Source organism: Paenirhizobium cremeum (assembly GCF_022884085.1).
Classification (GTDB): Bacteria; Pseudomonadota; Alphaproteobacteria; order Rhizobiales; family Rhizobiaceae; genus Allorhizobium; species Allorhizobium cremeum.
Map to the genome: position 1 here is coordinate 56,638 of NZ_JAGGCS010000013.1, position 55,470 is coordinate 112,107.

58 protein-coding genes (2 of these 58 cut by a window edge) are annotated in these 55,470 nt (G+C 57.9%); 20 read left to right on the top strand and 38 right to left on the bottom strand.

All coding sequences use genetic code 11. The annotated features are described in order from the left end of the window. The 4 genes in view from virB9 to J5N58_RS20405 are tightly spaced (each overlapping or abutting the next) and all read left to right on the top strand, a layout consistent with a single transcriptional unit that may run on beyond the window. Positions 1 to 393, top strand: partial view of a P-type conjugative transfer protein VirB9 gene (gene virB9, locus J5N58_RS20390; protein ID WP_203021036.1) — the final stretch only. The gene continues 420 nt to the left of window position 1, outside the view; the window shows 393 of its 813 coding nt (coding positions 421-813); its start codon lies off the left edge, out of view; the stop codon is at positions 391 to 393. After that, entirely contained in the window at positions 393 to 1,616 is a 1,224-nt protein-coding gene (virB10, locus tag J5N58_RS20395; protein ID WP_203021038.1) for a type IV secretion system protein VirB10, read from the top strand. The genes virB9 and virB10 overlap by 1 nt, the downstream gene beginning before the upstream one ends. Beyond that, positions 1,597 to 2,619, top strand: coding sequence for a P-type DNA transfer ATPase VirB11 (gene virB11, locus J5N58_RS20400; protein WP_203021041.1), 1,023 nt, complete (start codon positions 1,597 to 1,599; stop codon positions 2,617 to 2,619). Before virB10 ends, virB11 begins: the two co-directional genes overlap by 20 nt. Further along, the gene (locus J5N58_RS20405; protein ID WP_203021043.1) at positions 2,616 to 4,703 is read left to right on the top strand and encodes a type IV secretory system conjugative DNA transfer family protein; all 2,088 of its coding nucleotides are present in this window, start codon (positions 2,616 to 2,618) and stop codon (positions 4,701 to 4,703) included. Before virB11 ends, J5N58_RS20405 begins: the two co-directional genes overlap by 4 nt. A 7-nt stretch (positions 4,704 to 4,710) precedes the next feature. Here the strand turns inward: J5N58_RS20405 and J5N58_RS20410 are convergent, their stop codons facing one another. From J5N58_RS20410 to J5N58_RS20420, 3 genes are read right to left on the bottom strand one after another with little or no spacing between them, the layout of a single operon-like run. After that, the gene (locus J5N58_RS20410) at positions 4,711 to 4,923 is read right to left on the bottom strand and encodes a hypothetical protein (protein WP_230175213.1); all 213 of its coding nucleotides are present in this window, start codon (positions 4,921 to 4,923) and stop codon (positions 4,711 to 4,713) included. A gap of 6 nt (positions 4,924 to 4,929) precedes the next feature. Next, a complete protein-coding gene (locus tag J5N58_RS20415; protein ID WP_203021047.1) occupies positions 4,930 to 7,407 on the bottom strand; it encodes a relaxase/mobilization nuclease domain-containing protein in 2,478 nt (825 codons plus the stop codon). 3 nt (positions 7,408 to 7,410) lie between these two features. Further along, complete coding sequence (locus J5N58_RS20420) at positions 7,411 to 7,812, bottom strand: DUF6290 family protein (RefSeq protein WP_133675526.1); 402 nt, start codon at positions 7,810 to 7,812, stop codon at positions 7,411 to 7,413. A 548-nt stretch (positions 7,813 to 8,360) separates the two neighbouring features. On the opposite strand from J5N58_RS20420, the gene J5N58_RS20425 reads away from it, so the two are divergent. Both J5N58_RS20425 and J5N58_RS20430 read left to right on the top strand, forming a co-directional pair. Further along, entirely contained in the window at positions 8,361 to 9,065 is a 705-nt protein-coding gene (locus J5N58_RS20425; RefSeq protein ID WP_137040027.1) for a ParA family protein, read from the top strand. Positions 9,066 to 9,141: 76 nt separating this feature from the next. Next, the gene (locus tag J5N58_RS20430; RefSeq protein ID WP_244712665.1) at positions 9,142 to 9,516 is read left to right on the top strand and encodes a hypothetical protein; all 375 of its coding nucleotides are present in this window, start codon (positions 9,142 to 9,144) and stop codon (positions 9,514 to 9,516) included. A gap of 171 nt (positions 9,517 to 9,687) precedes the next feature. Here J5N58_RS20430 and J5N58_RS20435 read toward each other — a convergent pair whose 3' ends face one another. From J5N58_RS20435 to J5N58_RS20445, 3 genes are read right to left on the bottom strand one after another with little or no spacing between them, the layout of a single operon-like run. Then, a complete protein-coding gene (locus tag J5N58_RS20435; RefSeq protein ID WP_003501092.1) occupies positions 9,688 to 10,668 on the bottom strand; it encodes an ExeA family protein in 981 nt (326 codons plus the stop codon). Beyond that, positions 10,665 to 12,317 carry an IS481 family transposase gene (locus J5N58_RS20440; protein WP_003501095.1) on the bottom strand — a complete coding sequence of 551 codons (1,653 nt, stop codon included), beginning with the start codon at positions 12,315 to 12,317 and terminating at the stop codon, positions 10,665 to 10,667. The genes J5N58_RS20435 and J5N58_RS20440 overlap by 4 nt, the downstream gene beginning before the upstream one ends. Further along, positions 12,310 to 12,912 (bottom strand): recombinase family protein, encoded by a 603-nt coding sequence (locus tag J5N58_RS20445; protein ID WP_003501098.1) that lies wholly within the window; start codon positions 12,910 to 12,912, stop codon positions 12,310 to 12,312. Before J5N58_RS20445 ends, J5N58_RS20440 begins: the two co-directional genes overlap by 8 nt. Positions 12,913 to 13,023: 111 nt before the next feature. Here J5N58_RS20445 and tnpA point away from each other — a divergent pair, with 111 nt between their 5' ends. The 3 genes from tnpA (at position 13,024) to tnpC (ending at position 15,419) form a co-directional block, all read left to right on the top strand. Then, positions 13,024 to 13,413 (top strand): IS66-like element accessory protein TnpA, encoded by a 390-nt coding sequence (gene tnpA / locus J5N58_RS20450; protein WP_244712669.1) that lies wholly within the window; start codon positions 13,024 to 13,026, stop codon positions 13,411 to 13,413. Beyond that, positions 13,410 to 13,763: an IS66 family insertion sequence element accessory protein TnpB gene (gene tnpB / locus J5N58_RS20455; protein WP_244712671.1), complete on the top strand. Its 354-nt coding sequence runs from the start codon at positions 13,410 to 13,412 to the stop codon at positions 13,761 to 13,763. The genes tnpA and tnpB (J5N58_RS20455) overlap by 4 nt, the downstream gene beginning before the upstream one ends. A 69-nt stretch (positions 13,764 to 13,832) precedes the next feature. Continuing rightward, complete coding sequence (gene tnpC / locus J5N58_RS20460) at positions 13,833 to 15,419, top strand: IS66 family transposase (RefSeq protein WP_244712673.1); 1,587 nt, start codon at positions 13,833 to 13,835, stop codon at positions 15,417 to 15,419. 152 nt (positions 15,420 to 15,571) lie between these two features. Here the strand turns inward: tnpC and J5N58_RS20465 are convergent, their stop codons facing one another. The 7 genes from J5N58_RS20465 to tnpB (J5N58_RS26065) all read right to left on the bottom strand — a co-directional run bounded on the left by J5N58_RS20465 (position 15,572) and on the right by tnpB (J5N58_RS26065) (position 21,691). Then, positions 15,572 to 16,063, bottom strand: a complete 492-nt coding sequence (locus J5N58_RS20465; RefSeq protein WP_244712676.1) for a hypothetical protein — start codon at positions 16,061 to 16,063, stop codon at positions 15,572 to 15,574. Positions 16,064 to 16,712: 649 nt separating this feature from the next. Further along, complete coding sequence (locus tag J5N58_RS20470; RefSeq protein WP_003501100.1) at positions 16,713 to 17,633, bottom strand: LysR family transcriptional regulator; 921 nt, start codon at positions 17,631 to 17,633, stop codon at positions 16,713 to 16,715. Positions 17,634 to 17,645: 12 nt separating this feature from the next. Next, positions 17,646 to 18,644, bottom strand: coding sequence for a phosphonate dehydrogenase (locus J5N58_RS20475; RefSeq protein ID WP_003501101.1), 999 nt, complete (start codon positions 18,642 to 18,644; stop codon positions 17,646 to 17,648). Between the two features lie 13 nt (positions 18,645 to 18,657). Beyond that, on the bottom strand, positions 18,658 to 19,464 hold the full coding sequence (phnE, locus tag J5N58_RS20480; protein ID WP_006473411.1) for a phosphonate ABC transporter, permease protein PhnE: 807 nt from the start codon (positions 19,462 to 19,464) through the stop codon (positions 18,658 to 18,660). A gap of 70 nt (positions 19,465 to 19,534) precedes the next feature. Next, positions 19,535 to 20,383 (bottom strand): phosphate/phosphite/phosphonate ABC transporter substrate-binding protein, encoded by an 849-nt coding sequence (phnD, locus tag J5N58_RS20485; RefSeq protein WP_046802286.1) that lies wholly within the window; start codon positions 20,381 to 20,383, stop codon positions 19,535 to 19,537. Next, positions 20,380 to 21,189 (bottom strand): phosphonate ABC transporter ATP-binding protein, encoded by an 810-nt coding sequence (gene phnC / locus J5N58_RS20490; protein WP_006473175.1) that lies wholly within the window; start codon positions 21,187 to 21,189, stop codon positions 20,380 to 20,382. The genes phnD and phnC overlap by 4 nt, the downstream gene beginning before the upstream one ends. Positions 21,190 to 21,397: 208 nt before the next feature. Next, complete coding sequence (gene tnpB, locus J5N58_RS26065; protein ID WP_080600525.1) at positions 21,398 to 21,691, bottom strand: IS66 family insertion sequence element accessory protein TnpB; 294 nt, start codon at positions 21,689 to 21,691, stop codon at positions 21,398 to 21,400. Positions 21,692 to 21,822: 131 nt separating this feature from the next. On the opposite strand from tnpB (J5N58_RS26065), the gene J5N58_RS20500 reads away from it, so the two are divergent. Beyond that, positions 21,823 to 22,290 (top strand): hypothetical protein, encoded by a 468-nt coding sequence (locus J5N58_RS20500; protein WP_203021049.1) that lies wholly within the window; start codon positions 21,823 to 21,825, stop codon positions 22,288 to 22,290. Positions 22,291 to 22,544: 254 nt separating this feature from the next. Next, a complete protein-coding gene (locus J5N58_RS20505) occupies positions 22,545 to 23,087 on the top strand; it encodes a helix-turn-helix domain-containing protein (RefSeq protein ID WP_244712678.1) in 543 nt (180 codons plus the stop codon). A 49-nt stretch (positions 23,088 to 23,136) separates the two neighbouring features. Here J5N58_RS20505 and repC (J5N58_RS20510) read toward each other — a convergent pair whose 3' ends face one another. The 13 genes from repC (J5N58_RS20510) to J5N58_RS20570 form a co-directional block, all read right to left on the bottom strand. Beyond that, positions 23,137 to 24,411 (bottom strand): plasmid replication protein RepC, encoded by a 1,275-nt coding sequence (repC, locus tag J5N58_RS20510; RefSeq protein ID WP_244712680.1) that lies wholly within the window; start codon positions 24,409 to 24,411, stop codon positions 23,137 to 23,139. A 191-nt stretch (positions 24,412 to 24,602) separates the two neighbouring features. Next, positions 24,603 to 25,616, bottom strand: coding sequence for a plasmid partitioning protein RepB (gene repB / locus J5N58_RS20515; protein ID WP_115672734.1), 1,014 nt, complete (start codon positions 25,614 to 25,616; stop codon positions 24,603 to 24,605). After that, positions 25,613 to 26,827, bottom strand: coding sequence for a plasmid partitioning protein RepA (repA, locus tag J5N58_RS20520; RefSeq protein WP_244712682.1), 1,215 nt, complete (start codon positions 26,825 to 26,827; stop codon positions 25,613 to 25,615). The genes repB and repA overlap by 4 nt, the downstream gene beginning before the upstream one ends. Before the next feature lie 226 nt (positions 26,828 to 27,053). Beyond that, complete coding sequence (locus J5N58_RS20525) at positions 27,054 to 27,923, bottom strand: ArdC family protein (protein WP_230175104.1); 870 nt, start codon at positions 27,921 to 27,923, stop codon at positions 27,054 to 27,056. Positions 27,924 to 28,144: 221 nt separating this feature from the next. Further along, a complete protein-coding gene (locus J5N58_RS20530; RefSeq protein ID WP_244712684.1) occupies positions 28,145 to 29,209 on the bottom strand; it encodes a Fic/DOC family protein in 1,065 nt (354 codons plus the stop codon). 65 nt (positions 29,210 to 29,274) lie between these two features. Further along, complete coding sequence (locus J5N58_RS20535) at positions 29,275 to 29,481, bottom strand: antitoxin VbhA family protein (protein ID WP_244712686.1); 207 nt, start codon at positions 29,479 to 29,481, stop codon at positions 29,275 to 29,277. Between the two features lie 119 nt (positions 29,482 to 29,600). Continuing rightward, the gene (locus J5N58_RS20540; protein ID WP_102022171.1) at positions 29,601 to 29,933 is read right to left on the bottom strand and encodes a DUF736 family protein; all 333 of its coding nucleotides are present in this window, start codon (positions 29,931 to 29,933) and stop codon (positions 29,601 to 29,603) included. A 395-nt stretch (positions 29,934 to 30,328) separates the two neighbouring features. Then, positions 30,329 to 30,820: a thermonuclease family protein gene (locus J5N58_RS20545; protein ID WP_244712695.1), complete on the bottom strand. Its 492-nt coding sequence runs from the start codon at positions 30,818 to 30,820 to the stop codon at positions 30,329 to 30,331. Positions 30,821 to 30,831: 11 nt separating this feature from the next. Then, positions 30,832 to 32,112, bottom strand: a complete 1,281-nt coding sequence (repC, locus tag J5N58_RS20550) for a plasmid replication protein RepC (RefSeq protein ID WP_244712698.1) — start codon at positions 32,110 to 32,112, stop codon at positions 30,832 to 30,834. A gap of 584 nt (positions 32,113 to 32,696) precedes the next feature. Further along, entirely contained in the window at positions 32,697 to 32,876 is a 180-nt protein-coding gene (locus J5N58_RS20555) for a hypothetical protein (protein ID WP_244712700.1), read from the bottom strand. A 68-nt stretch (positions 32,877 to 32,944) separates the two neighbouring features. After that, on the bottom strand, positions 32,945 to 34,873 hold the full coding sequence (locus J5N58_RS20560; RefSeq protein WP_244712702.1) for a ParB/RepB/Spo0J family partition protein: 1,929 nt from the start codon (positions 34,871 to 34,873) through the stop codon (positions 32,945 to 32,947). Between the two features lie 836 nt (positions 34,874 to 35,709). After that, entirely contained in the window at positions 35,710 to 36,291 is a 582-nt protein-coding gene (locus J5N58_RS20565; protein ID WP_244712712.1) for a DUF1349 domain-containing protein, read from the bottom strand. Between the two features lie 56 nt (positions 36,292 to 36,347). Further along, positions 36,348 to 37,289, bottom strand: a complete 942-nt coding sequence (locus J5N58_RS20570; RefSeq protein WP_244712714.1) for an AraC family transcriptional regulator — start codon at positions 37,287 to 37,289, stop codon at positions 36,348 to 36,350. Between the two features lie 152 nt (positions 37,290 to 37,441). Between J5N58_RS20570 and J5N58_RS20575 the strand changes: the two genes are divergently transcribed. Then, positions 37,442 to 37,831: a nuclear transport factor 2 family protein gene (locus J5N58_RS20575; RefSeq protein WP_244712717.1), complete on the top strand. Its 390-nt coding sequence runs from the start codon at positions 37,442 to 37,444 to the stop codon at positions 37,829 to 37,831. 172 nt (positions 37,832 to 38,003) lie between these two features. Here J5N58_RS20575 and J5N58_RS20580 read toward each other — a convergent pair whose 3' ends face one another. Then, complete coding sequence (locus J5N58_RS20580; RefSeq protein WP_244712719.1) at positions 38,004 to 38,972, bottom strand: GlxA family transcriptional regulator; 969 nt, start codon at positions 38,970 to 38,972, stop codon at positions 38,004 to 38,006. A gap of 100 nt (positions 38,973 to 39,072) precedes the next feature. Between J5N58_RS20580 and J5N58_RS20585 the strand changes: the two genes are divergently transcribed. Further along, the gene (locus J5N58_RS20585) at positions 39,073 to 39,615 is read left to right on the top strand and encodes a cysteine hydrolase family protein (RefSeq protein WP_244712827.1); all 543 of its coding nucleotides are present in this window, start codon (positions 39,073 to 39,075) and stop codon (positions 39,613 to 39,615) included. Positions 39,616 to 39,638: 23 nt separating this feature from the next. After that, complete coding sequence (locus J5N58_RS20590; protein WP_244712721.1) at positions 39,639 to 40,511, top strand: MBL fold metallo-hydrolase; 873 nt, start codon at positions 39,639 to 39,641, stop codon at positions 40,509 to 40,511. Positions 40,512 to 41,329: 818 nt separating this feature from the next. Here J5N58_RS20590 and J5N58_RS20595 read toward each other — a convergent pair. The 3 genes from J5N58_RS20595 to J5N58_RS20605 all read right to left on the bottom strand — a co-directional run bounded on the left by J5N58_RS20595 (position 41,330) and on the right by J5N58_RS20605 (position 44,615). Further along, a complete protein-coding gene (locus J5N58_RS20595) occupies positions 41,330 to 41,527 on the bottom strand; it encodes a hypothetical protein (RefSeq protein ID WP_052642493.1) in 198 nt (65 codons plus the stop codon). A gap of 459 nt (positions 41,528 to 41,986) precedes the next feature. Beyond that, entirely contained in the window at positions 41,987 to 43,009 is a 1,023-nt protein-coding gene (locus J5N58_RS20600; RefSeq protein WP_244712723.1) for an alpha/beta fold hydrolase, read from the bottom strand. Then, positions 42,999 to 44,615, bottom strand: a complete 1,617-nt coding sequence (locus J5N58_RS20605) for an RcgA family putative transporter (RefSeq protein ID WP_244712725.1) — start codon at positions 44,613 to 44,615, stop codon at positions 42,999 to 43,001. The genes J5N58_RS20600 and J5N58_RS20605 overlap by 11 nt, the downstream gene beginning before the upstream one ends. A gap of 201 nt (positions 44,616 to 44,816) precedes the next feature. Here J5N58_RS20605 and J5N58_RS20610 point away from each other — a divergent pair, with 201 nt between their 5' ends. Then, complete coding sequence (locus J5N58_RS20610) at positions 44,817 to 45,080, top strand: hypothetical protein (protein ID WP_244712727.1); 264 nt, start codon at positions 44,817 to 44,819, stop codon at positions 45,078 to 45,080. A gap of 180 nt (positions 45,081 to 45,260) precedes the next feature. Here the strand turns inward: J5N58_RS20610 and J5N58_RS20615 are convergent, their stop codons facing one another. Genes J5N58_RS20615 through J5N58_RS20635 form a run of 5 tightly spaced genes read right to left on the bottom strand, consistent with a single transcriptional unit; the run spans position 45,261 to position 47,784 of the window. Next, a complete protein-coding gene (locus J5N58_RS20615) occupies positions 45,261 to 45,566 on the bottom strand; it encodes a hypothetical protein (protein WP_244712729.1) in 306 nt (101 codons plus the stop codon). Positions 45,567 to 45,611: 45 nt separating this feature from the next. Continuing rightward, positions 45,612 to 45,848 (bottom strand): hypothetical protein, encoded by a 237-nt coding sequence (locus tag J5N58_RS20620; protein WP_244712731.1) that lies wholly within the window; start codon positions 45,846 to 45,848, stop codon positions 45,612 to 45,614. 10 nt (positions 45,849 to 45,858) lie between these two features. Beyond that, positions 45,859 to 46,305 (bottom strand): hypothetical protein, encoded by a 447-nt coding sequence (locus tag J5N58_RS20625; protein ID WP_244712733.1) that lies wholly within the window; start codon positions 46,303 to 46,305, stop codon positions 45,859 to 45,861. 28 nt (positions 46,306 to 46,333) lie between these two features. After that, complete coding sequence (locus J5N58_RS20630) at positions 46,334 to 47,332, bottom strand: hypothetical protein (protein WP_244712735.1); 999 nt, start codon at positions 47,330 to 47,332, stop codon at positions 46,334 to 46,336. Next, positions 47,329 to 47,784, bottom strand: coding sequence for a DUF3846 domain-containing protein (locus J5N58_RS20635; protein ID WP_244712766.1), 456 nt, complete (start codon positions 47,782 to 47,784; stop codon positions 47,329 to 47,331). Before J5N58_RS20635 ends, J5N58_RS20630 begins: the two co-directional genes overlap by 4 nt. Before the next feature lie 723 nt (positions 47,785 to 48,507). Here J5N58_RS20635 and J5N58_RS20640 point away from each other — a divergent pair. Together J5N58_RS20640 and J5N58_RS20645 are read left to right on the top strand one after the other, a co-directional pair. Beyond that, entirely contained in the window at positions 48,508 to 49,026 is a 519-nt protein-coding gene (locus tag J5N58_RS20640) for a helix-turn-helix domain-containing protein (protein WP_244712768.1), read from the top strand. A 339-nt stretch (positions 49,027 to 49,365) separates the two neighbouring features. After that, positions 49,366 to 49,704: a hypothetical protein gene (locus J5N58_RS20645; protein ID WP_244712770.1), complete on the top strand. Its 339-nt coding sequence runs from the start codon at positions 49,366 to 49,368 to the stop codon at positions 49,702 to 49,704. On the opposite strand, the gene J5N58_RS20650 is transcribed toward J5N58_RS20645, so the two are convergent. Continuing rightward, positions 49,701 to 50,048, bottom strand: a complete 348-nt coding sequence (locus tag J5N58_RS20650; RefSeq protein ID WP_244712772.1) for a hypothetical protein — start codon at positions 50,046 to 50,048, stop codon at positions 49,701 to 49,703. The genes J5N58_RS20645 and J5N58_RS20650 overlap by 4 nt on opposite strands. 176 nt (positions 50,049 to 50,224) lie before the next feature. On the opposite strand from J5N58_RS20650, the gene J5N58_RS20655 reads away from it, so the two are divergent. Together J5N58_RS20655 and J5N58_RS20660 are read left to right on the top strand one after the other, a co-directional pair. Beyond that, a complete protein-coding gene (locus tag J5N58_RS20655) occupies positions 50,225 to 50,656 on the top strand; it encodes a LexA family protein (RefSeq protein WP_232365660.1) in 432 nt (143 codons plus the stop codon). Next, positions 50,653 to 51,924 (top strand): Y-family DNA polymerase, encoded by a 1,272-nt coding sequence (locus J5N58_RS20660; RefSeq protein WP_244712774.1) that lies wholly within the window; start codon positions 50,653 to 50,655, stop codon positions 51,922 to 51,924. The genes J5N58_RS20655 and J5N58_RS20660 overlap by 4 nt, the downstream gene beginning before the upstream one ends. A gap of 27 nt (positions 51,925 to 51,951) precedes the next feature. On the opposite strand, the gene J5N58_RS20665 is transcribed toward J5N58_RS20660, so the two are convergent. Beyond that, complete coding sequence (locus tag J5N58_RS20665; protein ID WP_230175223.1) at positions 51,952 to 52,119, bottom strand: hypothetical protein; 168 nt, start codon at positions 52,117 to 52,119, stop codon at positions 51,952 to 51,954. Between the two features lie 1,216 nt (positions 52,120 to 53,335). Between J5N58_RS20665 and J5N58_RS20670 the strand changes: the two genes are divergently transcribed. Beyond that, positions 53,336 to 55,321, top strand: a complete 1,986-nt coding sequence (locus J5N58_RS20670) for a heme lyase CcmF/NrfE family subunit (RefSeq protein WP_148169287.1) — start codon at positions 53,336 to 53,338, stop codon at positions 55,319 to 55,321. Between the two features lie 85 nt (positions 55,322 to 55,406). Here J5N58_RS20670 and J5N58_RS20675 read toward each other — a convergent pair whose 3' ends face one another. Further along, positions 55,407 to 55,470 carry the end of an arsenic resistance protein gene (locus J5N58_RS20675; RefSeq protein ID WP_232365661.1) on the bottom strand. It continues 899 nt past the right edge of the window, so the window shows 64 of its 963 coding nt (coding positions 900-963); its start codon lies beyond the right edge, outside the window — the gene reads right to left on this strand; its stop codon occupies positions 55,407 to 55,409.

A 55,470-nucleotide genomic window follows, 5' to 3' on the forward strand; every position in this document is an offset into this window, starting at 1 on the left:
CGGAAGGAGGCTGAGTTTCGGGCAGCTAACCCGAACATTTCGAGCATCGACAAAGCGAACGTCAATATTGACTACTCTTTCTCGGGCGACGCGGCGCTGAAGCCGACAATGGTCTTCGATGACGGAAAGAAGACCTTTTTCAAGTTCGGCCGAGGGACCGTGCCGGCCATTTTTGCCGTTCAATCCGACTTCTCAGAGACCCTGCGAAACTTCCGCAAGGAAGGCGAATACATCGTCGTTGACGGCGTAGCCACGCAATACACGCTCCGGGACGGAAACCAGTGGACGTGCATTTTCAACCTCCGCAAGCCGGACTTTGCAGCACCTGATCCTGACATCTTGGCTCCGAAGCCGGATCCTGATGCCAGCAAACGCAGGAGGAGCGGCAACTAATGAAGCGCAGCCCTGAACTCGACGCAATGGCGGCGGCCGACGAGGCCGAAATCAGCAATCGAAACGTGAAGCGCAATCAAACGGTCGGCATGGCCGCCCTTTTGCTGGCTGGCGTCTTCGCCGCGTACCTGGTGCTCGCCACGTCCGGAGAAAGCCCGCCTGAAAGCCCGCAAAGTGAGGAGGAGTTCCGTACCACGACCTTCCGGCCGCCCGGTTTCGTGCGCGATGGAGAACCTACTCCCCCACCACCCGAACAGCCTGTCTTGGAACTTCCACCTCCGCCACCTCCGCCGCCACCTCCGCCGCCAGCTCCGCCGGTGGACGTCACTGAATTCAACGTGCCTCCCCCGCCCGAAGTAGCTCAACCGGCGAGCGCGCCCCCGCCCGCCGAAGAGGTATTTCCGGAGCGATTTCGGTCAAAGCTAATCACGCTTGACCAGAACCTGGGAGGATCCGCGAATGGTTCGCTCGATGGCTCGAACGGCGGCACGCCTTTGACCGTCGCTGGCGAGGATCGCAACAGCCAGTACCTGTCCTCAGCGAGTGCTATCGGTGACCGTTCCGCCAAAGCCCGGCAGATTGAGCGCATCGACGCCATGATCCCAGAGGGCACGCTGATCCCCGGCATCTTGGAATCGGCGATCGTCAGCGACCTTCCGGGCCAAGTCCGGGCCATCACATCCAAGGATGTCTACTCCTTCGATGGGCGGCGCGTCCTGATCCCAACAGGAACCCGCCTGATCGGGGAATATCAGTCCGAAGTTACGCGGGGGCAGAAGCGGGTCTTTGTCGTGTGGACGAGGTTGATCCGGGATGACGGCGTGTCGGTGCGCTTGAACTCCATCGGCACGGACAGCCTCGGGCGATCGGGCCTGACGGGTCATGTCGACAACAAGTTTCGTGAGCGCTTTGGCGCATCAATCTTGCTGTCGATCGTCGGAGGCGGTGCAAGCTATCTAACCGGATACGGTAGCGACTCCAGCTCCGGAAACGATGACGCCGAAAGAGGTGCTGAACTGGCGCGAGAAACGATCGCGCAGACCTTCAGCGACATGGCGAACACGGTCCTTGCCGAAAACCTCAGGATCCCGCCAACGATCAGCGTACCGCAAGGCGAGCGGATCTTTGTCTATGTTCGCCAGGACCTCGATTTCAGCGCCATGTACGACGATCCTGTCACGGAAGCGATGAAGGAGATCAAACGTGAACGTTATGGTAGGTAACACGACCGCTCATGATCCTCATTATTTCCTGAACCGGTCTCTGGAGCCCATCAGGCAATTTCTCGATGACCCGAAGGTGGTTGAGATTGCGGTGAACCGGCCAGGCCAAGTCTATGTTGAACGCTTCGGTGCTGATCACATGGAGCATCATGAAATCGATGCTCTGACTGCACGCGAGATTGAAAACATTGGCGAGCGGGTTGCCGCAGCGACGAAGCAGTTCCTCAACGCCGCTAATCCGATCCTTAGTGCAGCACTGCCATCCGGCGAACGTATCCAGGTCGTCTTGCCGCCCGCGGCACCCGACGGTGGGTCGATCACGATCCGTAAGCAGGTTGTGCAGAATTTCTCTCTGCAGGACTACCGTGACAACGGCTCTCTCGACAAAGTCTCGGTTGCTGTCGGGGGCTTAAGCGACGTGGATCGGGAGCTGATCGCCTATCTACGCGCAGAGAAGATCTACGACTTCATCCATACGGCCATCACGAAGCGGGTTTCGATCCTGATCAGTGGCGGCACGTCGTCGGGAAAAACCACGTTTCTGAACGCTTGTCTGAACTCCGTAGACCTGAATGAGCGGATCCTGACGCTTGAAGACACTCGTGAGCTATTCCCCCCACAGAAGAACGCGGTCCACCTGATCGCCTCCAAGGATGGGCAAGGCACCGCAAACGTCACGATTCAGAACCTTCTTGAATCGGCGCTTCGAATGCGGCCGGATCGCCTCTTTGTTGGCGAGATTCGTGGAGCTGAGGCCTTTTCATTCCTTCGCGCCATCAACACAGGCCACCCGGGCAGCATGTCGACAGTACACGCCGATACGCCGCTCGGCGCCTATGAACAGCTTGCCATGATGATGCAGCAGTCCGGCATGTCCGCCGGCTACTCCAAGCAGGATCTGATGTCCTACATCCAAATGGTCATTCCGATCGTCATCCAGCTCAGGCGGGAAGGCGGCAAGCGCGGGGTTTCCGAAATCTACTTCGCACGGGATGCATCATGAGTAAGGGGGTACAGGCCTTCTATCTGTTCTTCTGCCTGTTGATCGCATTTGCAGTCTGGATGCTGGCGTACGGGGCGGGGCTTCAGCTTTTCTACGGTGACGGTAGGATCCTCGAGGCGACAATCACCTCAAACCCATTCGCGCCAATTCAGCAGTTCTGGGCCTATAGCTCCTCCCCTTCCCTACAAAAAGTCGCGCTCGGCTCCGTAGTGCCCGCGCTGCTCGTATCAGGCCTCATTGCTTACCTTGGGCTCAAACCTACCAGCAATCCATTGGGTGATGCGGCCTTTCAGGATCTTGCAACCCTTCGGCGCGGGAAGTGGTTTGGCAGACGAGGTCACATATTCGGCCGCATCGGGAGCAACGTCCTCCGCGCGTATGACGATCGCCACCACCTCATTATTGGCCCGACGCGATCCGGTAAGGGCGCGGGCTACGTCATCCCCAACGCTCTCATGCACGAAGGCTCTATGATCGTCACGGATCTGAAGGGCGAGGTCTACAAGGCAACCGCCGGCTATCGGAAGCGCAACGGCAGCCAGGTCTTCTTGTTCGCGCCGGGTTCCGAGACGACCAACAGCTATAATCCCTTGGATTTCGTTCGTCAGGAGCGAGGCAATCGCACGACTGACATTCAAAATATCGCCAGCATTCTTGTACCGGAAAACACCGAATCCGAGAATTCAGTTTGGCAGGCCACAGCTCAACAGGTTCTCGCCGGCGCCATCAGTTATGTTCTTGAAAGCCCCTTCTACAAAGGGCGCAGGAACCTCGGCGAGATCAACTCCTTCTTTAACAGCGGGACCGATCTGCAGGCCTTGATGAAGTACATCAAGGAGAAGGAGCCATACCTGTCGAAGTTCACGATGGAGAGCTTAAATTCCTACCTGTCTCTCTCGGATCGGGCCGCGGCCTCGGCACTGCTTGATATCCAGAAGGCGATGAGGCCGTTCAAGAACGAACGCGTTGTGGCCGCAACGAACGTGACCGACATGGACCTTCGATCCATGAAGCGTCGCCCCATCACAATCTACCTTGCCCCGAACATCACCGACATCACCCTTCTTAGGCCGCTGCTGACGCTGTTCGTTCAACAGGTGATGGACATACTTACCCTTGAGCATGATCCCAACTCCGTGCCGGTCTATTTTCTGCTGGATGAGTTTCGCCAGCTGAAGCGCATGGACGAAATCATGACGAAGCTGCCCTATGTGGCCGGCTATAAGATCAAGCTCGCCTTCATCATCCAGGACCTGAAGAACTTGGATGAGATCTATGGTGAGACGTCCCGACATTCGCTCCTTGGCAACTGCGGCTATCAGCTCATCCTTGGTGCCAATGACCAGGCCACGGCAGAGTATGCTTCCCGTGCGCTTGGCAAGAGAACTATCCGATATCAGTCTGAATCCCGCACTATCGAGCTTATGGGCCTCCCGCGCCGAACAAAGGTCGAGCAAATTCGCGATCGGGACCTGATGATGCCGCAGGAAGTGCGCCAGATGCCCGAGAACAAGATGATCTTGCTGGTGGAGGGTCAGCGGCCAATTTTTGGAGACAAGCTGCGCTTCTTTAAGACGCAGCCCTTCAAGGAGGCGGAGGCCTATTCTCAGACGCACATACCGACCGTTCCAACTGTCGATTACCTGCCACCTAAACCTGTTCCAGCGACCACGCCAGCCTATGCCAATGCAGGCCAGGAACAGGCTGATGAAGCAGAAGCGATAAAGCCTGCGACTGAGGCGAAAGCGGAGGAACCGCGGGCGCCTGTCCAGGAGGAGGCTCCGAAAGAGCCAGCGCCCTCCACCTCGCCCGCTCGTGTTGTGAATCCATCCGCCCTGGCCAACAAGAAGGTCAGCGCCGGGGGCACTCCGGAACCTGCTAAGACAGCTGTGCCCGCTCCCGAAAAGCGCACAACACCTGTCTCAGAGAACGACATCGAAAAAGCGCACAATCATCGGGTTAGTCGTCTAAGGGAGGTCGTCGAACGGGAAGCCGAAGGCAAATCACCGCGCAAGAGGAAGAGCTTGGAAGAGCTATTCGCAGCGACCGTTCCTGATCCAATCATGGAACAGGCCGGCCGCTAATTCAGGTTCAGAAGGGCCAGAAGCTCGATGCGTACTGACCCGCCTCTGTTAGCCAAGCCACAGAAGCATGATACCAGCCGATCACGGTCCCGTAGACCTTGATCAGGATCGCGAGGATCCCAACGGAGACCATACCCCACACCATCATCTTGCCGACGATGTCGGCAGACTTGGGGTCGTTTACTTCCACCAAATAGGTGTTCTGATTACCGTCCTGCATGACACTTTAGCGATCACGGTCGTCCCGATTACGCTCCCTCTGTTCAACCTGTTCACGCTCCAACTCCTCGAGCCGAGGAATGTGCTGTTGCGCGGGATCAGTCCGAGTGGTCTCGCCGCCCCGCTGGGCCGCTTCCCTGTCTCTGTTTACACGATCTTGCTGCCGCTGAGTAGCGTCCACCGTCTCAGCGAGCTGGTGAGCCTCACGCTCCGCTTGCCCAATCGGACGTTCCTCTTCCAGATCCACCCTGAGATCGCGTTGGCGATCGTCGGCAGTATCCGCAATTATCGGCTGCTTGTTTGACTTGTTTTCGTCCCCACGCTCTTCATTGCGCTCAATGGTCTCGATCTCCGCGCGCAGTTCCGGATCTTCGTTGGCAACATCCCCGAGATAGCCGTTTCCGGTAGCGGCGAGTTGAGCTGCATGATGAAGCGAAGCCTCAAGGCCCTTCTCATACTGCTCCCGGTTTTCGTCTCCGAGCTCGCCGGCTTCGATATGGGCGAGGCCGGAGCGATAGTGTTCCACATTTGCCATCGCATCGTGACCAGCCTCAACGACAGCCTCTCCATGCTTGGCAACAGCCGCCTCCCACTGGAGGTTAGCATTCGTCTGCTCTTGCACCTCAGATGCCGTTCTTTCCGGCGCGGCACCACCCTCTCTGGAGACGTCGCCAGCAGCGTTTCGTCCATCCTGCTCATCAAGTCCACGCTCCTTCATTTCGAGCATCTGCCTGCGCAGATCGACGATCTCGCGAGCGAGGGAGGAAACTTCTTCGAAGCCTGACCGGTCCTCTGGACCGGCGCTGCGCTGAAGGTTGAACAGAGCCGTTTCAACCGTCTTTTCGTACGCTTCGAACTCTGGGCGTGTCTGCTCGCGCATGTCCTTTGCCTCCGACAACATGTCTCTGATTGCTAACATATTGGAGCGGTAATCACCGCCAAAATCCGCATGAATGACCGAACCAGCAGGCGATTGATCCAGTTGGGCAAGGCCGTTTTCCAGATAGGAGCTATGCTGAGCGGCGTACGCCGCAACCACTGTGTCGCCGGCGTTGACTGCAATCTTCTGCCAAGTCTCCTGCGCTTTTAGGATGTACTGGCGGCTCCTCTGGCTCGTCGCCACCACGCGTCGACCAGCTCGCTTTGCGTCATATCGCGCCTGTGCCGGATCGCTGGTGCCTACATGCTCGGTTCGACCGTCATGCCTGACGGCGCGAACCTGATTTCGCGTGAAGGCTGGCGGCGTAGCGAACTCGCGCCGATCGGTCATTTCCATATTAATGCCGTGGTCACGCGCCTTCTCGGCCATGACCTCACGCCATTGCCGGAAGGTGGCCGGAGTCGTCTCGATCCGGTCGCCCGCTTCCGAACGCATGGTAACGATGGCATGGGCATGAACATGCGGCCGCTTGCCCCCCTCCCCTGCTTCTTTCGGATCGTTCTCCGGATCGTGCATAGCGAATACGTACCGATGGCCCGCAAACTGCTCAGCCAGGAAGTCGCGAACAGCTCCTTCGAACGCGACAGCATCCGTGCCGGCACGCGCCGACATGATCACGTGCATCACGTCACGGCTCTTGCGGCTGTGCAGCTCATCCCGCCATTCCTTTTGCACCAGGCCGCCCGCAGCCTTGTCATCGGCAACCGAACGTCCCTGATCGTCTCGAACGTCGTTCCGCTGCGCGATCAGGTCTCGCAACTTGGCAGCGCCATATTCCACGCCGTTGCCATAGCCTGTGAACGAGAAAGCCGCAGGGGCCTCTTTCGCAACGGCGCTGGCGTTGAAACGCTCCTGAACGATGGCGGCCGCCTCGGCGTCAGCCGTCAGCCGCTCGCCCTGCCCGCTGCGCAGCACGACATAGCCCTCGACCTTCAGCGATCCATTGTTTCGGGTTTCGACAAAGTAAGCGTAGCGTCGATCACCAAAGCCACTGCTGAGAATGTCCCGCACCTTCTCATGTGGGTTCGAGCCGCCGGAAACGCTCACCTCGACGCTAAACGCGCCGATATCGCGGCTCTCGGTCCTGTTTTGGAAAAGGTGATCCCAATCGCCACGGAGACGCGCCAGCTCCTCACGGCCACGCAACGTCTCGCCGTTCTCGTTCTCAACCTTCAGCTCCCCCCCTCTGGAAACATAGTTGAGCATCGAGCCGACGCGGGCGCCACCACCGTAGGAAGCCAGTTTGACCACGGCGGGCTGGCTCCCTTTGGCAACGCTCGCAAGCCGAACGTCCATTGATCGCATAGCACCCGAACCGGCAGCCATCGTCCTCGCAGGCGATGACACGTTGAATGCCGAAGTCCTCACCCCTCCCCTAGATCCCGACCCGCCTTTAGACATCCCAACCTGGTGCTGCAGATTCTTCAGTCTCTTCTCAAGCTCTTCCTCGACAGCGCTCCCACGGCCGCCGAGCGTCATTTCGTGCAATAGCGCCGCGCGCCTTTGCTCCCATTCGCTTGTGAAAGTGCCGAAAAAGAACTCCACGGCCTACACCTCGCCTCGGCGCTCATGCCCGGCACGGCGCGAAAGTGTCCGCAGCTCACTCATTACGGCCGCCTGAATCCGCTGGACGTTGCCAAGGTTGATGTCCAGCTCTGAGGGATGGACACCCTTTCCTGCATTCAGGGAGCGGGCGACCTGATTCAAATTGATGCCGATCATCCGCATGTCTTCGAGCAATGCGGCCATGATCAACCTGTCTTCCGCAGTCAGAATAGGTCGAACGCCAGCACCTTCGAGGAGCAGCGAACGGAAAAAAGCAGAGACACTCATACCAGCCGACTTGGCCGCTTCTTCGATAGCCGAATGCTCTGCATCGCTGACGCGGACGTTGATGAGACGCCCCTTGCGTTGCTTGGCTGTCGGAACTTCGATCGTGTCTTCACTCATCAATCAATTAAGCCTTCCCGGAGCCTTGCGACCATCATCGTGGGCTTGTCCCACGATCGCAATGCAAAATGTAAAACATTTTTACGTATCCTGCCAATCCAAACTTAAAGCACTATCCCCCAATTTGAACCAAATTCCACCTCTCGACTGGCTCCACTTCGCTTCGCACTCTTTCCGTTGGAACGCTCACCAGGGTTCACCGCCAAAACCGCTTCTGAAGGCCTTTGTCTGTCCCTCGTACTCAGGCGAAAGGGACGCTTCGCTGTTCGCCCTTGCGCCTTCCGTGCGAGCGCCAAGTGAGGCCTCACGCGGCTCCGGGGTTCACCACTCGACCCAAACACTTGTAAAAACCACACGACTAACTCGTGTGGTTTTAGAGATGTTCCGAGACGTGCGTTCACACGCATGTTTTGATCTTAACCTGCGTGTGTTCACATGGTAGGTTTGCTTCGATGTGAAGATCTTAACGACGATACTGATGTGCCGATTGAACCCACGTCGGATCGCTAGGGGGGCGGGGGAACCATTAGTCTTGAGAGGATCGTGCAATGGCAATCTGCATATCGCTGGTAAGCGGCAAGGGTGGAGCGGGCAAGACAACCGCCGTAATCCTAGTCGCTGGAGAATATGCGCTTCATGGTAAGCAAGTGCTCTTGGTCGATGCCGATGGCCGACAAAACCTGAATGAGTGGTGGTCCCGTTCCGAGGCGAAAGACAACAGGCCAGACGGCATTGAGCTTCGCACGGCAGTAACCAACGCATCACTTCAGCATATTCTGGAGAACGAAACGCATGGGTTTGACGTCGTGCTGATCGACTCGCCCGGTCAAGACACCGTGCTGCGAGACACGATCATCGCCGGCTCGGACATCGTTATGACCCCGATCCAGCCAAACCAAGACGAGATTCTTGCTGCCGGCCAGGCAGCAATGGACGTGGCTGACACCTGCGATCGTACCGGGCGAAACATTCCACATCTCAACTTCAGAACCCGGATTACTCTCCCGGGACGTTCACTGGAAGCCTACCGCCTGATACGCCCCTTCATCGCAAACTTGCAGGAACAGGGATATGATTCATACCTCTTGGACACTGAGCTTTATGAGCGAAACCCATACCGCGACATCAGACTTGGATATGGGACGCTACAAATGCTGGAGCTGAGCGACTCAGTCAAAAAGGCCCGGAGCGAGGTCATGACCTTGATGCAAGAAATTGAACGTTTCCTGCCGAACGAGCAGAAGAGGTCGTAAGATGGCTAAAGGGACTTCCAGCATATCTGATTTTCCCGTTGCACCGCGACGGTCCCGGGGGAATGTACCCAATCCAATGTCGCAGCCGGCTATAGACAACGAAGCAGAAAACGCGGTCGCCAGCCATCAACCGGACCAGGTCGCTGTCGAAGAAGCTCCCGCTCAGGTACCAGCCGTTCAGGTGCCCCCAAGATCAAGTTTGATTTTGCCCTCACCGGAGACTCGCCGGGAGAGAGCGACGAACAAGTCGTTGGAGCGTGAGGCGTCCAGAATACGACTGCAGGAGCTCAAGCAGAACAAGGCGCGCGAGAGCAAGCACTTCGTCAATTGCCCTCTTGATTACGACACCAAGAAACGCTTGGAGCGCGCAGCCTCTGAAAACGACTTAAAAATGACGGTGATCGTCAAGGCCGCAATCGACCAGTTCCTGAAGGATAATGGTTATTTGTAGCGGCTTGCCAACATAAGCGCCTCTGCTCGCAAACATCGGCATTTTCTGCTCGAATTATCTGACAATGGAGCGGGCGTCGTGCTCACGCTCTTTGCCAATGTGCTCGCAAACATCCGGGTCTGCTTGCAAACATCCCCCACGTGCTCAGATTAATTGCCAGCGACGGCATGGTCAAACCGGGACGCCTGCCTGTCGTAGTTGCTCGGTCAGCTGACGGGAATATTCGGGATCAAGGGTGCCCGCCAGGAAGGCGCGGATATCCGACGGCCGAGCATTGAGGTGCGTGACCAGAGCCGTCGCATCGTAACCATTTCGGGTCAACGTCGGTTCGAGATCGTCGATGGCGCGGGACAGGACCTGCTCGACGATTTCGGCGGTAACCGGCTTGGCGCCGAGGCGAAAGCCCTGCTCGAATGCGAGGGTGAGATGCATCTCGATCTGAAGCGGCGTGCGCAAACGTTCGGCGATGAGGTCGATGGCTTCTTCCTCGAGGAGTTCGCCAACCTTTACGCCTTCGGCCGCACAGGCGCCAAGCAGCCAGGCAACATAGTCGCGGCGCGCGGAGCCGATCCCCTCGTAGTCAAAAATGGTCGTGCGGTAGCCAATCTCCTCCATTTGCGGCCGGCGCAGATCATTGCGCAACCGGGGATGCCCGACAAGAAGTACGGAAAGGAGCACGCCGGCGTCGGCGACCACCTCCATCAGTCGCTTCAGGCCGGTTAAGGTCTTGTGGTGCAGGTCATGGGCCTCGTCGACCACGAGGACGATCGGCCGTTTGCCTTTTTTCATGATGTCGCGCAGGTCGCGCTCCCGGCGCTCGGCCTGCTTGGGGATCTTGACCTGCGCACGATCGCCGGGAGACAAGTCGTAGAACAGGGCTTCAATGAGCGATGGCAGCGAAGTGCGCCGCTTGTCGACCGCCAGCGATTTGGCGAGTGCGACCTTGCCGGCTTTGGTGAGTTCGGCCTCGATGCGGCGCAAAAGGTGGGTTTTCCCCGAACCGACCAGGCCGGAGACCACGACAAGCCGACCGGTCTGGACGGCCGCACACACCTCGCGGATGATCGTGCGCTGATGCTCGGTCTCAAAGTTGCCGGCCCCTTGGAAAGGCCGGTCGAGGCCGTAACTGGATTGAACGTCAGCGAGCATCATTCTTCCTTTCTTCGCGCCTGGAAGCGTTCGCGGATACGGGCCGCGATCATCTTTTTGTCGAGTGTTTCTCCAAGCAGTTCATTGATGAAGGCGCGGTCACCGGCATTCATCGCGCCGATCGGCCGGCCGAGCTGGTCGGCGATGGCCCCACGGGCTGCGAGGCCATTTGGATAAGCGGTCTCTATTGCGGGTTCCGGAAACGGTGTCCGCCGTACACTCAGCCCAGCCGTGGTCGGGGGCAGCGAAGGCAATGGACGATCCCCGCCGGTGACCGCGGCGCGGGGGAGCCCAAGTTGGTCTGCCAGGCGCACCACCTTGTCGAGCCGCTCTTCGAGCTTGCTCTTCTGGTATTTGCGATAGCGAAAGAGGGGAACCGCCCCGCGCGAAGGTTGGAATGGACCGAAGCGCTTGCCCTCATGCTCGACGAACAGTTCCTGATCGAACAGGCCCCAGAGCAAGGTCACCGTTTCGCCGGCAAGTTCGGGCTCGACCTCATAGGATGCGCCTTCGACCGATACGGTCGCGTCTCCAGCAACCGTCCGTCGTTCCGGTTCGCGCGCAAAGGCGCAGAACCGCTCCCAGGAGCACATCGCCCGCACCCCGTCAGGAGGAAGATGCCGCAGCCAATCCTCGATGCGTGCATGAGACTCTGTGCGATGGTCGCCGTTATTGTAGGTGACCAAGGCGCGCCTGAGCCAAAGGTTGGCTTCCTCTTCGTCCTTCGGCTTGTGGAAATGATAGAGGGTCTCGTGCACTTCCTTGATCGTGCGAAACGGCCGCTCGACCTTGCCTTTCGCTCGCGCCGGCGTGCGCCGCTCGCTGTCCGACGGGGGCATATGCGTGAGAACCCGGACACCAAGGCTACCCATGACGGACTGGAAAACGCGCGAGCGGCTCACCGGCCCGTTATCCATATGGATGGTCGTTGGAATCCCCTGAAGCGGCAGTTCCGGTTCAGGCTTGGCGGCGAAGGCATTGTAGAGAAAGCGCAAGGCGGACTCCGCGTCCTCGCCGTAGACGGAGCGGTATTCCTGATAGCTCGCGCCGGAGCGATCATCGACCACGGAGAACAGCATCAGCGTCGGCCGGCCGCGCCCTTCCTCGACCCAAAGCGGCGCTTCCACCTGCTTCAGGTCGGACGGGCTCATGTCGAAGTGCCAGAGTTCGTTGGAACGCCGCGCCTGGAATCGGACGGCAGCCACCGGGCGGGTGACGCGCGCATAATCCAGGCCGGAAACACGCAGCAGCCGATCGACCGTTGCGCGTTTCAAGATGCCGGGCGGTGCACGGACCAGGCCATCGGGCGTCACCACGCCGTCTTCCTCAAGCAGCTTGATGGCGCGCGCCGTGGAGATATGCCGCCCCTTCCGGTTCGCCGTTCTGATCTTCAGGGCCGCGATGATTTCGGCATAGGTTTCCATCTCCGGCTGCGGGGCGATCCGGGAGGTTCCGTGATCGGCGCGCCGTACGGATTTCGGGCGGTTCAACTCCCGCAGCGCCCGATACAGGGTCCAGATCGAGATGCCGTAGGCATCGGCGGCACGAGCAACAATCTCGGTACGGCCTGGATCACGGGGAGAAAGCAGCGACAATCGGCGTCGAAGATCGACAAGAGCCTCTCCGGGCGGCCGCTTTCTCCGCTCAGCCATGGACGTCCTCGGATTCCACTGTTTTGGGAGAGCCACCCTTCTTGCCGATATGACGATAGAGGGTTGCAACAGAAACCCCCATGCGCTGCGCAATATTGCGTACCGGTATGCTGCCTTCCTTCATCAGGGCGCGCGCCGCGGCAATATCGCCCGGGCGCATCGCGGGCGGGCGGCCACCCTTGCGGCCACGTTGCCGCGCCTCGACCAGTCCAGCCGTCGTGCGTTCGCGGATCAGAGCACGTTCGAACTGGGCGATCGCACCGAAGACATGGAAGGTCAGCATGCCGCCCGGCGTCGTCGTATCAATGCTCTCGGTCAAGGACACGAGCCCGATCTTCGCGCGCTCCAACTCTTCCGCCGTCGCGATGAGCTTCTTTAGCGATCGCGCCAACCGATCGAGTTTCCAGACAACGAGCGTGTCACCAGTGCGAAGCACGTCGGAGAGAATTCGGCCCAATTCCGGGCGGTCATCGCGAGCGCCTGACCCGCGCTCGGTAAACACCTTCTCGCAACCGGCGCGTCTCAGCGCCTCAAGCTGAAGCTCCGGATTTTGATCGATCGTGCTGACCCTGGCGTACCCGACCCGCATAGCCATCCAAATGTTCTTGAAAGTCGTTGGACAGTAACCGGTGTTCTGCCCCCACATTGGCAGCCGCTGCCTGATCTGTGATCGACATTCCATGGATGAGCGACAAGGAGTTTCTCCATGGAGTCTACGGTGGAGGTTTTCACAACGCGACGGAGCAGGCGCGAGGCGCATCGCCAATGGCCTGACGAGGTCAAGGCACGGATCGTTTCGGAGAGTTTGAGACCAGGCGTAACGGTGAATGAAGTGGCTGAACGCTACGGGCTGAAGGCCAACCACCTGTCATCGTGGCGGACGTTAGCGCGGCAGGGCAAGCTGGTGCTGCCAGAGCCGGACGACGCGGTCGAGTTTGCGGCCATCGTTGTTGATGCTCCATCGCCGGAGCCGCAGCCCGCCAAGGTCGCTTCCCGCGTCGAGATCGTCGTGGGTCCAGTTACAATCTTTCTTGAGGAAGGCGCGTCAGCGTCACGGATCGCTGCCATCGCCCGCGCCCTGGCGGCGACGACATGATCTTTCCGTCGAACCGGGTGCGGATCATGGTGGCGACCAAACCTGTCGACTTCCGCAAGGGTCATGACGGTTTGGCGGCTTTGGTGAAGAACGAGCTGCACAAGGACCCGTTCACCGGAACGGTCTTCGTGTTCCGGTCTCGCAAGGCGGACCGCTTGAAGCTGATCTACTGGGATGGCTCCGGAATCGTCATGGCCTACAAACGGCTTGAAGAGCACACATTCACTTGGCCTGGCATCAAGGATGGATTGATGTCACTGACCCACGCTCAGTTCGAAGCTTTGTTCGCAGGCCTTGATTGGCGGCGGGTTCATGCTGTCCAGACGAGAACTCCAGAGGCCATCGAATAGCTGCGGCACGATGACTCAGCACGGCAGATTTCGAGGGCAAATCGGCTCCAGATTTGGTAGTTTCCAGCCATGCTTGATGCCGCCGACCTTCCCGATGATATTGCCGCCCTGAAGGCGATGCTGATCGCGGGGCAGGCACGCGAGGCGGCCAAGGATGTCGCGATAGCCAGCAAGGACGAACATATCGTCCGCAAGAATGAGCGGATCGAACGGCTTGAGAAGCTCGTGGCCGCATTCAAGCAGGCAGCCTTCGGACGCAAGTCCGAGAAGACCGATCCTGACCAATTCGACCTGGCGCTGGAAGACCTGGAGACGGCCATGGCTGTCATCCATGCCGAGGATGAGGCGGACGTTTCTGCTGGAAACCGGATTGCCAAGCCACGCGCTACCAATCGCGGTTCCCTTCCAAAGCATCTTCCCCGTGTCGAAGAGGTCATTGAGCCGGAAAGCCTCATCTGCGCCTGCGGCGGTTGCCTCCATTGCATTGGCGAGGATGTCTCCGAACGGCTGGACATGGTCCCGGCGCGGTTCCGCGTCATCGTCACTCGTCGCCCCAAATATGCTTGCCGCGCCTGCACTGACGGTGTCGTTCAAGCTCCGGCTCCAGCACGGCTGATCCAGGCAGGGCTGCCGACGGAAGCGACCGTCGCGCATGTTCTGGTCTCCAAGTATGCCGATCACCTTCCGCTCTATCGGCAGGCACAGATCATGAGCCGCCAGGGCATCGATCTCGACCGATCAACGCTGGCCGATTGGGTAGGTCGGGCAGCCTACGAACTGCGGCCCGTCTTCGATGCGCTGATCGCCGATCTGAAGCGCTCGACCAAGCTGTTCATGGACGAGACCCGCGCTCCGGTTCTCGATCCCGGCTCCCGCAAAACCAAGACCGGATACTTCTGGGCACTGGCGCGTGATGATCGCCCATGGGGCGGCGGTGCTCCGCCAGGGGTCGCCTTTTCCTACGCGCCTGGTCGCGGTGGCATTCACGCCGAACGGATATTGCAGGGTTTCTCAGGCATCCTGCAGGTGGATGGCTATGCCGGATACAACAGGCTGATCGCACCCGAGCGTGTTGGTCCAGACATTCAGCTCGCCTATTGCTGGGCGCATACCAGGCGCAAGCTGGTGGAGATCACCCGCAACGGGTCAGCACCGATTGCCGAGGATGGCGTCAAGCGGATCGGCGAGCTGTATCGTATTGAAGCCGAACTGCGCGGCCTTGATCCCGAGGCTCGTCTCGCTGGACGGCAAGAGCGATCAGCGCCACTCGTCGCAAACCTGCATAGCTGGCTCGTCCATCACCGCGCCCGCGTGGCAACGAAGTCGCCGCTCGGCGAGGCACTGGCCTACAATGCCAAATACTGGGATGGCCTGCAGCTATTCCTGATCGACGGACGCGTCGAGATCGACAACAACACCGTCGAGCGGACCATCCGGCCGATAGCGCTCAATCGGAAGAACGCGCTCTTCGCAGGTCACGACGCTGGGGCAGAGAACTGGGCGATCATCGCTTCGCTGATTGAGACCTGCAAGCTCAATGCCGTCGATCCTCTGGCCTATTTGACCGTAACGCTCACCGCCATCGTCAACGGTCACAGGCAGAGTTGCATTGATGAGCTTTTGCCGTGGAATTATTTGGAACGAACAAACGGCTGAGGTCTGCTGTTGGCCCAAACCGGTCATTCCAGAACCGAGCTACACATGTCTGAGATGGGGTGGGAACGGGACGGGCAGGTTTCGGGCGACCACGCCGGGAAAGCTGCCGGTCCGCCAATGTCAGAACTGGAGCGGGACGAGGAATGCGCAACTCACTCCTTGTCCCCACTCAGTTCCTTCAGCCAACCCATGACTTCATGGGCAACCTGTCTGACCCGAGTCACCGACAGCCCCGCATCGATCATGCAAAAGAAAAGCATCCGTCGCCGATCTTCTTGGTGCCGCGAAAGTGGAAAGGATGTCGCCACCTCAAGGAGTTCTAGGTGTTCATGCGCGATCCGGGTGACCCAAAATGCTTCCATCATCGGCGCAAGAAGATCAGCATTTTCGAGCCAGGACTTTCCACCAAAGAAATCCTGAACAACGCGCTGCCCGGCACCCAAACAATCGTATTGCACGCAGCCTCGGAAGCCCACGTCCGCTAGGTTGGAGTGTATCCTGCATCGACCGCACGCGTTCAGATTCGGGCAGGGCGACCCCGCTTCTTTGTCGATCGCGAACAGATCGGAACGGTCAAAGGCCAAACCGACGCAGCACAGTGCTGCGCAGCGCTCGCAATCGGAGCGCAAAGAAATGACGTTCATCTTGGGAACTCCCGCGCAGCGCGCGTCCCATCCCAACGATGGTACGGCCAGTGCTGCTTGGGAAAAATTCCGTCGGCCTCACGCAGAGACCGACAAGAGCTTCTGTTTACCGCGCGGGACTAACCTTAGCAACTCTAGATTTTCGGGACGTCCGCTTTTCGGGACAGTCAGGTTTGGCCCCTAATGACCACAATGGGGTCGATACAAGCCCTTCATCAACGCGTGCGCCTACGTCCGGTTTTGGCGCATTCTCGCCATCAATGTCGTAGCGGCATTTTTCGGAAAGCCCAATCAAGATTGGTCAATGTGCGAGGAAAACACCGCTTACGTTGGACACATAGCATTTTGCGACAACCGTTTCTATAACAGTTTTGAGAAGATTCCATCGCGCCATTCAAGGGGCGTGACGGCATGCGCTATGGCATGCTCAAAAACCCTCGTTTATGACAAACGATCCATGGAAACCAACTATGTGTCTGACGGCCGAATATTCGCGACATGGAGCAGGGAACCTTACGCATCGAAAATCGGGCGGTCCCCGATCTTGTCCCCCTTGTATGGGATACTCCGGGAATTGAGGCGGCGATACCAAAGGATGCGGTCGGCCAGGCCGTTACCATGTTCGAGCCGCAGGAATGCGCCAACTACTTCAAATCTTGCGGATATGACCCCGAGTAATGTGGACGTGCTCTAGGTCACCCAGAGGGGCGCTCGCATCGAGTATAACCTTAAGCGCGATTGCTTCCGGTGAACCATCCTCCATATGTACGGGATGTACAGCCCACACAGACTTTTCGAGAACCACATTCTCAACAGAAACCTCATAAAGCCTACCCGACGCGAGCTCATCGAGGACAGTGCTCCTCATCACGATCGAAATGCCGAGACCAGCTCGAACTGCATGCTTCACAGCCTCAGTGCTCCCGACATTGAATGAGATTGGGAATTGCTCTGCCGCTTGGCCGAAGGCCTCGCGGAGCACGGATCCGGTACCGGTTCCACGTTCTCCGCCAATGAGGGACTCTTGAAATAACTCTGCCGCTTCAATTGTTTTTCGCGTCCTCCAATTATGCTGTGGGGATACGATTATTACCAGCTTTTCCTTCCGCCAAAGGCGGGCTTGATATCCTTTTCGATCGTCCCACCATTCGGTAAAGGCTAGATCAATCTCCTTCCTCAAGAGCTTTTCGATGATTTCAGGATTTGAGGCAACGGCCACCTCAGGTGGCCGGCCTTGAGCATCCTGTAAACGCTTCAAGTGGACTGGCAAAATATAGGTACCGATGTTAGTACTGGCACCCAACGTAATCCGGCCGCTGTGCAGGCGGTCCAGAGATCTCTTCGTGACGGTCAAAAGGCTGCGTGCGAATGGCAAGAATACGAGCCCTTGCCGAGTCGGCACACACTTGTCCTTCCTCCTCTCGACCAGCCGCACCCCTAGTATATCCTCCAATCGTTTCACATTATGTGAGACAGTCGGTTGGGATATCTGAAGCCGTCGCGACGCCTCGTGAAAGCTGCCAGTTTCGATTACCTCTATGAATGCTGCGACATGCGAAAGGCTAAACATTACTTTCTCTAATCAAGGAATTAGTTGAACCTCGTTAATTGCCGCACGAGGTCTTCGGCCTTGGACAAAATCTATAATGTTGTCAGCAGCCTCGTGCTCGATAGCCAAACGCGACTTCGCCACTGCTGAGCCTATGTGGGGTGTCAAGATCGAATCATGTTCGCGATTGAGGAGACCCCCGTGGACCTTGTCAGGCCGGTCGGGTCTGGCCCAGTCCTCCATCTCATAAACATCAGCGGCGTAGCCTCCCAAGCGCCCCGCCTGCAATGCAGCGACAACAGCCTCTTCATCAACCACGCTTCCGCGTGCAGGATTAATAAGAAGTGCTCCTTTGGGCATTTTGGCGAGTTGTTCAGCGCCGAGGAGATGCTTCGTTTCGGCCGAAAGCGGGAGTGCACACACAAGAAAGGTAGACGACGAGATCAACTGGTCAAATTCAAGAGGCTTTACGTTCAGTCTGATCTCATCGGCTTTGTCCAGGGATTGACGATCCCAGTACGACACAATGGCGCCGAAGGTACTTAGGCGCTGTGCTATAGCTTTTCCGATCGCTCCCATCCCTAAAATGCCGATTGCTGTGCCCTGCAGCCCAAGGCCGTAAAACCGAGGGCGCCAACCTTTGTAATCCCTCCTGACGCTCTTGTCGCCTGGCAGAATGTGCCGCCCAAGAGCAATCATCAGACCGATTGTAAGTTCGGCTGTCGGGTCAGTGAGAAGATCGGACACTATCGTGACGTGGACTCCACGCTGCGTGCAGGCTTCGATGTCGAAGTTATCGAAGCCTTTCAGCGCACATGCCACAAGTTGAAGATCGGGAGCGTGCGCGAGTACAGACGCGTCGATCATGTCCGGCATGAACGCCATCATCGCCTTGGCGTCGCTCAATTCTGCGAGCAGTTTCTCGCGGGGCCATGTATCATCAGTATCGTTGCAAACTAAACGAGCGTGGGGAGATAGCTTTGAGATAATCTCCTCGTGGACGCGATGGGTGATTACTACCTTTGGGAGCATTTAATTTATCCTTCTATTGCAGCTGGCGGCGGAGGAGAGCGCCGACCTGGTCAACGATGGTGACCATCAGAAGGACAACGAGCATGATCGCAAGAACCTCCTGATAATTCATGATCCGGAGGGATGTCATCAACTCGAAACCGATACCACCAGCTCCCACAGTGCCCAGGATTGTCGAGGCGCGGAAGTTGTACTCCCACCGATAGATGGTCACATCGGCCAATTGCGGTAGAACTTGTGGCAAGATCGCCCGCGTCACGATCTGGAACGGCGACGCACCAGCTGCGCGTGCGGCTTCTATAGGCGCATTATCGCAATGCTCGATCGCCTCCGCAAAGAACTTGCCCACCATGCCAACCGAGTGAAGACCAAGAGCCAGCACGCCTGGGAGCGCTCCAAATCCCACTGCCGCCACGAAGACGATGCCCATAATCAGCTCCGGGATCGACCGTAGACCATTCAACAATCCACGCGAGATCATATAGATGACAGCGTTGGGTGCTGTTTTCCCTGAGGCGAAAAAGCCAACTGGAAGTGATATCAGTACCGCGATCGCAGTCCCAGCTATACTCATCGCCAGAGTGTCGATGAGAGGGCTGATCCACTCCAAGCCTCGGTTGAAATCCGGGGGAAACATTTCCGTACCGAGCTGCCAGAGCGCAGGAAACCCAGATCCCAGACGCTCCAGATCAAGAAGACCGGAGTGATAACTGCTAACAATGATCACACACGCAATTGCCAACGCGATCACGCCAGCTCTGGTCCAAGCTTTGTTTTGATGTTGAAGGATAGAGTCGTAGTCGGCCGACGGCTGTGTCATCACATATCCTGGAAGAAAGGACGCAGGCCAGCGCCTGCGTCGAAAGGTGAGAAACTGTCTCGAACGCGCCTTACTGACTCAGGTCCAAGTTCAGCACTTTACCGAGCTCACGGACGACGTCGTAGGCTTTGTCATCGATCGGAGCGAACCCATCGGCTTTGAAGGATGCCAATACCTTTTCGTCTTTAAGGTCGATGAAGGCTTTGGTGATCGCCTCTTTCAACGAAGTGTCAAGATCCGACCGCATGGTCCAGGGGTACTGCGGGAACGGATCGGACTCGGCGAGGGCGATAACTTTCTTAGGATCAATGGTGCCACGAGCGACCATTGAATTGTAGATGGGCAACGAAAGTCCGCCAATCTGAGCATTGCCATTCTGCACTGCAATAGCCACGGCATCATGCGACCCTACGAAGTTCTCGCTATAGTCTTTTCCAGCCTCAACTCCGGCCTTAAGCAGCATAGATTTCGGGATAAGGTGGCTTGAGGTGGAAGCCACGTCCCCAAACGCGACCTTTTTCCCTTTTGCATCTTCAAGGCTTTCGATGCCAGCCTCTGCATTGGCGACAACTACAGCGCGATAGGTAGTTTCGCCATCCTTCATAACTGCTGCGAAAGGCTCGATATCAGCCTTGGTTTTCGCGAGCGTGTAAGAGAGCGGCCCGAAATAAGCCAACTCAAGCCGGCCGAAACGCATCGCTTCGATCATTGACGAGTAGTCGGTCGTTACGATCAGTTCAATCTCCCGACCGAGTGTCTTCTCAAGATACTCCTCGAGAGGACGATTGTTTTTGATGACAGTGGCGGCGTTCTCGTCCGGTAGCAACGCGACGCGCAATGTCTCTGGATTTGAGCCAGCATGCGCCAACGAACTCCAGCCAAGAACGGCGAGGAATGCGAGGGACAGAAGCTTCTTCATAATGCGGCCTCCATGGCAGCTAAAGGTTGATCATACTCGTAGTTGGACAAATCTTGTGTTGTGGTCGGATTTCTTGGGGCGCTGCGGTAGATCGACGCACACATTTGATCGGTCAGTTCGTCGACAGCGGCGTCCGCAACCACTTCCCCGTCGCGCATAGCAATGACCCGGTCGCCGAACCGGCGAGCTAGATCGATCTGATGAAGGCTGATCACAGCAGTGATGCCGTCGGCTGTGCATATTTCGCGAAGCTGCGACAGGACCTCGACAGCCGTTTCAGGGTCCAGACTTGCAACGGGCTCATCTGCAAGGACCAGTTGGGGCTTCTGGACCAGCGCGCGCGCAATGCCCACCCGTTGCTGCTGACCGCCGGATAGTTGATCCGCCCTGACGAGAGCCTTATCAAGAAGGCCTACGCGTTCAAGGCATTCCAACCCCAGCCTTCGATCCGAACGCGGCATAGGGAACAACGTACGCCAGCCAGAGTGGTAGCCCAGGCGGCCCGTCATGACGTTGTCGAGCGCGCTCAAGCGCCCTATGAGTTGGTGCTGCTGGAATATCATCCCAGTTCGCCTTCGGTGAATGCGAAGCTTAGTTTCCGCATCCAGAGCACCAATATCGTTAGAAGTGATCGAACCAGACGTCGGCGCAACCAAGCCGTTGAGTGTCCGGATGAGGGTAGATTTGCCTGCGCCGGATCTACCGAGGAGCACGACGAACTGACCCTGGTTGAACGTCAATGTCGTTGTCTTCAAAGCTTGGGTGCCGTTGGCATAGGTCACGGCAACTCCGTTCAGAGCCAGCATCACAATAATCCTGATCGTTAGTGGTGCATCGATTGAATATTTGCATCACTATGGGCGACATATGACGTCCGTTTATCAGGCTCGTGAAACTTCAATGACAGCACTTAAACTCAGCTCTACCTCCTCGCGTAGCTGCGATGGAGAAATTTCACCCAGAGCCGCCTGATCATGACGGCCCGGTCCCAATTCTACACCACCTTGACGGATGCTATCCCATATTCGGCCAGATAAACCGGCCCTTCTCCAGCCGCCGGGTAAAAAGGCAGGCGCCCAGACCATCATGCCAGATGATCTTCAAAATATCCGATCTGCGGCCCCTGAAGACGAAGAGATGCCCTGACAACGGATCATGCTGCAGAACCTCCTGCACCCGAAGCGCCAAGGAGGGAAAGCCACAGCGCATGTCCGTATATCCGCGCCTTCCTGGCGGGCACCCTTGATCCCGAATATTCCCGTCAGCTGACCGAGCAACTACGACAGGCAGGCGTCCCGGTTTGACCATGCCGTCGCTGGCAATTAATCTGAGCACGTGGGGGATGTTTGCAAGCAGACCCGGATGTTTGCGAGCACATTGGCAAAGAGCGTGAGCACGACGCCCGCTCCATTGTCAGATAATTCGAGCAGAAAATGCCGATGTTTGCGAGCAGAGGCGCTTATGTTGGCAAGCCGCTACAGTTATTGATCCTCGACCTTCGATTTCTGGCCGGGGTGGCCGTGGGCACCACCCTTGGCTTCTTGATCAACCCTGAAGCAGCGGAGAAGGCAGGGATCGACATTCAGTCCATAAAGAGGACTATGCCTCTTATTGGTTCTTCTCCAGCCGAGCCGGTCAAACAAGCTGATTGGCCAACCAACGAACACGCGAAACGGGAGCTGTTCCGGTTTGCGATGTGGGACTTTGAGACATTTGGGCCGAAGTCTGAGATTTTGATCACAAGGTGCATCAGCATCGACCAGCTTTTATTGGCATGCGAAATGCGCGTGAAGCTGAGCTGGATCTCCGAAGAAAGAACGGTCGAAGGCGTTTTTCAATCCAGCGCCCACAGCTGGAGCCTGATCGCTGCGAAAGCCGTGAACAGGAATGCTCCCACTGGATATTGAGGTGACGGACAACGCGCCCTGAGTTGCGGATTTGATATCGAGGAGATCAGCATCCTGGCATTCATTCCCCCCACTTTTGTTAGGGCTTTGTAACTGGCGCGCAGGATGACAGTGCCTTAATGGCACGTTATGGTGCGTGATATCTGCCACAGGCGGATTTGGGGACTGAGGGAATACCGACTGTGCGGAATCTATCCGACTATATCAAATCAAGGGAACTGGTTGAGACTACAGATCCAGATTTCCAGAGACCCTTGTACCGCAAGGAGGGATTCGGCGGCATAGTCAGCTTCGGCGAGATCGACGCAAAACTTTCCGCATTCCTACTCGACGAACGCGCGAAAACTGGTCTGACCCAGAGTGATTTCGCGACCCTGGCTGGTCTCGCTCGAGTGGTCTACAGCCGCTACGAACTGAACATTTCGCGACTGACCGTCTCTCGAATGATTCACCTTTCCGAGCTCCTTGGGTTCCTGCCGATGCAGATGATTCATGCCGCTGCACCTCATCTCTACGGTAAAAATCCTGAAGAGGCAGATGATCGTGTTGAACTCTTCAGACTCATTCATGACCTCCCGCATGACACCATACGCAGTTTGATCGGTATAGTTGGCCAACTGACGCCTAAGGATGTTCTTGAAGCTCGGCAAAAAGCGGAAGCGGAGGCCGAAGCACAAGCTGAGGCCGAACGCCAACGACTGACTAGAAAAGCGGCGAGAGTCAGCAGGAAAGGCCGTCCCCCTGGCCGGCCACCAGGTCGAAAATCATCCAAGGTCGATACCCCGACAGACGATTGAAGAACGGAAAGGGCCGTCAAGTGATGGCCATTTAGGAACGCGTCGTCCCTCACCCCGTTTTCCGATCGCTGTTCGCATTTGCACGCATCAGCGACATCAGCATCGGTCCCAGTCCGAACTCCCCTCCCCTCGCCCGGCGCGTGAGATCGCGGAGATATCCACCTGCCGAATTGATATGCCCTGCCCTCTCCAAGATTGCAGCCATGGCAACCGCCGCGTTCTCCGGCCCCATCACCTCGCAAGCCTCCTGGTAAGCCGACGGGCTAACACCAAGCATTGATCGTACCACCACCGCGGCGCCCATCAGCTCGCGCCAATGGGAGATCGTGCCGCCGGGCCCGTAGTCCGAAATCTGCGGGCAGGCTTTCAGGACCATCGACAGCGGGAACGCCTTCATCTGTTCCGGCTTTGCCAACGGCTGAGCAACCGCTTTGGGTGCTACTTCCAGCTCGACGGCTCCGCCCTGCTCTTTTCCAGAGCTAGGTTCAAGTTCATAGATGGATTCGGGTTTTGAATTCTGTATGTGGCAGCCATTTTGAACAGCATTGCCGTCCATATTTTGAGAATCTAACTGATTTTCCAGAAGGTTGAGGATTTCGGTGCGCAAAAGCTGCATCTCGTCGAGGATTGCCTCCACCTGGCGACGGTCAGGATTGCGGGGAAGTCGGCTGATAATGCCGACATACATGTCTTCGATGGCTTCCCAGTCGCCGTCAGCCCCCTCCTCCATCGCGGCGGAAATTAGCTTGCNAGCCCCCTCCTCCATCGCGGCGGAAATTAGCTTGCGTACATCACGCCGGCAGATAGTCAGCGACTCTTTAGTTCGTCTGAACCGCAGGCGCTCAGCAGCGACTTCTTGTGCCAGTGCTGCAAGTTCCGCAGCGCGAGCCAAAAGTGGAGAAAGATCGAATCCAAAGGCCTGCTCGATATCGCCACCCTTGTCACGGTGAGCGTAGCGCTTGCCGTTCGGACTATCCTTGCGCTGGATGAGCCCGGCTTCGACCAACGCAGCCAAATGCCGCCGCAAGGTCGTTCCGGTAATGCCGTGCGCTCTGACAGACAGCTGGGCATTGGATGGAAAGACCACCAATCCACTATCGCAGTTGAGCTCGCTCTCTGGATAGAACGTCAGCAATGCGTCCAGCACAGTCAGCGCCCTGTCCTGGAGCCCAAGGCGTTCACGGGCCTCACAGGCGTCGCGAAACACTTTCCATTTTTCGACCGGGCGGTTTAGTTTCGTCTCGGACGTCTGGAGCTGCCTCTTTACAAGAGCAAGCACAGCCGGCCGCCGCCCAAAGGGCGTCGTCACATTTCCCGTCTGCATATTCCTTCACCTTTCTTCAGGCAAAAGAAATCCGCTCACCAAAACGATGCCAAAGACTCTTGACTGGGATTCATGGAAATGCGATTCTCGATCTTGCTAGGAATTGAGAGAGGCTTCCATGACGGAAACGTTTTGGGGGCCTTTTTCTTTTGTCGCGGTCTCTCCTCTTGACCAATTAACGAGTGTCTCGATCACACCTCTTGGTGAGTTGGATCGGAATGATTGTTGTATTCGTTTAGAAGATCAGGCATTCGGTCCGCCAGCCAGCGCGCGAAAGCGCGTTCCTGCTTCGGGATTGAGACCGTAGTTCCAGCTGAATTACTCTTCATGCGGCCAAAAACTCGGTCACCCACGGCGAAGTCAACAATCTCTTCAGTTGGTTCCGCAGTCACTTTGTCGGCTGCAGCACTTGCAGCTCGTATCGCTTGGGCAATACGGCTGGAGCTGTCAGCGCCTCGAAACTCGACCGTGTTGATTATCTTGCGAACACGTGCTGCGCTGCTCGGATCTTTCAGCAACTCGGCAAATGCGGTCCATTTCGGTCGACCAACTCCTTTTGCTCTACCGATCGCAAGAATGATGTCTTCGGGAACCGCCTCCGTCACTCGAAACAGATGCGATATTGCCGCTTCTGAAGTTCCCAAGATTGGGCACATGGCGCGATGGGAAAGGCCAGCACTTTTGAGCTGTACTGCCCACATTGCCTGCTCGATCCAGGTCAGGTTTTCCCGAACACCATTCTCAAGCGATTGCTCTTCAATCAATTGCCGATCGGAAAGCTCTCGAACATACGCTCGAATCTTTATGGTCTCCGGTCGATCCGCTTCTGTCATTATGGCCTTGATCGCCGCCCATCGACGGTACCCGTAGGCAAGCTGATAATGATCCGGTTTCGTCGGATGCGGCCGAACGAGAACCGGAATTTTTTGGCCTTCGCTTGCGATAGAAACCTTAAGCGCCTCGAGCTCTTTGGCCGCATCTTCGTCGTTGCCAAAGCGATCTCTATAGGGGGAGCGGTCGATACGGTCAGGATCGAGTGAAATGACACTATCTTCGGTGAGCTGTGTCAGTGCTCGACCCACATTGGAAATGACAGGTGAAGAGTGCCGCCGCGCCAGCGAGTGCTTGTCAGACGCGTCCGACACCACAGTAGATTCTGTCCGGTTTTCGGCGGCCGCCATTCGCTGAAGGATGCTTTTCTTCATGTGCTACGCCCCCAAACTTTGTGAACGAGGTCGAGGATTTCGGAGTTAACTCGATCAGCGCTCTCAATTGCACGCTTCAACGCTTCACGACCGACCTCGCCCGACTCAAGCTCGTATAGGGTCTTCTTCGCTACCGCTGCACCGGCGATTGCCGTCGATTCGAGCGCCTCCGCAACGAGTACATCATCACCAAACAACCGGCGCATGACTCCAGACATGTACTTCTGGGGCCCGTCATTCGGGTTCACGCGAGTGAGCAGGAAACGGAAAAAGTCATGCTCAAATTTAGCTCCAAACTGCCCCAGAACTTCCGATAGATCGGAGATCATGATCAGGAACTGATTGCACGATGCAACGTCGAGCATCGCCGGATGAACGGTAATGATTAAGGACGTGGCTGCGTAAAGAGCGGCGAGCGTCGAGTATCCAAGGGACGGTGGGGTGTCGATGATCACGATATCGTATCGATCATCGACACGGGCCAGGGCGCTGCTTAACCGCTCGAAAAACAAACCCAAGTCATCTCTGGTTTTCGAGGTCAGATAGGATGGGGTATCAAACTCAAAATCCATTAGCTCCAGATTTCCAGGAACTAGATCGACACCCGGGAAATAGGTTGGCCGGATCACTTCAGCGAGCGGCCGCCTCTCATTGTCATATCGAATGGCTGCATAGGCTGTCTGGTTCTCGCCGAGATCGAACTCGGGCTGAATACCAAATAGCGCAGTCATCGATGCTTGCGGATCAAGATCCAGACACAGGACCCGATAACCCTGAAGCCCTAGAAAATGTGCGAGATGGATAGAAGTGGTTGTCTTGGAACTACCACCTTTAAAATTGGCCGTAGCAATTACCTGAAGCTTTTCTCCTTTGCGACGATGCGGGAGCAGTTCGCCAGCTTCGTCCGGACGAAGTTCGGCCAAGAATGCCCTCAGTTCCTTGACCTGTTCTATCGTGTAGGTTCGCCTATTGTTTTCTGCACGCTCGGGCAAAGGCCCCTTCCCTTCCAGCGTCAACTGGCGAAGAGTACTTTCCGGAATCTTGAGTAACCGCACCAGGTCCAGGGTTGAGAATGTCCGGCCAAATGTTTTCTGCGCAGAGGGTGGATAGACAGCCTCACGCATATCGTTCAGCTCCGCAGAGAGTTTCGAGGTGTAGACCCCGATCTTCGACGCAGTGTCTCTGACGCTCTGAGAAGTTGGCTGCAACATTCAATCCTCTTGACGGTTCTGACCACTTTACGAGATCATTTCCGTCAGAGATGCCAGACTGACTCCGATTCTTCAAGGCGTTTTTCGTTAACAAGAAGTTAACGCATCGAGGTGCCCGACTTTACAGTTGTAAAGTTTTTGGTCGATACGCATCAAGGATGCCCGACTTTACAATTGTAAAGTTTTGGGTCGATGCGCATGAGGCCCGACAGTTATGCCAGGGGCCCTACCCTGTAGAAGAGCTGAACTGTCGCAGATAGTCAGCGACTGCCTGAGCCTTTGCGGCGGCAGTGATTACTGCACGTGAATCCTGCTTGAGCACCTTGAGCCAGTTTTCAACGTAAGTCGCGGTGTTGTCTCGCGGATCATGCTCGATACCAAGATCGGCGCAGACGAACGCGGCTGAGATCTCGGCAACAAGCTCCTCCATGGCGTAGGCCTCACTGCCGAACCGCCCACTTAGGTCACGGCCCAAACGTGCCTTTGCACCACTCCAATGAGAAATTTCATGAAGAACAGTGCTGTAAAGGTGAATCTCGCTGAGGAACCGCCCCCGATCCGGAATCAGAATGTCATCGAGACCAGGGCGATAACAAGCCTGCTTGCCGCCGTAGGTGATCTTCGCGCCAGTGCGATCTATGAAGGATTCGACGTTTTCGAGGACTGGAACGGCATCCATTGGCACATCATCGGCCGGGCTCTTGAAGCGGTCAGGCAGGTTATCGATCTGCTCGACGTTGAAGACAGCGTAGCCCTTGAGATAGGGGACTGCGCGATCGTCCGCCTCCTGATCCTTCGGCGTGAAGGTGCCGTACTTGACGACGAGGGTTCCTTGTTCGCCCTTGCGGACCTGAGCGCCAAGCTCCTGAGCCTGCCGGTAAGTCATCCATGTGTTTTCGTCGTAGCCGGCGAGTTGCCCGGAGAGCCAAAGCATGACCACGTTGATACCGCGATAGGCTTCGCCGGAGGCACGCAGCGGCGTAGCCGACCTGCGAACATTTCCGCGCCATGGCCGAATCCAAGGCTTGGTGCCGGCCTCGAGCTGCTGGATGATGGTGTCGGTGATCCGCTGGTAGGTGTCCTTTACGCTCTGCATTGCCGTCTCCTGTTCGTTGGTTGACGGCAAAGATCCGAAGATAGCGAAACGAGCCCATGCACCCGTAGGGCCGCAACGGAGTGTAGGACCGCGCAAGCGGTTGAATGGGTGAGGGGCTATCGTAGTTTGTCCGTCAAACCATCCAACGGACAGGAGAGGGCGCTGAGCGTAGGCACCCCGGCCGACGATACGGGCCCTCACTGCAGCGACAGGGCCGCAGATCAGCGCTCTCGGTCGTCTTGGTCGCGGTTTCGCTGGCGATCGGCAAGCTGCTGCGCTTCGATAGCCTTAAGCTCCGCATTGATGTGCTGCGACTGAGGCTCTTGGGCCTTTTGCTGACCTGGCTGCGAATGGGCATCTTGGACCTGTTCCGGCCGACCCAGAGTCTTGAAATCAGATCTTGCGGTGAACCTAACTTCCTCGTCGTCAGCAGGTATTTGCTCGGGGAGATCAGCACGATCTACGGCCACAATCCCCTTTTCGGTCACGAGGCTCGCTACTCGATTGTCATGGCCGAGAACCTGGCCTTCGATCACTTCGCCCTGGCGGGCCGTGCGGATATTATGCTCGAACGGTTTCTCGCCAGCCTGCTCAAGATCGGACATGGCACTGCGGATCGCCTCGCGGCGGTTAGGATCCATTGCATCCTGGATGAGGTGCTTCATCGCCGGACTGGACGGATCATTCGTGGTCTCAATGGATGCCTCGATCATGCGAGGTTTGGTGATGACGGTCAGATCGATATCATGCCCATAGGTGCGGCCCAATGAGACCACCAGAGCTTCGTTTGCCCTTCCATTGCCTTCGCGAAAGGCATGAACATAGTTCAACTCAGATAGGACGTGAGCGGCCTTCTCGGCGAATTGCTCGGGTGTGGCGGCTCGCAAGCCCTGAACGTCTCTAGCAGGCCTCAGCGCCTCGTTGAGACCCATTTCGATGCGCGAGCCGGGGAGGAAAGTCGTATCGCCCTTCGAAAGCCCGCCTACCGGCTCTACCCGATGCCCATCGACGACAGGACTTTCATTGCGCGTGTGTCCTGCCCATTCATAGATATCTTGAAAGATGTAGCCGTGCAGAGCCTTCAGATGCGCTGCGTCGTGATTACCGGTAGGGCCTTTTCCCTCGGCCAGCTCCGTAATCCTTGAGTCCGTAATCGCGTACTCGGCTTCGCGCAGTTCTGAATAGCTCCTGATATTGAGCTTGTTCTTCAGAACATCCTTGTAATCCTCATCCCCTGACGTGTTGGGATAGGTGTAGGAGCCTTTGGCTTCATCATCGCGGGCCAAGCGAAACCTCATGCAAAAAGGCCGCCTGAGTTCACAGGCGGCCGCTATAAATGTCTAGATGATGATCAAGGCCGCTTGTATCGGGCCAGCATCTCTTGGCGCATTTCCTCGGAAGTGATGTCCCCAGCGACGTAGCGGGCCTTCGCTTCTTCCAAGACCGGGTCACCGGTGTAACCCTGCCGCATATTCGCAGCGCGTGCCTGATCTGAAGCCTTCTTCCGTGCTGCAACAGCTTCCGGAGAGCGATCGGGGCGAGGGGCATGAACGTTCATTGGCAGAGCCTCCAGTTACTGTTCAACTTAGCACAAAAAGAGCCGAATATCCAGCGAATGCGGGGTAAGCGGCTCTTTTATGGTGGGAGCCCGATCGGAGATCGGGCCTCCCAGAGCGATCAATCGCGGGGTTCCCATTCGATGATGGCCTGCAGTGCCACGTCATCTTGGCCGGGGTAGCGGCCCAAGTTGGCGTTGAAGCCGAGGCGCTTGATGGAGAGGGTGTAGTACGGCTTCCCTTCTCCGCTGGTCTTCTTCCAGATGCCGCCAACTTCGATGTCGTGGCCGCGAGGTGACTTGGCATAGACGCGATGCGTCGGAGCCTTTTCGTTGGTGGAGTCGAAAGGTGTAACCTTGATGTCCAGGTCCCGGTCGATGGTGGAGATGAGGCCGGTTCCTTTGGCATTGTCGATGTCGTCTTTGTCGAACTGGATGAAGTTGGTCATGCTCATGTTAATCACTCCTCTATGGTGGTTGCGATGATCGTTCATAAGGCACGGCGAAAAGCGGTGCGCACCGTAGGCCGGAGCGCAGCGAAGGAGGCTGGACGGGAACAAATTTTGTTTCGCGAGGAAGCTGAAGGCGGGGAAAATTTGGAGACGAACGGCTTTGCGCCAACCGCGTCGCCGTGCGAACGGGCATCAAGAGCAACCACTTTGGAGGTGTGGGGCCTGAGCGCTTGCAGCAATAAGTCACCTCGAAAAATGGGACATCGGCACAGGTCAAGGGCGGGATTGTGCTGAATGCAGCCGAACCAGCAGCCTGAAACAAGAGGCTGGGGTAACCAAGAGTTCCACCAAAACATGAGATCTCGCCATCTGTTGCCCATATCAGCGCCGCCAGTCGTTCAGTTGCCGGAATGGCTGCGGCGATAGGAGGAGGGTGATTCAACCTGAGCGCCCCACAAGCCTTGGCCTAGCTGCCGGGCTCTTGCCTCGGCGCGGCGATACTGGTCCAGGTCGATCGGATGGGATCTTGGCAGATACCGCAACAAGAGGCTGGCTTGGCCCGCCTTCACCATTTCAAGGCCAATATCCGAGTTGTCGATGAAGCACTGGCCGACAAGGCGTTTGTACTGGTCTCGATCGACTTCAACGCAGCGGACATGCTTGCCATCGATCATGCGGGCGAGGAAGCGACGTGCCTCAATCCCGCAATTCCATATCACACCGTTTTTGGAGCCAGTCTGATCCCACTCACAGGCGTCAATGGCCGCGATACGGATCCTCTGTTGGCGAATGCTGAAGGTGTCACCGTCGATCACTCGCGCCCGGCCTGAATAGTCGGCCGCTGCAGAAGACGCGGTGAACAAAAGCGCGGCCAGCGCGGCTCCAACCAAGCGATTTCCTATCACGAGTGTGCCTCCATCGAGTTGCGGGCTGCCAGCCCAAAGACGGAGCGGTTAAGATGAAGGTCTCCGCTCGCGGCGCGGTCGGTCATAGCCCGCAAATACCCGCCCGGCGAGCTGATCTCGGCCCGCGTGTATTTCTCAAACGTCAGAGCGATAGCAACGGCAGCCGCCTGCTGGCCCATTCGGTCCACGGCCCGCTGGCGCGCATCCTCGGACACGCCGGCGATACGGCAAAGTTTAGGAGCGATCCGGTCCAGGTCCGCCCAACTACGCGGGGGTTGGTAGCCATATTCGGCAAGGCTTGGCATAGCCCGCCACACATCTTCTAGTGCCACAAGTGAAGGCCGCACTTGCAGTTGCCTATTGCTTTGGCGCGAACGGCTCCCCAGGCTTTCTTCAAAAGCCCTCTTGCTGGCGGAGCCAGCCCCTAACGATCTAATTTGTTCGGCGTTAGCCGAACGCCGTTCATCATTACGAGCTTCAAAAGGCTTCGGGGTTGTAATTTGTATGTGCATGTCGTTTTCGACATCCGTGCATGTCATATTTGCATCTGTGTCGGAGGTTCGCGGGGTCCGATTCACGTTGCGCAGTCGGTCGGCAAGCCACTCCAAAAGCATTGTTGCCTTCCGGAGGACTTGGGCCGGTGCGTGCCTGGCTGATCCGATGAAGGCCGCGATCTTCTCAACACGGGAGCCGATCCGCCCGAGAATGACTTCGCCTCGTTCGGTTGAGGACACGAGAGCATACCTCGCGGCACGTAGAGCGTCTCGGAAGCGACGCGCTGCGTTGTCGCGAACTCGAATCTCTTCCCGCTTCTGGCGCACCAGCTGATCAAGTTCATGGTGCCGAGCGATCAGGACACGTAGATCAATGCCGCAAGCGTCGGCAATATCTCCTTCGCCATCACGGATCGGGTAGCGCTTGAAATTCGCGCTGTCCTGCATGGTGACGAGGCCGAGGTCGTACAAACGCGAGAGAATACGGCTTATGCGTCCCGGTGACTTGTTGATGTCATAGCCAAGCTGCCTGTTCGACTTGTAGACGATCGGGCGCCCTCCTTTATCGAAGGCGTCAGCCTTGGCGGTCGTTACGATGGCTTCCAGCAATGCGTATTCTGCAGTTGTGATCATCCCGACTGTCATCAGGTTCTTGGCAAGTACTGCAAGCTGACCACGCGTCACCGTTCCGACTTCGGTTGACTGCGCCAGTCGCCGGAAGTCGGCTCGCTCCTTCGTCATTCTGCGACCTGTCGGCCGCTTGTGTTGTGTGGGTTCCCCCATCGTCCGTCTCCTGTCAGAGGCCAGACAAAGCTCCGCCGTTCACCGAAAAGGTGTTTTGATTATTGACATCGGAGGGGAGGTCTGCGAGAACGATCTTGCTTATATTTTCGAACTGCAGACCGCTTCCGGATCTTTCGGGAGCGGTTTTTCTTTTCTGGGCCGGGTGCGATCTCCAAAAAACTGTTAAAATGCGCGAGTCGGAATCGGTTTAGGTTCCGCCCGATTGCGATTAGTAACCTGAGATACCGAATTGATGCAAGTTGTCACATTTCCGCGTTGCTTTGCCGGTTCAGCTGACATCTGAAATAACGCCTACATTTCAATTCTTTCGCGCGAATTTCCGCGCCTTCCCTCTCTTCACGTCCAAAACTGGAACGTTTCCAGAGTATGAATTAGCCCCCTTTATTGTTGGGGAAATTCAACAGGGTGGGGAGGAGAGTTTGAGAGGAGGGGGCGAGGGCCTCCTCTCAACAAGCGGCCTGATCTGCCGTCCCCCGATACGTTTCTGCCTCCCAGGCACCTGCGAAAGCGCCCGCATTGGCTCGGTGCCAAGGCGGGCGCTAAAGTGCGATCTTGAAGCAGGCTCAGCCGCGCTGAGCAGCATCCTTAAGATAGGTCGGCGGTAGATCGAAGGCCTTTAGCGCTGCATCGAGTGCTTTTTGCACATCATCCCAATCAACATGCTCCGGGTCGCTCAGGTAGGCGTTGATTAGCTGACAGCAGCTTTCGGCGGCCAGGGTCGGACCAGGTTCGGAATCGAGCATGGCTTATCCTCTGGAATAGGGGAGCCGGTCACGCTGGAGGACGTGACCGGGGACAAGCAGCGGCGGGATTATTCCGCTGCCATCGGCAACGAGTGTTCGTTCTTTTCCTCAGAGGTTTCAGCCTCACCCTCTGCGTCGGGGTCAGACGCGATCCGAACGTGAGGCGGAAGCCACCCGCTGTCCTTGATGGACTTGGCGGCATACTCCGCAGCCTCGCCCTTCTTCATGTTGCCGACACCAGCGGCGATATCCTCGCCGCGCACCTCGGCAACAACGGCTTGAATGGTCGGCCTGTTGACGTGGCTGAAATAGCTTTCCACCGTAGTCTCAAACCACTCACGCATGTCCACGTTCAATGCGCGGCCCATCTGGTCGGCATGTGCCAGCGCTTGGCTGCGACTGCTGAACTTCTTCTCGACCGCATTGACGGAATGGGCGGCGGCATAGGCCAGAAGCTGCAACAACTCGCTTTGCGATTGATCCATCAGCCATTCCCAAAGGTCAGCAGGATCGCCGGGAAGCCGGTGCCCATAGTTTTCCTCAAGGCTTCCCCACGCCTCGAGGGCCTTGTTCTCGGCGGGACGCTTCATCGAACCGTCCAGTACTTCATGAGTGACAGAGATTTCAAGCGCACTCTGGTGGCCGGGAATGCCCCATGCGGTACGATACTGAACTTTGAGCAACATCGCATGGACGACTGCAACAAGCGCGATGTCGGGATTGTTCGCCAGTTCGACGCGAAGTGCCGCGGTCTTCTGAGCGGTCAGGTCCTCGATCAAAGCCGCTGAATGATTAAGCGCCGTAGATTTTGAAGCGCCGTCAGCGTCCTCGGTTGCCCCGCCTTGCTTTCCTTCTGTGGCTTCGGCCTTCTTCTTGTCCTCGTCGCGGACAAGGCCTCTCAGCACCGATAACTTGCCCCAATGGTCGATGGTAACAATTGCCCCTGCCATTGCGAGGTCTTCGCTCTGATAGGCTTCTCCACGCTTCTGCAGGACGGCGATTTCCTGCTCAACGGCGGACAATGCCGCCTCGGCAGCCTCATCCTCCTGATCCGAATCGATCTGCGCAGCCAGCTCGTCATAACGCTCGGTCAGAGCTTCCAGCTTGGCTTGTTCATCGTCGTTGAGGTCTATGCGCTGCGGGTAAACCCGGGCCATCTGGTAGATGTTATCCGGCTGCTGAGGGCACCACTCCACCCATTTCCAGCCTTCGGCCTTCACGGTTTCTGCCTCGGCCTCCAACTTCTCGGCAACCAGCTTTTCCAGCAAGCCGCTATCGCACGCAAACCCGCCAACCTGCTCGGCGAACAGATCGCGGCGCACAGGACCGCCGGCCGCCTCATAGGCTTCTAGACCTCCGATCAGCGCCAACCGTTTGTCGCTTGCGGGGACTTCATCTGCCGCGAGACGGCGCTTGATCGTATGGGCGCTACGATCCCATGAGGGGAGGGCATTCCAAACCTCTTCCTGTCGAGCTTGATCGTCGGTGATGGTGAAGGCGGCAAGCTGCTCAAAGGTCATGTCCTCGGCGCGGAACGCCGCGAACAGGACAGGGGAAACCTTCGCTAGCGCAAGGCGGCGGTTGACGATGATTTCGGTTGTCCCAAAACGGGCGGCGATGTCCTTGATGGACTTGCCCTCATCGAACAACGCTTTGAATGCCTCGAACTGGTCGGCAGGGTGCATGGCCTCCCGCATGACGTTCTCGGTCAGGCTCAATTCCGTTGCGTCACCCGCCTCTCGGACAATGACATTCACAGCGTAGTCAGCCGTGATCTCGCCCCGTTCGGCCAGAAGATTGAGAGCAGCTAGGCGGCGACCGCCAGCCGTCACAAGGTATCGGCCCTTGGGTGCCTTGCGCACCACAAGGTTCTGAATGACGCCATTGGCGAGGATCGACGCCGACAGGCTCTCGATGCTCTCCTTGGTGTAAGTCTTGCGGACGTTCTTCGGGTCTGCGTCCAGCTTGTTCAGTGCTATCGCGATGATGTCGCTCATGGTTCCTTGCTCCAGTTTTTCCCGTTTCCCTTGGGAGCAAGCCCCGCTAGTGGGCGAAGCCTCTGCCTTCGTTCTCGAAGGATGTGCCCCCACATCCGGCGGAACGAAGGGGGAGGGCTTGAGCCCGCTCCCGTTAGGACGCCGATCGGGTCATGGGGCGGGAGGAAGGAAAAAAGGAAGGTTTGCCGGCCTGACGGCGAAAGCCGTTTTTCCTGACGAGCGACAGCGCATGCGCGCTTGCCCATTGGCGCGATCGGCGACCTATCGTAAGAGCGGTACAGGATAGGATCGATGGGCGGCCGATCCCGGCCGCTCCTTGCGGATGCGAACCGGCGACGCCGGTTCTCCGTCTTCTGATCCAGGTTATAACACGATGGTTCTGCCCGCGACGCTCCGAGTGATGAGCGCTCCGCTCCTCGGGCAGCTCTCCATTTCAACTTGATTCAACGTTTCGATAGCGGCGGTTAGCCGCTCGGCTCGGCTCGATCGGCGCCAGTCCGAAATCCGAAGCAGACAAGGGGTCGGTTCAGGCTGAGGGCGAAATGACACTTTAAGCCTTGGCTCCGCTGTCCCAATGGAGCCTTAGTGAATTTTTGATGCCGGAAAGCCTTGGTTTGCATAGCCTTATCACCGTTCCAAACAGGCTTTAGTTCATCTGGGACAGGTCGCATCTGACCGCTTCGTGCCAATAGGAGACATGGACTGCTTCGAGGGTGCAGGCTGGAATGGGACCGGAAAAGGCCTTTCCGCGTGTGACGGCCGATCCGCCCCCCTCCCTTTCAGAGGCTGCCATCTTGCGCTGCCGATTCTAGGAAGTGGGCCCAGGCGGCTAGCGGCTAAGTCAGGTCGTGGAGGTCTTTGCCCAAGGCCCGTCCCAATCGCCACTCGCTGAACCTGACCTCCAAGCCTGCTCGTTCTGGAGTGCAGCACATTGGACCCACGAGATAATGATCCGCTTTCGGGAAAGGGCAGAGGCGGACGAGTGGCCAAATCCGCCCATCGTCTGACGCTTGTATTCTTAGAACGCCGCCCTGGATGGTCACCCTGATCCAGAAATCGGAAGGGTTGCCATTGTAGCGGCCCGTGGCCCAGTCGGAAGCACCATCCGTCAGCACGCTACCGAGCAAACCATGTCCGTCTGAAAACTCGATCCCGGTCTTGACCCACCGTCTTTCGTCGAGCCTGACCATGAGACCGGCCTGATCATACAGATGCTCGAATTGTGCCTGGACCCGAACCTGGGCGGTGAAGTCGCCTTCGGCCGGGAATGCGAAGAAGTGACCGCTGTCGCGCACAAAGCCGTAGTGCGTCTCTCGCCAGAAATCCGTGTTGGCGTCAGTCGTCACGGAAAGCTCGGTATCCGAAACATCTGCTTTTGTAGGCTCATTGAGCCAACGCCCAGTTTTAAAACTCTGCAACGGTGTCTCCTGTGACAACTGCGGACTGGCTCAGTCGCATCTCTTGTGAATGTTACTCACGCTTCGATTGATCCGATCGATACGATCGTAGAACTACCTCTCGAGCTAACCAGTCGGCCCTTGTAGTGCCGGCGAAAGCCGATCGGTGTGGAGTTTGTTTCACGTTTGAAGAATTTTGCAAAATTGGTAGCCTCTTCGAACCCAAGACCCTGAGCGATCAGGTAAATGGGGCTGTCCGTATGGACCAGCAGCCGTTTTGCCTCGAGAACAATGCGGGCGGTGATGACATCTTTGGCGCTCTGGCCGGTCGCCTCCAGCGCAGCCCGTGTCAGGCTTTTCTCCGTGCAGCCGAGAGCCGCTGCATAGCGGGAGACCTGGTGCCAGCCAGCATGGTTCTGCTCGACCAGTTTGCGAAATCTCGCAAAGCGTTGCACAGCCGGGCTGTGTGCCTCTGTCAGGCCTGCCCGCTGATCCTGCAGGATGGTCAGTCGCATTAGCAGCGCGCAAAGCTGATAGCGCAGAAGCGCATGTAGGTCCTTGGGTGCCGCCTCGATCGCCGCATCCTGCCGCATCTTTGCAATGGCTGAGCTGACCGCCCGGAACTCGTCTATCGACAGCGACAGGTGATCAGGCAACCGATCAAAATTGAGGGCCGGCAGCAGGTCGGCTATCGTCTGGGTCTCCAGCGGCAGGAATTCCGCCCGGAACAGGACCATCCATCCGTCCCAGCCTTCATTGCTGCCGAAACTGTGAACCTGCCCGGGCCGAAGCACCAGCAGGGATCCCGCGGAGCATGTGACTGGCTGGAAGTCCACCAGTTGGTCCACCTCGCCTTCGGTGACGCAGATCAGCGTATGGAAAGAATAGCGGTACAGCGTCAGGAGCTCTGCGCGGGCGACCCGGCGTCGCAATTCGGAAAACAGGAAGACCTCGATGTCGAGTTCGCGGCCCTGCGGACGATAGGCCAGTTGGTCAATCTTTGCTCCCTTTCTCGCCATGACCTTCTCGCTCGCTCCTAGAAATGTCCATTAAGTATCAGATTATGGCAGCGATCAACCACGACAGCGGCATACGGAGCCGGTTATTACCAATTCATCAACAGCGCGGGTCGCGACGCGGCAGTTAAAACGCACACAAGGAGAGACGGAAGATGACCAACATCGACATCGCAAAGAGCTACATCAAAGCTGTGCAGACAAATGATCAAGCCACGCTTGGCGGACTACTGTCGCCGCAGATCATCTGGCATCAGCCTGGCGCCAACCAGTTCTCGGGCATCAAGAACGGTCTTGCCGAGTTCGGCGCTATGATGGGTGCCATGATGGCCAAGTCCGGCGGCACGTTCGCCATCACTCACGCCCACCGCTACCTCGCCTGCGGCGACCTTGTTGCCATCGAGATCGAGTTTGCCGGCCAGCGCGAAGGCGCTGAGGTCAATCAGCCTGGTATTGATCTGCTGCGGATTGCGGATGGCAAGATCGTCGAAGTGTGGTTGTTTTCCTCTGATCCGGAGCAGGAAGACGCATTCTGGGGCAAGTAAGCCATTACGTGACTGCCAAGGACCGACAGGTCCTTGTCAGTCAGTTGCTGCTTTAAGGAGCGCCGACATCAGGCCGAACACCGAGCAGATCGTCACCCATGCGGGCCCGCGCGTATTTGAGGGCCTGCAGCCACGGCTTCCAGGCGTTGGCTGCGCTTATCACAGGTGACGGCTATGCGCGGAACCGTTCACGGTATTCTCCCGGTGTCAGGCCGACAATCCGATGGAATATCCTGCGAAACGAGCCCGTGTCGGAATAGCCGACTTCCCACGCTATGCGATCAATCGGAAGGTGCCCAAATTGGAGGAGCTCCTGCGCTTTGGCGACCCGCAGGCGTTGAGCATAATCGGTTGCAGTCATGCCCGTCGCATTCTGGAAACGACGCAGGAAGGTTCTTTCCTCCAGGCCGGCATGTTCGGCAAGCGTCACAAGACGAGCTTCTTTGCCTCCAGTCGACTGCAGGAAATGCTGCGCCTTGAGGATCGCCAGATCTCCGTGGGTCATTCGCGGGGCAAATCCGCTGTAATAGCGTTGCTCGCGTCCGGGTGGATCGATCAGCAGCATGCGCGCAGTCTGGGCCATGACCACCGGGCCGAGGAAGCGTTCCACGAGCTTTAGCCCCAAGTCTGTCCAGGCCATCAATCCGCCGACCGAGATGACGTCGCCGCCGTCGATCATCAGGCGATCGACGTCAAGTACAACGTCAGGAAAGCGGTTGCGGAAGGCATCGGCAGAAGCCCAATGGGTGGTGACTGCTCGGCCGGAGACAAGCCCGGTTTCGGCGAGAAGGAATGCTCCGGCGCACACCGAGGCCAGCACGGAGCCCTCATCGTGTCGAGCACAAAGCCAGCGCGCCAATGGCGCGGCAGCTTCGGGCGATATTGGCGGCTCCAGCGATGGTGGCAGGATCAGCACATCGCAGGGCCCAGCCGCTTCTCCGATTGCATCGGGATCGCTGTCGAAAACGACAATGGGTTCCGCTTCACGCTCAATCTCAAGATGTCTTACCCGCAAGTGCTGCGAAGTGGGTTCAAATCCCTGCGCCGTCTGCCCCGCGACCTTGAACAGGTCAGTCAGGCCCAAGGCCGCCGAGAGCTGCGCGCCCGGGTATAGAACGATGCTGATCTGAACTTCGTTCATGGCGATATTGCCCCCAATTCTGTCGATCATGCCAGTGGCTCAGACCATCACGGAAAGACATAGTGGATGCAAGCCATCTGAAACCACGAAAGGAAAGTTCATGTCCAACCGCGCCATTCTGGTCGTCGACCTGCAAAATGAATATTGGCCTGCAGGCAATTTTGCACTGCATGGGATCGAAGCCGCCGCAGCCAATGCTGCCCGCGTCATGGATCATGCCCGGTCCAACGGCGACCTGGTCGTCAACATCCGCCACGAAATGCCAGACGGTCCGCTCTTCGTTCCCGGGACAACAGGGGCCGACATCAACGATATCGTGCAGCCGGCGCCTGGCGAAGCGATCATCACCAAGAATTTCCCGAACTCTTTCCGCGATACCGGGCTGAACGCCCTTCTCGAGGAAAGAGGCATCGAGGACGTCGTCGTCATTGGTGCTATGAGCCATATGTGCGTAGATGCGACGGTCCGCGCCGCCAATGATCTGGGCTACAAAACCACGACGATCCACGATGCCTGTGCGACCCGCGATCTGGACTTCGATGGTGTCACCGTCCCGGCAGCAAGAGTGCACGCTGCACTGATGTCGGCGCTGTCCTTTGGCTATGGCGAGGTGATCTCGACTGACGCCTTCCTTGCTCGCTGATGTCTGATCAGGAGGGACGATCCATGACCACACGTAGAGAACTCTTCGCACTATCGGGTGCCGCCCTCGTTGCCGGTGCGCTCCCCGTCAGCGCTCAGAAGGCGGCTTTGCCGAAGGAAATCGTTGAAATCACACAGATACGCAACGCAACGCTTCACGTCGTTTATGGCGGGGTTCGGTTCCTTGTCGATCCGATGCTTTCGGATCGTCAAAGCTGGCCGGGCTTTGAGGGGACAGTAAATAGCGAGGAGCGCAATCCACTCGTACATCTTCCTATGACGAAGGAAGAAATCATCGATGTGGATGCGGTCATCGTGACCCATTTGCACGAAGACCATTGGGATGAGGAAGCTCGCAAACTTCTGCCCAAGACCCTTCCGATTTTCGCGCAGAATAATGCGGATGCTGAGATCATACGGGGGCAGGGGTTCACCGATGTTCGCGTGTTGTCGACCATGTCGAGCTTCAATGATGTGCAACTCATCAAGACCGAGGGCCGCCATGGGACCGAGGCTCATTATGCAGCGATCGGCAAACTTCTAGGCGAGGCATGTGGGGTCGTGTTCAAGGTGGCCGGTGCAAAGACGGTCTATCTCGCAGGCGACACGGTCTGGCAGGAGGATGTTGCCGCCGCTCTGGAAACGCATCAGCCAGAAGTGGTGATCCTGAATACCGGCTACGCGATGGTCGTCGGGATCGAGGGTGGTATCATCATGGGAACACAGGATGTGCTTTCTGTTCACAAAGCTGCCCCTGAGGCCCTGCTGATCGCCAGCCACATGGAAGCTGTGAACCACTGCACCGTCAGCCGGGCAGAGCTAAGAGCTTTTGCTAATGACAACGGTTTTGCGGATAAGCTGCGCACCCCGGGTGATGGCGAGACCCTTGTGGTTTGACTTGGTGCGAAGCGGCGGGCGGCCAGTGACCGCCGCTTGCCGCGATGCACCTAAGCCTGAGTTTTGCGGCGTACCGGGTCCAGCAATGTCGTCTCAGTTTAAAACAGTGTTAGCTTCGGTTACTCAATCGACAGGCTGGAGGCTGACTGATTTCAGGCTCAAATGAGATTGTCAGTATCCTAAGGCGGATGTTTGGTGTTGGCGCACAAGCGACTTGAGAGCACCCTGGCGGCATGTCCGCTTTCAGGCGCATGAGGTGATGACTTCAACGTCCAGAACGAGGGCGCGTAGCCGCCTGGCAGCTATTTGTCCCGGAATGTCTCCTTCGCGGCGAAGGATGACTTCGCTGGTTGGAGTGTCATTCAGCCCTCAGCCTGAGGCGCCGCTGCGAAGCGGACGCCTGAGAACTCGCGCCCCTGAACAGCCGCGCCTCGTGTTGGATACCAAGCATGATCGCGTCGAACCCTGCCTAGCTGGCAAGATTGGGCGGGGGCATTTTTCTTCGCAGAGCAGCGAGAAGCAGGTCTAGATCCCGATTTGCAGCCACCGCCAGCATGAGGTTGTCAGCAACCTCTGTAATAGCGGAGAGGACTTCCGTATCCTCCCAACCTCGGCGCATGGCATCCTCTACCAGGTCCTGCAAAACAGTCTCCACCGCCATCTGACACGCGATGTAGCGGCTTTCGTCCTTTTCGGGTGGCGCTTTTGGAAAGTCTGTCATCTTCCAGCAAATATGCTTCCTACCGGCGCGTGCAAGGCCGCAGCTTCGGGATCACGACGGATAGGCCGCACCCTGCAGGGCAGGGTGCGGCTGTACCTCACTGAGGCTTGTTGTCGTTTCCGGCCTTGCTGTTGAGCTCGACTTGATAGCTGAACTCGACCTTGGCGATGAGCGGAAGCATCACGGCGATGGAGAACCGAAGTTGGCCCTTGTGGGACAACTTCGCGATTTGCCGGTTGATGAACTGGCGAAGGCGACGGCCGGTTTTCTGGCAGAAGGTTACGAGCGTTTTCATCAGAGGTTCCTCCTTAGTGGTTGTGCGTAATCGCGAAGCTCGAATACGGCTGGAACCGCCGAGTGCATCGCGTAGCGATCGCAACGGAGCGAAGCGGAGAGGAGAACCCTTTAGGGTTGCACACTAAGGCGGGGCCTGACGTATCGTGCGCAGCATTAGATTGCTTACGGCCACTAAGGAGCGGCCTGAAAACGCGGCCTTCGTAGCCCCGGCCGTCGTCTTTGCCTTCAACCGGCAAATCGTGATTCGGCCGGCAGGTCGGATCTCCATCCCCGTGATGCTGCAGCGGTGGTTGAGCTCGCGTCGACGCTCCTAGCCGGAAACGACAACAAGCCTCAGTGAGCCGTCCCGCTTGCGGGGCGCGTCCGTCGTGAGGGGGAAGGGGAGTTTGAGGGGAGGGGCCGAAGGGGGCTCCCCTCATTGCGGTTGGGTGCCGCTCGATGCGGCGCTCAAGCGCTCCTAAGCCTGGGCGGCCTCGCGCTTACGCAACAAAAACCGCTTCAGGCTCCGTCCGGCTCCCAAGATGTAGGGTGGCCGTGCAAGAGAGTAGTGACCGCAATTCAGCCGCAGCACGCACACGCTGGCTCCGGCACTCTGCAGCCGCCCTAGCAGGCGTTCTGACAGGTACGGCAAAACAACCGTGTCCCTCGATGCCAGGATGGCATGAAGTTCGAGGCTTGGCCGCGCCAGCCTGTCTGCATGGGTTTCAAGATTGAGTGGTGCCCACGCTCGTTGCAGCTGGGCAAGCGTAAGATGCGGCTCGAGGCTCTTCCGGATCGATCGGGTTGCGCGCCCAGTCCATACCATTTCGGCAAGGCTTCCTGCCGTGAGGAAGAGTGACGCCCGAGAAACAGCGGTCTCATGCGCCGCGACCAGTCCGGCTATCCAGGAACCAAGACTCATGCCGAGGACAGAAACATCCCGATACCCCTCGCGCTTCAGCCAGCGGATAAGCTTGCGCCCGTCCCATACAGCCTGTCTGACGGCCTGCACCGTTCGGCCGAGATTGGCGCTGAGCATGTAATCGGCATAGAGCGAGCCCGGACGCTTGCGCTCCAAGTGGTAAGGCATGGCGATCTCGATGACTGTGATCCCTTGCCAGGAGAGGAACCCGGCAAGCTGCCGGTTCCGACTTTCGGCGTTCCAGTGATGGAAGATCACCACCGCCTGATCGCGTTTTCCGCTCTCGGTGATCCTGGCCCACACGATGTTGTTTTCAGCAACATCGGTTGCAACGTCCGAAGGGAATTTCAGCCAGCCATCCCGAAGCTCAAAGGTTTGGTCGCTTGAATCAGGCGGCTCAAAAAAGTCCGGGTCAGCGGCGGCCGTTTCCGCGAGAACGCAAAACTCCTCTACCGTTTCAGCCGCCCCCATGCCGGGAAATGCACGATCGGCGTCCAGAATGAAGTCCGTGATCTTCTTGGCCTCTTCGCCGCGCTGTGCGCGACCCTCGTCCCAACGATCCAGCCAATTATGAAACATGGCTGTCGCCTCTTATCTCACGGGCACGCCAAGCTGGCTCAAACGCCGGATCAAATAGACCATAGGTCGCAATGAGTGCGGTAACGATCAGCAAAACAGAGAAACCATCGGACGCGTCGATCAACATGTATGAGACGAAAAGCAAACCGATCACCGCAGACATCTTCCACAGGGGGGAACGAAGCCGCCGATCATCCCCCAAGCGGATTGCTCCATACACAAAGACGCTGCAGGTCGAAAGCACGACGAGCAAGCTGCTGTAGTGTGTGGGCATGATGTAACCGAAGGTCCTATCTCCATCGTCGTAATCTGCCAGCGCAGCCCAGAGATCGCGGACCAGCCATGTCACGAAATCCGGGCCCTGCGATGCAAGATAGGCACTTTGTGCCTTCATGCAGATGGCAGCAAGGACGACGAGCACGGAACATCTGAAGACCCCGCGCATGATCCGCAGACCGATTTCACTGGTGTCCGGCCGGGCTCTCTGCTCGCCAAGGAGTTCAGCTACGCGTTTAAGCTTCCATAGATCATGGATGATCGTATGCAGCAGGATCAGGCCAGCGAACAGCATGTAGAAGCTTGTGGACATGTAGAGATAGGCAAGGGCGGTAAATACGATTGCCGCCGGCGTCGATAGGATATCCGGCCTGATGATACCGATCGTCCCCCAGCTTGGGGCAAAATCCTGCGCTTGCTCAAGCAGAGGGATAAGCTGCACGCCGATCCATTGCACCACGCCCGCGAATAATATGCAGATCAGGAAAACTGCCCAATAGGTCTGTGAGTTGGCCTGCAAATGTAGCGTCCAGGCGTCGCTGCTTCTTACACGATCAGCCTCCGCCAGTAGCCTGAGGCGGCCATCATGCTTCCAGAAACCCAGAAGCTCGATGACGACGGCGAAAAACAGTGGCAACAGCACCATGAACAGGAAGGTCCAGTTCGGTGCCCAGAGGAAGCCAACCTGCTTCTCGATACCATCCGAGCGCACATAGGTGATGCTGTGGATCCCCAAAATGTATGAGAGGAATCCGAGGGCGGACGAACCGGCGAAGATCCAGGCCGGCAAGTTCAGATGTGATCCATGCGAGAAAATCGCCTCGGTCTTGATTGCCAAACCCCTTGGCCGCTCCGCTGGCATGGTTTGAAGGTCCACCGAGACGACGGGCGTTAGAGAAACCTGGTTTTTTTCTGGCGCTGACGTGTCAGGCACACGCAGGGCAGTCGCAGTCGAGCCACCGGTCTTCTTTTGATCTCGCCGCCTGGCGGTCAGGCGCCCTTGGGCCGAGCTGAGCTCATTCAGCCAATCATTCGTCGCCTCGCGATCGTCGCAACCGAAGATGCGTGCCAGCCAGCGAATGTTGGCCGGGCTGATGCCTTTGTCATTCTCCTGAAACCAGAGCTGGACGGTGCGAAGATCCACTCCGACACGGTTGGCGTCGATCTTTGAGATGGCATCCGCCAGTAGCTCCGGCGTCCACGGGCCTTGGGGAAAACCGTCGTCACCCAAGGGGCGTCCGGCACCCGCAGCAGCCATTTTCTTGAACAGTTCCTTGAAATCGCTTCCATCCGCCGGCGGCGGAACAAAAATCTTACCGTTTTTTTCCAATGACTTACAGCCCAAGATTTCGTCTTGTTTCGTATCCTATCGTGCGTTGTGGACGATTTGATGGTCTGAGACGATCCCCAATGCAACTAGATCGGTGAGGCATCCGCCATGCTACTGTCGTCATCCAGTTCGCGTTCGTCCCGTGAAGCAATTGCCACTCGATGCACCAAAACAGCTCCGGCATTGTCCACGTCCAGGAGAGTGGTAACGGAGATCGCAGCTGGTGCGACAGGAGAAACACCTTCGCTTCGTGAGCTGATCGATCAGCATTCAGCGGCAGTTCAAGGGGGGAAAAAGGCGAAGGCGAGCCGCCTGGCAATCATCAATTATGAGCCAAAAGGCGACGGTGAAGCGTATCTAAAGCTGACCTATCTGGCCGGTTATCTGATCGCGACCAGGAGCTCATTATCTATCCAAGAGCTGAAGTCGATTTCTGAGAACTCTGGCGCTCGTGGACGCCCCTGACGTTCCGATCCCGGCCTCGCTTCAGCGGCAGCAATTGGGCGGGAGGGGAGCCGAGGGGAGGGGCATGGGCTCCCTTCGGGCGGACCGCAGCCCGCTCGATGCGGCCAGGTTCGCAACTGCCAAAATGGCTACGGGGCCAGTTCTTCCGAACCAGCCCCGCAAAAATGCATCCAACAATTGTCAGCTTACCAGCCCTAACCGCTCGCCAAGGCTTGGCGGCGGCGGCGTTCCTGCTTCCTTTGTCATGGCGACGATGGCATCCTGTGACAGCCCTTCGATCTCATAGCCAAACCGGCGCGCGCTCTCGATGATCGATTCAAGGCTTGGGTGCTGCTCAAGAAGCGTCCCGAACCACAGTGCATATTCGTCGGTTTCCTCGTCGGGAAATGCCTGCAGAAAGAAGGTGCGCAACGGCGGATCATAGCCGATTACGGCGTTCTCGTCGGTCTCTTCGTCCGTTTTCACGGTCACGGTGTAGCGGCTCAATGGTGTCCTCCTGGTGTCGGGCCGCACCGAAATGCGGCCCAGGTCCTATTTGAACAGCGGCATTGACCGCTTGTTGGTCAGGCCGGCGCGGTCGGTCTCAAAGCGGTAGCCGTCCCAGTCCTTCCACGCTTCCCAACCTGTTGCGGTGGCGCGTCCATACCAGACGCGCACCCTGACCTTATTGTTTCCAAGGTCCTCGACAACCTCAACCGTGTGGCTCCCTCCTAAACCGGAGGGCGTGTCGAACACCTCAACGCTTCGGCGCTGGCCGTTGCTTTTCATGCTTCGCCTCCTACAGCCGGAAATGGGCAACCAAGCCCTGATTGGCTCGGTGGCTTGCCAGTGCATAGGCGCACGCCTGCGCCAGAAGGTCCGGATTCGCTGTCATGCCCGACCTCGCGCGTCCCTTGATGTCGGCTTTCAAGTCGTCATCGCTGGTCCCAACGTGCATGTTTCCAACAATCCAGCGCAATTGCGCATAGGGGATCTCATCAACGCGCCGAACAGGCAGGGCCGAAATCAGGCCCTTGCGCTGACTCGCTGCCTCTCCGGCCTCACTTGCCTCCTTCTTGGTCGGGAAATAGGCTTTCACCAGTTGGCGGCGCTGCGCGTCGGCGGCGCTGATGAAAGCGTTCGAGTCGTCTTCTTGGGTGTATAGGCTCCAGTCGGCGGCACTGCCGCCGAACATGGCGTCGACTCGGCCGGAAAACTCCATGACTGTAAAAATTTGCTCATTCATGTGGGGATCCTCTGTTTTCCGGGGCTGATCAAGCGGCGCTGTCGCCGCTGATCGATTTCAAGACGCACTTGGCCGCATAGCGTCCGGCCTCGTTCAAGTTGCGCTGCCACGCTCCTTGCGATGGGGACCAGCGGAACCCGTGAGATTTCAGGGTGCGCCGCGTCTGTTCGTCCGGCTTGCCGGGAAACAGCAACTGAATGCGGGCCATGTCGGTATTTTCCTTGACCGTGACGGCTCCTGCCTCCGTCTCGACGTCCTCGGCGCGGTCGCCGCGCCTCTTCATCGTAGCAAGCGAAGTGAGGCGGGGTTGCATGCGACGCAGTTCGGCGCGGGTGTTGGTGGTGGAAAAGCCGCGTCGGTTCTGCCACGGGGCAAGGGTAACGCCGCGCGATGCCCTCTCCTCGTCCATGCCGGTTTCTGCCACCACACGGGCCAGAATGTCGGCTTCACTCGCCTGATCCTTCTCCATCCGACGAATGATGACATTCGCCCGTTTCATCCGGTCGATGGACAGTGCCAGGTCTTCGATCCGCGATGCGATGCGCTGCATGGCGGCCGGATCGCCGGAGCGGATCGGCTCGTCATCGGTCCCGTGGGGAAACGCCTTGCGCTTCAATGCCTTTTTCGCAGTCGCGATATGGGCTGAGATGTCAGCACGGCGGGCGTCTGAAACTCGCATCCGCTTTTCATTGCGGGCGACGGGAAAGCGGGCAGGTCCGGTGATAAACCAGTTCATGCAACGGCCTTCCGCTGCCCAATACTTGGCGGTGATCTCGACATGACGGCGGGCAAACGCCTCTAGTTCAGCGTCCGGCAGGGGCAGTTTTGCTTGCTCCCACAGTTCCACCATGAAGGCGGCAAAACCGTTCAGGCGCTCTGCCAGCCCCTCCAGTTCGAACAGCGCGCGCCGCTCCGGAAAATGCGTGAGAGCATAGAAGCTATGTTCGATGTCCTTCGCCGCGATGGTCGCGGCAAAGGTTCCGGCAAGAATGGACAGGGTGCGGTCCTCGACAACAGCGATGATCATCGGACTACCCCCGCCATGACGGTTGGGTGAGTGCGGGTGATGCGGGTCTGGAACCCGATCAAAGCGCCGCCCAGAATGACCCCATTGGGGGAATGCTCGTCTGCCTTGGCAAAGACCGGATCAAGAACCGGCTTGCAAACGTTCAGGCGGGCCGCCACTTCCTCAATGCTGATCTGCGGCGGCAGGACATGCGAGCCGTCCAGACTGGCAAGAACGATTTTTCCGGCCAATGGCTGCGGGTAGCCGTCAAAGACGGTGAAGGCGGTCAAGCCGTTACGCAAACCCTCCTCATCGACGATGAGAACGTGGTTCGTATCGAATGGCACCACCTCGACAAGCTGGCATCCAATCAGCCCGTAGGTCTGAGAGAACGCGCTAGGTGCTGCGACCTGTGCAGCTTGAATGGTCCCGGCTTCCGGGTCCAGGAGGTAAACGGTTGCGGTTGTGGTCATAGTTCTCACCCTTTCTCCAATTCCGCGAAGCGGTCTTCTCGTGCTCCTCGTGGGCAGGAGCCCCGCTCCTGTTCCCGAGTTCGCGCGGAGCAGCGGGGGAGAGGGTGGCAAGGGGATAAAACGGAGGGGTTTCGCCCGCCCGAGGCAAAGCCGAAGGGGCGTCGCGTCAGTGGCGATCCTGCACGAAAGCGCGGCCGTAAGGCTGCGCGAAGGAAGGACGGGGAGACCGTTTTTTCCCCTTGTGAGGGAGAGGGGGCGGCGCTCCTCTTTCCCTCATCAAAGAGACAGACAGGACGCCTCCGGCGTCACTGCTTCATCGTGACTTAGACCGGACAAATCATGCTGATGCTGATCACTGTGAAGAGCTTTAGGAGAGTGGAGAGGCCGCCCCGATCAGGCGGGACGGCCTCCGCAGGCATGACAGATAAGGGCTAGAGATCTGCCATGACCTGACCTGATCAGCCGGCAATATGGGTCGATCGCGCGAGGCTGTAAATGTTCCGAACCGGTTTTTACCCAAGACGCATGTGATGGAAGGCGAAGCCGCAGCGCAACCGATCGTCACCCGAATGGGCGGAGACAGTGCCTGCTGGCTCCGTGCCGAAGGCATAGAGCGGGGTCGCAAAGCGATGCGCCAAAGCAGCGATCCGGGGTAGACTTTCGAGGCACCATCTTTAATTGTCCCGGAGGAATAACGATTATTTTCCAGTATGGTTGTTGGCAATGGCAGGTTTCGGACTCGAGCAGTGGGTAAACTATCTCGGACTTGAACGCGTTGACGATCCAAACAAAGATCATCCGGTTTATCGCAAACGGCTCGACGGAAAGATCATCGATCTCAGGCAACTGGATCTGCTTGTCGCGCAAAGGCTGCGTGACCTGCGGACCGATCGACAACTTGCGCAAGCCAAAGTCGCTATGCTGCTAGGGGTGAAGGAGGCTACCTACGCCCGCTACGAAAACGCCTCCTCCTTGATGACAGTCGGACGCCTGCTCCACGTTTTCGAAGTCCTGGATATCACTCCGGAAGAGTTCTTCGATCCTTTCGTCAAAGAACGGTCCCCTCAATCCGAAGGCAACTCACAGGAAGCAGAGAGAAACAAGCTGATGGAAGAAACGGTCGGCCACCTGCAGAAGCTCGACGTAACGACCTTGAAGATGGTGCATGACCTTGTGCTTGCTATGGAGCCCCGGACGATCGAGAAGCAGAGAGGGAATGGCGCGGCGAAAGCAGCGCCATAACTTGCACTCAATGGGTTGGCTCTGGTTTCCGCCGCGCGCCGGCCGCCATTGGCGAATAGCCGGCGCTCATGCGGCGTCCTTCCCCCCATCTGGCGAAGCCACCGCTCGGATCGATCGGCGCCAGTCCGAGATCCGAGGAAGACAATGAAGAACATCGGAGCTTTCAGCATAGCGCCGCCCCTCCTTAAAGGGCGGGAAAGCGGGAATTCTCGACACGGTTTTGACGGATAAAGGGAAGCCGCAGGAGGCTTAGCATAGCGCCGCGAAGCGGAAGCCGGGACCGACTTCCCCCGCCAAAACCGTTCCGTTAGATTCGACAGTGACAGGAAAGGTGATCCCATGACCAATGCTTTTGACCAGGCACTGCAAAAGGCAACCGGCGGCTACCCAGTCGATACCCTGATCGTCACCAGAAACGAGGATGGCGAACCCGAAGTGTCGATGTTCGTGCTCGATGCCGACAATCAGCTGCTGCAGGTCGCATATGACCCGGAGGGCGGTATCATATTCAAAACCGCTCAACAGGACGACTCGCTTTTCTCACGCCATCTCCTTGAGCGGATCGCGAAGATGCAGGTTTCGGCGGACCGAAGATGGAAAGAGCTTCAGCGTCATTGGGTGGACGACAAGGCGACCTGGGAGGGCTTTGAACATCTTCTCGATACACCAAGTATTTAGTGAAGCGAGCGCGTCGGCTCCGGCAGCAGCATTACCATCTGCTTCACGACCGTTCGCAATTTTCTCCAGTTTTGTAGATCGCCTTCGTTCACTCGCTCCTGGATCGCTGTCAGAATCCATCCGACGCAGGCTATATCGTCTGCAGCGCGGTATTCGTCCGACCGATGGAAGCAAGCGACGATGCGAGGCCGTGCGCCTTCCTCGGTCTTCGGAATCTGCGAAACCAGATCCTGCGCTTCTCGATAGGCCTTTGCCACACGTTTGAGGTCGTCTGGCCCGGCTTGAGTGATCATGCCGACGGTCCACATCAGCGTACTTGACAGGTGTTCCACTTCGTCAGTCATGGCGATCCTCATTCCTCTCCATTGTGACAACGCCTCAAAAAGTTAACACCACGCCGACACTCGCGTCAGGTGCAAATCTGCAGATTAGGATCGCGTAATCTTCTATCTTGATTTTTGGCGTCCTTTGTGTTCCCTGTTTGTTCCTTTCGCTATCAGTCGTGAAAGGATCGAATTGAATGCTCGCCGGCCTGAAAATCGAGGCAGAAATCTATGTGCCTCTCATGCTCCACGGGTTATGCGCCGGCTTTCCATCACCCGCAGATGACTACATCGAAGAGTCCATCGACCTTACCAAGCTCCTGATCCGAAACCCGCCGGCAACCTTCCTGTGGAAGGTCGACGGCAATTCGATGCGAGACGCCGGGATCTTCCATGGGGATCTGATCGTGGTCGACCGAAGCGTGCGGCCGGTCGATGGCGATATTGTCGTGGCGACCGTGCACGGCGAGCGATCATTGAAGCGGCTGCGCATGACGGGCGGTCGGCCGCGGCTGATGTTTGAGAATTCGGACATGCCGCTGTTCGACCTTCCAGAGATTGCAGAAGTCGAGATCTGGGGTGTCGCACTTTGCAACATACATTGGCTGCGACCGAGGAAGCAGGGATGACCTCATTTGCACTGATTGACGGCAATTCATTCTATTGCTCCTGCGAGCGCGTCTTTGACCCTGCCATAGCAAAGCGGCCGGTGATTGTTTTGTCCAACAACGACGGGTGCGCCGTTGCCAGAACGGCGGAGGCCAAGGCGCTCGGCATTGGCATGGGCGAACCCTACTTCAAGATCCGCGATCTCTGTCGTGACAATGATGTGGCGGTCTATTCCAGCAACTACACCCTTTATGGCGACATGAGCGCCAGGCTGAATGCGATCTATCGGCAATGGTCTCCGGATGTTGAGGTCTATTCGATAGATGAAAGCTTTTTGGATATGACCGACATCAGGCCAGCGGATCGCGTCGCCTTCGGCCGCGATCTTCGGTCCACGGTTCAGCAATGGACCGGTATCCCGACCTGTGTCGGCATTGGCCCGAGCAAGACACTGGCAAAGTTCGCAAACCACGTTGCAAAGAAGAACCCGGAGCTCGGCGGCGTCTGCGACCTGACAGATGCAGCCGTACGGCGAGGCTGGCTCGATCGCGTCGAGGTTGGGGAGGTTTGGGGCGTTGGATCGGCATCAGAGCGAAAGCTATTCGACCTGGGCATCGAAACAGCCGGCGACTTGGCTCGCGTCGATGCGCGGCTTGCCCGCAATCTTCTGAGCGTGGTGGGGGAGAGGACGGTTCTGGAACTGCAGGGCATTTCATGCCTGCCGCTTGAAGACGTGCCGCCACAACGGAAGGGCTGCGCCTTAACCCGATCCTTTGGAGCGCCAGTCACGGATCTTGCCGGAATGCTCGAGGCAGTCGCGGCCTATGCGATGAGGGCAGGGGAGAAGCTGCGCCGGCATGGCCTCGAGGCGACACATATGGCGGTCTTCATGCACACGTCGCGCTTCAACAGACAAGACAAACCGCACTCGGCACAGACTACAGTCCACTTCGCCGACGCTTCCAACGACACTTTCGACCTCATCCGGGCCGCTCAGAGCGGGGCGCGCAAGATATTTAGGGACGGCCATCGCTACGCGAAGGCCGGCATCATCATGAATGATCTGGTGCGGGCGGCGTCACAGCCACGGCCCCTGTTCGGCGCACGGGACCGTGACCAATCGGAACGGCTGATGACGGCGCTGGATTTGGTCAATGGGAAATTTGGACGCGGATCGCTGATCCCGGCCTCGGCCGGAATTAAGCGTGACTGGCAAGCAAAGTTTGACCGCCGATCGCCGCGATACACGACCAACATCAAAGAGTTGCCAGTCGCACTGGCAAGATGAGGTCTAGGCTGTAAGTGAGAAGCCGCCCTAGTGGGGCGGCTCGTTGCTGATCAACGCTTCGAAAGCGGCTTCTTCTCCGGCAAGCTTCGCTTCGGCCGTCGCCAGCTCGGCTGCGATCTGCTGGCGCTCTGCCGGGTCGATGGATGCTGCAAGTTCGGCACGCAGCTCGTTGATGTGGTCGTAAGTGGTCATCATCAGCTCCTTTGATTGAAAACAAAGGCGGCGGACCGATAAGGGAGGGCTTGGGTCAACGACCGCCGAAGGCGGCCTTCGGGGCGTGGGGGAGCCGATTTCGTTGCGCAGCCGCGAAATTGGGGGCACCGTGCATCGTTGACGCAAGCGCTGCCTTATCGGTGGAATTGGCTGATGTTGAGAGAGAATATACCTCTCCGTATCGCACTTTTTTATGTTCCTTCGGAACAGGCACTGCAGGCGGGCGTTGTGGCCTGGGAGGGGCTAGGGAATGACTGACAATACAGCGATATTCAGAAAGCTTGCCTGCAGCGACATGGTTCGAAACGCGCTGCAGAATCATGCGTACCGTCACCCAGTTGCCTATGATGATCTCTTTGGAACCCTACTAGAGCGCCTATCTGACGCGGAAAGCACGTCGGAGGTGAGGAGTTATTCGCCTGCTCGAAACGCGGGACTTGCGGATGGCGGTGCGACAACCCATATCGAGATTGTCTGACGCGGGCGCAAGCCTCCCCAGCTTCTGCGTCAGTCGTTCCCCCTCTGGAGGTCTAACCTTCACACCCTAAGGGCCGCGACTTTCGCTGGCCCTTTTTTCTTGCGCCAATTCCAGTCGGTCAACCGCACCTCGTCTCGACAACCAGCCCAATGCGGTACCTCTCCTGATCGTCAGGCGGTCCTCACGGAAGTCCCACGCCACCATATCGCTGGCCCCGCTTCAACGCACCGTTTTGTCGCTGGTCAGCCGCATGGCCTCTTCGTCTGTGCGCTCAATCTTCCCGCCAGGCCATCGAGTGACAGCAACGTTCCAAGGAACGTCTGCGCGTGAAGTCGACACGCGATCCGCGAAGTACCCGGCTACAGCGAACGCCAAGCCGGCGACGATCGACGAAGAAGGAATAGTACGGACTTGTGATCTTGGCTCTCCTTAAACTGAAGCATTTACAGAGAGTTCCGGATTGGCTTTTCCGGGTCTCTCCCAGCCCATCCAATCTTGTCGCACTAGTCGAGTGCGGTGACACCATGACACCGCCGGGAATGAACACTCCTGTTGCTCGCGCGGCAGGTCTTAGGTTAGGCTGGTCGCTGATCTTGGATCGTGGTTGAAACCCTTGTCCCGATACAGTGCCTGCCAGCATGACGAGACTTAAATGCCAAGGGACGCGACCGCTCGTCTGGAGGCGCAAGGGGTGGAACTCAGCGGCATGGAAGAGATCCAATGATCATCGAGCTTGGCCATTATGCTCTCGTGCTGGCGCTCGCCACCTGTCTCGTCGTCTCCATTCTGCCGGTGATCGGCGCGCGGCGCGGGGATGCGGCGATGATGGCGGTGGCGACGACCGGCACCTACGCAATGTTCCTCCTCGTCGCCTCCTCCTTCGCGGCCCTCACCTACGGCTACGTACTCTCCGACTTCTCGGTGCAGAACGTCTTCGAGAATTCGCACTCCCTCAAACCGATGATCTACAAGGTCTCCGGCGTCTGGGGGAACCATGAGGGTTCGATGTTGCTTTGGGTGCTGATCCTGACGCTGTTCAGCGCCATGGTCGCCTTCTTCGGCACCAATCTGCCGGACCGCCTGAAGGCGAACGTGCTGGCCGTCCAGGCCTGGATCACGACGGCCTTCACCCTCTTCATCCTTTTGACTTCAAACCCCTTCATCCGCCTGTCACCCATCCCGGCCGAGGGTCGGGATCTGAACCCGGTTCTGCAGGATATCGGCCTCGCGATCCATCCGCCTCTGCTCTATCTCGGCTATGTTGGCTTCTCCGTCTGCTTCTCCTTTGCGATTGCCGCCCTGATGGACGGCCGCATCGATGCCGCCTGGGCCCGCTGGGTTAGGCCCTGGACGCTGGCCGCCTGGGTGTTCCTGACGGCCGGCATCGCCATGGGCTCCTACTGGGCCTATTACGAACTCGGCTGGGGAGGCTGGTGGTTCTGGGATCCGGTCGAGAACGCCTCCTTCATGCCCTGGCTGGCGGGCACCGCCCTTCTGCATTCGGCGCTCGTCATGGAAAAGCGCGATGCCCTGAAGATCTGGACGGTGCTGCTCGGCATCATCGCCTTTTCGCTGTCCCTGCTCGGCACCTTCCTCGTACGGTCAGGCGTGCTGACCTCGGTGCACGCCTTTGCGAACGACCCGACGCGCGGCGTCTTCATTCTCGGCATTCTCATCATCTTCATCGGCGGGGCCTTCACCCTCTTTGCGCTGCGCGCGCCGATGCTCAAGGCCGGCGGCCTGTTCCAGCCGATCTCGCGTGAAGGTGCGCTGGTTCTCAACAACCTAATTCTCACCGTCTCCACCGCGTCTGTTCTAATCGGCACGCTTTATCCGCTGCTTTTGGAGACGCTGACGGGCGAGAAGATCTCGGTCGGTCCGCCCTTCTTCAACATCACCTTTGGGTTGCTCATAATACCCCTCCTGCTCGCGATGCCCTTCGGGCCATTCCTCGCCTGGAAGCGCGGCGATCTACTTGGTGCGCTGCAGCGGCTTTACGTGGCGGCGGCGGTCTCGCTCATGCTTGGCCTCGGTTTCTGGTACGCCCAAAATGGCGGTCCCGTCATGGCGGTGGCAGGCCTTGCGCTCGCCTTTTTCGTCATGGGCGGCGCGGTATCCGATCTCTGGTATCGGGCAGGCTTTGGCAAGCATCCGCTGTCCACCGCCTGGAGTCGACTGAAAGGCCTGCCGCGGTCGGCATTCGGCACGTCACTTGCGCATTTCGGCATGGGTGTGACCGTGCTCGGCGTCGTGGCCGTCACCACCTTCGAGACGGAAACGGTGGTCGAGATGAAGCCGGGCATGACGGTGGAGGCCGGCGGTTATGTCATCACCTTCGACGGTATTCGCGCCGCGACGGGACCTAACTATAGCGAAGACCAGGGGCATTTCACCATCCGCGAAGATGGTGTCGAGGTGGCCGATGTCTGGTCGTCGAAGCGGCTCTACACGGCCCGCCAGATGCCGACGACGGAAGCCGGCATCGTCACCTTCGGCTTCAGCCAGCTCTACATCTCGCTGGGTGACCCAATGGCCGCCGGGGGCATTGTCGTACGTGTCTGGTGGAAGCCCTGGATCCTCTGTATCTGGTCCGGTGCCATCGTGATGATGGCTGGTGGCATCGTCTCGCTCTCTGATCGCCGTTTGCGAGTCGGAGCGCCTAAGCGAACCAAGGCCTCGATAAGGCCGTCGTTAGGGGTCAGCTGAGTGCACGAACAGACAGCCCCCTCCGCTTCCTGCGCGAATTAGACGAAGGCGCCATCCCGGCCCGGCACAAGGCGGCTTACATTCTTCAGGCAGCCTTGTTCGACCCAAACTTTGGTGCCAGACGAATGTAAGCCAACTGGCTCAGCAGT

What these genes read in the sequence shown, in the direction of transcription:
- virB10 (WP_203021038.1), top strand. Translation starts at nt 393, where the DNA reads ATGAAGCGCAGCCCTGAACTCGACGCAATGGCGGCGGCCGACGAGGCC.
- J5N58_RS20405 (WP_203021043.1), top strand. Translation starts at nt 2,616, where the DNA reads ATGAGTAAGGGGGTACAGGCCTTCTATCTGTTCTTCTGCCTGTTGATC.
- J5N58_RS20410 (WP_230175213.1), bottom strand. Translation starts at nt 4,923, where the DNA reads ATGCAGGACGGTAATCAGAACACCTATTTGGTGGAAGTAAACGACCCC.
- J5N58_RS20420 (WP_133675526.1), bottom strand. Translation starts at nt 7,812, where the DNA reads ATGAGTGAAGACACGATCGAAGTTCCGACAGCCAAGCAACGCAAGGGG.
- J5N58_RS20425 (WP_137040027.1), top strand. Translation starts at nt 8,361, where the DNA reads ATGGCAATCTGCATATCGCTGGTAAGCGGCAAGGGTGGAGCGGGCAAG.
- J5N58_RS20430 (WP_244712665.1), top strand. Translation starts at nt 9,142, where the DNA reads ATGTCGCAGCCGGCTATAGACAACGAAGCAGAAAACGCGGTCGCCAGC.
- J5N58_RS20435 (WP_003501092.1), bottom strand. Translation starts at nt 10,668, where the DNA reads ATGATGCTCGCTGACGTTCAATCCAGTTACGGCCTCGACCGGCCTTTC.
- J5N58_RS20440 (WP_003501095.1), bottom strand. Translation starts at nt 12,317, where the DNA reads ATGGCTGAGCGGAGAAAGCGGCCGCCCGGAGAGGCTCTTGTCGATCTT.
- J5N58_RS20445 (WP_003501098.1), bottom strand. Translation starts at nt 12,912, where the DNA reads ATGGCTATGCGGGTCGGGTACGCCAGGGTCAGCACGATCGATCAAAAT.
- tnpA (WP_244712669.1), top strand. Translation starts at nt 13,024, where the DNA reads ATGGAGTCTACGGTGGAGGTTTTCACAACGCGACGGAGCAGGCGCGAG.
- tnpB (WP_244712671.1), top strand. Translation starts at nt 13,410, where the DNA reads ATGATCTTTCCGTCGAACCGGGTGCGGATCATGGTGGCGACCAAACCT.
- tnpC (WP_244712673.1), top strand. Translation starts at nt 13,833, where the DNA reads ATGCTTGATGCCGCCGACCTTCCCGATGATATTGCCGCCCTGAAGGCG.
- J5N58_RS20465 (WP_244712676.1), bottom strand. Translation starts at nt 16,063, where the DNA reads ATGAACGTCATTTCTTTGCGCTCCGATTGCGAGCGCTGCGCAGCACTG.
- J5N58_RS20470 (WP_003501100.1), bottom strand. Translation starts at nt 17,633, where the DNA reads ATGTTTAGCCTTTCGCATGTCGCAGCATTCATAGAGGTAATCGAAACT.
- J5N58_RS20475 (WP_003501101.1), bottom strand. Translation starts at nt 18,644, where the DNA reads ATGCTCCCAAAGGTAGTAATCACCCATCGCGTCCACGAGGAGATTATC.
- phnE (WP_006473411.1), bottom strand. Translation starts at nt 19,464, where the DNA reads ATGACACAGCCGTCGGCCGACTACGACTCTATCCTTCAACATCAAAAC.
- phnD (WP_046802286.1), bottom strand. Translation starts at nt 20,383, where the DNA reads ATGAAGAAGCTTCTGTCCCTCGCATTCCTCGCCGTTCTTGGCTGGAGT.
- phnC (WP_006473175.1), bottom strand. Translation starts at nt 21,189, where the DNA reads ATGCTGGCTCTGAACGGAGTTGCCGTGACCTATGCCAACGGCACCCAA.
- tnpB (WP_080600525.1), bottom strand. Translation starts at nt 21,691, where the DNA reads ATGGTCAAACCGGGACGCCTGCCTGTCGTAGTTGCTCGGTCAGCTGAC.
- J5N58_RS20500 (WP_203021049.1), top strand. Translation starts at nt 21,823, where the DNA reads ATGTTTGCGAGCAGAGGCGCTTATGTTGGCAAGCCGCTACAGTTATTG.
- repB (WP_115672734.1), bottom strand. Translation starts at nt 25,616, where the DNA reads ATGAAGAAAAGCATCCTTCAGCGAATGGCGGCCGCCGAAAACCGGACA.
- repA (WP_244712682.1), bottom strand. Translation starts at nt 26,827, where the DNA reads ATGTTGCAGCCAACTTCTCAGAGCGTCAGAGACACTGCGTCGAAGATC.
- J5N58_RS20525 (WP_230175104.1), bottom strand. Translation starts at nt 27,923, where the DNA reads ATGCAGAGCGTAAAGGACACCTACCAGCGGATCACCGACACCATCATC.
- J5N58_RS20535 (WP_244712686.1), bottom strand. Translation starts at nt 29,481, where the DNA reads ATGAACGTTCATGCCCCTCGCCCCGATCGCTCTCCGGAAGCTGTTGCA.
- J5N58_RS20540 (WP_102022171.1), bottom strand. Translation starts at nt 29,933, where the DNA reads ATGAGCATGACCAACTTCATCCAGTTCGACAAAGACGACATCGACAAT.
- repC (WP_244712698.1), bottom strand. Translation starts at nt 32,112, where the DNA reads ATGGGGGAACCCACACAACACAAGCGGCCGACAGGTCGCAGAATGACG.
- J5N58_RS20555 (WP_244712700.1), bottom strand. Translation starts at nt 32,876, where the DNA reads ATGCTCGATTCCGAACCTGGTCCGACCCTGGCCGCCGAAAGCTGCTGT.
- J5N58_RS20560 (WP_244712702.1), bottom strand. Translation starts at nt 34,873, where the DNA reads ATGAGCGACATCATCGCGATAGCACTGAACAAGCTGGACGCAGACCCG.
- J5N58_RS20570 (WP_244712714.1), bottom strand. Translation starts at nt 37,289, where the DNA reads ATGGCGAGAAAGGGAGCAAAGATTGACCAACTGGCCTATCGTCCGCAG.
- J5N58_RS20575 (WP_244712717.1), top strand. Translation starts at nt 37,442, where the DNA reads ATGACCAACATCGACATCGCAAAGAGCTACATCAAAGCTGTGCAGACA.
- J5N58_RS20580 (WP_244712719.1), bottom strand. Translation starts at nt 38,972, where the DNA reads ATGAACGAAGTTCAGATCAGCATCGTTCTATACCCGGGCGCGCAGCTC.
- J5N58_RS20585 (WP_244712827.1), top strand. Translation starts at nt 39,073, where the DNA reads ATGTCCAACCGCGCCATTCTGGTCGTCGACCTGCAAAATGAATATTGG.
- J5N58_RS20590 (WP_244712721.1), top strand. Translation starts at nt 39,639, where the DNA reads ATGACCACACGTAGAGAACTCTTCGCACTATCGGGTGCCGCCCTCGTT.
- J5N58_RS20595 (WP_052642493.1), bottom strand. Translation starts at nt 41,527, where the DNA reads ATGAAAACGCTCGTAACCTTCTGCCAGAAAACCGGCCGTCGCCTTCGC.
- J5N58_RS20600 (WP_244712723.1), bottom strand. Translation starts at nt 43,009, where the DNA reads ATGTTTCATAATTGGCTGGATCGTTGGGACGAGGGTCGCGCACAGCGC.
- J5N58_RS20620 (WP_244712731.1), bottom strand. Translation starts at nt 45,848, where the DNA reads ATGAAAAGCAACGGCCAGCGCCGAAGCGTTGAGGTGTTCGACACGCCC.
- J5N58_RS20625 (WP_244712733.1), bottom strand. Translation starts at nt 46,305, where the DNA reads ATGAATGAGCAAATTTTTACAGTCATGGAGTTTTCCGGCCGAGTCGAC.
- J5N58_RS20630 (WP_244712735.1), bottom strand. Translation starts at nt 47,332, where the DNA reads ATGATCATCGCTGTTGTCGAGGACCGCACCCTGTCCATTCTTGCCGGA.
- J5N58_RS20635 (WP_244712766.1), bottom strand. Translation starts at nt 47,784, where the DNA reads ATGACCACAACCGCAACCGTTTACCTCCTGGACCCGGAAGCCGGGACC.
- J5N58_RS20640 (WP_244712768.1), top strand. Translation starts at nt 48,508, where the DNA reads ATGGCAGGTTTCGGACTCGAGCAGTGGGTAAACTATCTCGGACTTGAA.
- J5N58_RS20645 (WP_244712770.1), top strand. Translation starts at nt 49,366, where the DNA reads ATGACCAATGCTTTTGACCAGGCACTGCAAAAGGCAACCGGCGGCTAC.
- J5N58_RS20650 (WP_244712772.1), bottom strand. Translation starts at nt 50,048, where the DNA reads ATGACTGACGAAGTGGAACACCTGTCAAGTACGCTGATGTGGACCGTC.
- J5N58_RS20655 (WP_232365660.1), top strand. Translation starts at nt 50,225, where the DNA reads ATGCTCGCCGGCCTGAAAATCGAGGCAGAAATCTATGTGCCTCTCATG.
- J5N58_RS20660 (WP_244712774.1), top strand. Translation starts at nt 50,653, where the DNA reads ATGACCTCATTTGCACTGATTGACGGCAATTCATTCTATTGCTCCTGC.
- J5N58_RS20665 (WP_230175223.1), bottom strand. Translation starts at nt 52,119, where the DNA reads ATGATGACCACTTACGACCACATCAACGAGCTGCGTGCCGAACTTGCA.
- J5N58_RS20670 (WP_148169287.1), top strand. Translation starts at nt 53,336, where the DNA reads ATGATCATCGAGCTTGGCCATTATGCTCTCGTGCTGGCGCTCGCCACC.